Origin of the sequence: Limnohabitans sp. Rim8 (assembly GCF_945901735.1) — a bacterium.
Lineage (GTDB): Bacteria > Pseudomonadota > Gammaproteobacteria > Burkholderiales > Burkholderiaceae_C > Limnohabitans_A.
In genome coordinates, this window is sequence record NZ_CAMDLM010000009.1 from 57,403 (window position 1) to 112,894 (window position 55,492).

The following is a 55,492-nucleotide window of genomic DNA, read 5'->3' on the forward strand; positions in this document are numbered from 1 at the left end:
CTTCACCCCAATCTTCCAGTACACCTTTCAAACGTAGAACGCATAACGGAAAAATCATGGCAATCGTAGAAGTCAAAGTCCCCCAACTGTCCGAGTCCGTGGCCGAGGCCACCATGCTGCAGTGGAAAAAGAAAGTCGGCGACACCGTGGCCGCCGACGAGATCCTGATCGAGATCGAAACCGACAAGGTCGTGCTCGAAGTGCCCGCACCTTCAGCAGGTGTTTTGTCGGAAATCCTTCAGGCCGACGGTGCCACGGTGACCGCAGAGCAGCTGATCGCCCGCATCGACACCGATGGCAAAGTGGCCGCCGCCGCGCCTGCAGCCGCAGCGCCTGCCGCTGCATCGGCCCCGACTGTCGCCGCTGCCCCCGCAGCGGCCAGCACCAGCATGGCCGGTGTGGCCATGCCCGCTGCCGCGAAGCTGATGGCCGACAATAGCCTGGCCGCTGGATCGGTGCCTGGCACCGGTAAAGACGGCCGAGTGACCAAGGGCGATGTGCTGGCCGCTGTGGCCGGAGGCGTCAAAACGACTGCTGCCGTGATCCCCACGGGTGTGCCCACCCAGGCTTTGCCTCAGGTGTCTGGACCAGCCGTGGATTTGGGTGAGCGCCCAGCGCAGCGCGTGCCGATGACGCGTCTGCGTGCCCGTGTGGCCGAGCGTTTGCTGCAATCGCAATCGACCAACGCTATCCTGACGACGTTCAACGAAATCAACATGGCCCCGGTCATGGACATGCGCAAGCGCATGCAAGAGCGTTTTGAGAAGGAACACGGCTGCAAGTTGGGCTTCATGAGCTTTTTCGTCAAGGCCGCTGTGCACGCCCTCAAAAAGTTCCCCGTGCTCAACGCTTCGGTGGACGGCAACGACATCGTCTACCACGGCTACTTCGACATCGGCATCGCGGTGGGCTCGCCGCGTGGTTTGGTGGTGCCCATCTTGCGCAACGCCGACCAGATGAGCTTTGCTGAGATCGAAAAGAAGATCGCTGAGTTTGGACAAAAAGCCAAAGACGGCAAGCTGGGCATGGAAGAGATGACCGGTGGCACTTTCTCGATCTCGAACGGCGGCACCTTCGGCTCGATGATGTCAACACCCATCATCAACCCACCCCAGTCGGCCATTTTGGGTGTGCATGCGACCAAAGACCGCGCCATGGTGGAAAACGGCCAAGTTGTGGTTCGCCCGATGAACTACTTCGCCATGTCTTACGACCACCGCATCATCGACGGCCGCGAAGCTGTCTTGGGTTTGGTTGCCATGAAAGAAGCGCTGGAAGACCCCGCGCGTTTGTTGTTCGACATCTAAATATTGACGACGTATCCAAAGGAAAAAACATGAAAATTTTGGCAACACTTACTCTTGCTGCTTTACTTTCTGGTTGCTCAACTTATATGCCTCAGCGGTACAGTGCCTCGGCTGATAATGTTGTTGTAATTAAGGCATTGAATGTGAATGGCGTTAATGTTGGAACTTTCACTACAACGGTGAAAGTTGATAGTGCATGTCGAGGTGCTGGGCCTATTGCTCCACCCGACAGTATGAGCTTTGAAGCCTATATACAAAAAGCGTTTGCAGACGAATTGAAGTTGGCAGGCGTTTTTGATGCTGTAGCACCTAAGGTAACTTTAGCTGGCGTCCTAACCAAAATAGACTTTTCATCTTCAAAAGGGCTGACAGGCGGGGAGTGGAATTTGGCGCTTGACCTGAAATCTTCCAATGGGAAGTCTATTTCTGCCACAGAAACATATAACTTTAATAGTGGCTTTGGTGCAGATACTGCATGTAAACAGACTGCGGAGGCTTTTCTGCCAGCCACACAAAATTTGTTGGCTAAATTAATCAAAAATCCCAATTTCAAAGCAATGTTGCAATAAAGATTTAAATCATGAGCAAACAATTCGACGTTGTCGTCATCGGCGGTGGCCCCGGTGGCTACATTGCGGCCATCCGAGCGGCACAACTCGGTTTCCAGGTCGCTTGTATTGACGAGTGGAAAAACGCAGCCGGTGGCCCAGCGCCCGGCGGCACCTGCACCAACGTGGGCTGCATCCCGTCCAAGGCTTTGCTGCAGTCCAGCGAGCACTTTGACCATGCCAACCACCACTTTGCAGACCACGGCATCACGACCAAGGACGTGAAGATGGACGTGGCCAAGATGCTGGCGCGCAAAGATAACGTGGTCAAGCAAAACAACGACGGTATTCTTTACCTGCTCAAGAAAAACAAGGTCACCTTCTTCCACGGACGCGGCAGCTTTGCTGGCCAAGCCGAAGGCGGCTACGCCATCAACGTGGCGGGCAAGACCGAAGAGTCGATCACCGGCAAAAACATCATCATCGCCACCGGCTCCAACGCCCGTGCCTTGTCCGGCACGCCGTTTGACGAAGTCAATGTGCTGTCCAACGACGGCGCCTTGCGCTTGAGCCATGTGCCCAAAAAGCTGGCCCTGATCGGTTCCGGCGTGATTGGTCTGGAAATGGGCTCGGTCTGGCGCCGTCTGGGTGCAGAAGTCACCATCCTCGAAGGTCTGCCGACCTTCCTGGGGGCCGTGGACGAGCAGATCGCCAAGGAAGCCAAGAAGGTATTTGACAAACAAGGCCTGAAGATCGAGCTGGGCGTGAAAGTCGGCGAGATCGTCAACGGCAAAAAAAGCGTGACCGTCAACTACACCAACGCCAAAGGCGAAGCTGTGGTGCTGGACGCCGACAAGCTGATCATCTCGATCGGCCGCGTGCCCAACACCATCGGTTTGAACCCAGAGGCCGTGGGCTTGCAACTCGACGAGCGCGGTGCGATTGTGGTGGACGCGGATTGCAAAACCAACCTGCCCGGTGTCTGGGCGGTGGGTGACGTGGTGCGTGGCCCCATGTTGGCGCACAAAGCCGAAGAGGAAGGCGTGGCGGTGGCCGAGCGCATCGCGGGCCAACACGGTCATGTCAACTTCAACACCATCCCTTGGGTCATCTACACCAGCCCCGAGATCGCTTGGGTGGGCCGCACCGAGCAGCAGCTCAAAGCCGATGGCGTGGCCTACAAGGCGGGCTCGTTCCCGTTCTTGGCCAATGGCCGTGCCCGTGCTTTGGGCGACACGACCGGCATGGTGAAAATGCTGGCCGATGCGACCACCGACGAAATCTTGGGCGTGCACATCGTGGGTCCGCAAGCCAGCGAGTTGATCGCCGAGGCCGTGGTGGCCATGGAATTCCGTGCCAGCGCCGAAGACATCGCCCGCATTTGCCACGCGCACCCGTCCTTGAGCGAGTCCACCAAAGAGGCTGCTTTGGCCGTGGACAAACGCACGCTGAACTTCTGAGTCTTTGACGGCCGCCGGAACTGCGGTTCTGGGTGAGTTGGGTTAAAGTTCTGCATCCCTGAAAACCCGGGCTTGGTCCCGGGTTTTGTTTTTGAATTGAACAACAAGCCCCCCATGTCCGTTCGTGAAGTCTACGAAGAAGAGCTCCAAAAAAGGGGCTACCAAAGCGATCCGGCCCAACTGCGGGCCATCGAAGCGCTGGAGCGGTGCGCCAGCGAGTGGGCCGCTTACCAATCCAAGCGAACAGGTCTGCTGGGCAAGTTCTTCAGCCGCCCTGAGATCCCCAAGGGGGTGTACATGTTTGGGGGCGTGGGGCGCGGTAAAAGCTTTTTGATGGACTGCTTTTTTGCGGCACTGCCCATCCAGCGCAAGACCCGGCTGCATTTTCACGAGTTCATGCGCGAAGTGCACCGCGAGCTGACCGCCATTCAGGGCACCGTGAACCCGCTGGACGAGCTGGGCAAGCGCATGGCCAAGCGTTACCAGCTGATTTGCTTTGACGAATTTCATGTGGCCGACATCACCGATGCGATGATCTTGCATCGGCTGCTGGTGGCCTTGTTTGACAATGGCGTGGGCTTTGTCACCACCTCCAATTTTGAACCCGACGGCTTGTACCCCGGGGGCCTGCACCGTGATCGGATTTTGCCCGCCATCGCTTTGTTGAACCAGCGCATGCAGGTGCTCAGTGTGGACAACGGCACCGATTACCGCCGCCGCACCTTGGAGCGGGTCAAGCTGTACCACTCGCCACTGGGTGAGCAGGCCGATGCCGAGATGAACGATGCCTTCAACCGTCTGGCCACGGGTCCCGACGAAGACCCGGTGCTGCACATCGAAGCCCGCGACATCTCCGCCAGACGCCGCGCTGGGGATGTGGTCTGGTTCGACTTTCGCGCCATTTGCGGCGGTCCGCGTTCGCAAAATGACTACCTGGAAATCGCCACGCAGTACCACACAGTCTTGCTCAGCAATGTGCCGCACATGCCGGTGAGCATGGCGTCTGAAGCGCGGCGCTTCACCTGGTTGATTGATGTGTTGTACGACCGCCGGGTCAAGCTGATCCTGTCGGCCGCCGTGCCGCCCGAGGGCCTGTACACCTCGGGTCCGATGTCGCACGAGTTTCCTCGCACCGTCTCGCGCTTGCATGAGATGCAGTCCAGCGAGTTTCTGGCCTTGGCACACCGCACGGTGGACACGCAGCTCACATGAAACGCGCATTTTTGAGCGGATGTTGCGTTTTGGCGCTGAGCCTGTTGACGGGCTGGGGCGTTCAGGCGCAAACAGACCAGACAGCCCCCTTGACGGCCCAAATGGCGGATCCGGTCAGAACCATGCTGAACGCCCAGGAACCCTTGGCTTGGGAGCCCAACCTGGACGAGGTGCCCGAGGTCATCGCACGCCAACGACAGGCACTGGAGGCACAACGCAGCGCCATCGTGCAAGCCGAGCAGATGCAGCAAGCAGCGTGTTGGCAAAAATTTGCCGTCAATGTCTGCTTGAGCGAAGCGCGGCTCGTCCGAAGACAAGCCTTGGCGCCCTTGCGCCAGCAGGAGTTGGCCTTGAACGCGCAAGAGCGCGCGTGGCGCAACGCGCAACGCGAACGGCGTTTGCAAGGCAAGCCATCTGTGACTCTGGGGGCGCCATGAGCGAAGACAGCCACATCGATGTCACCAAGATACCGCCAGTTGATTTGCGTTCGCCCCAACGCCAGCTGATTGAATGGCAAATCGAGCATGCCGACCTGGATGCGCTGATTGACCAAGCCGTGCCTGTGGCCGTTCAACTCGACGAACTGCGCTTGCGCCGCATGAAAAAACGCCGCTTGGCCCTGCGTGACCAGATCGTTCAGCTGCAATCGCAGTTGTCCCCCAAGGAACCCGCTTGAGTTTGCTCGATCAGCGGGTCGCCGAAACCCTGTCCTGCCACGGGGTGTTGGCGCAAACCGTGCCGGGTTTTCAGCCTCGGCAGGGCCAGACCGACATGGCCATGGCGGTCAGCCGCACGGTGCAAGACGGTGGCCAGCTGGTGGTGGAGGCGGGCACGGGCACGGGCAAGACCTATGCCTATCTGGTGCCGGTCTTGTTGAGTGGCCAGCGGGCACTGGTGTCCACGGCCACCAAGGCGCTGCAAGACCAATTGTTTTCTCGCGACATCCCGCGTTTGGTGGAGGTGCTGGGTTTGCCCATTCGGGTGGCTTTGCTCAAAGGGCGTGGCAATTACCTGTGCCTGCACCGCATGGAACAAGCCCGGCACAGCCCCGAATCGGCGCAAGCCGGGGCGCAAAAGGCCTTGGCCAAGATCGAGACCTGGGCGCAATCCACCCGCAGCGGCGACATGGCCGAGCTGACGGGTTTGGACGAGCGCTCCTCGTTGTGGCCGCTGGTCACCTCCACACGCGACAACTGCCTAGGCTCCACATGCCCACGCTTTCGCGCTTGTCACGTCAACCTGGCGCGCAAAGAGGCCATGGCCGCGGACGTGGTGGTCATCAACCACCATCTTTTCTTTGCGGACATGGCGGTGCGCGAGTCGGGGGTGGCCGAGCTGTTGCCCACCGTGCGCGTGACCGTGTTTGACGAGGCCCACCAGCTCAACGAGATCGGGGTGAATTTTCTGGGCCAACAACTGTCCACGGTGCAGTTGCACGAGCTGGTGGGCGACGTGCTGGCCACCGGTTTGCAGTTGGCGCGTGGCCTGGTCGATTGGCAAGCCCTGAGCGCAGGCCTGGAAAAAGCCGCCCGCGATTGGCGTCTGGCCGCTGGCCAGCACCGCGGATCGGTGCGTTTGCGTTGGACGGGTCAGCACCCCGAGGGGGTGGCCCCAGACGAGTGGTCGGGTGCACTGCAAGCCGTGTCGAGCGCCTTGGTGGATTTGCAAAACGGCTTGGACTTGGTGAGCGAGCTGGCCCCCGATTTTCAGCGACTGAGCGAGCGCACCCGTGAGCTGATGCAGCGCGCCGCCTTGTTCACCGAAACACCCAATCCCGATGGCGTGCGCTGGGCCGAGGTGAGTGCGCAACTGCGCCTGATCGAGTCGCCCTTGGATATCGCGCAGGCCTTTTCTGCCCTGACCCGTTCTGCGTCAGTGACACCGCAACCCGAGGCTGAGGCCGAATCGCCAGCGGACGCCGACTCTCTGGCGGCCTTGATGGCGGGGGATCCGCGACACGCTGCAAGCCACCCTGCTTCGGCAGTGCCTGCGCCGGCAGGACCTGGGCCGGGTGTGGGTCAGCGGGCCTGGATTTTCACCTCAGCCACTTTGGGTGACGAGCCGAGTTTGCGCTGGTTCACCGAGCCTTGCGGGCTGAGCTCGGCCGAAGTCATGCAGGTCAACAGCCCTTTTGACTATGCACAGCAGGCGGCCCTGTACGTTCCGCCGCACCTGCCTCGCCCGGGTGACCCGGGCCACGCCCACCAAGTGGCCGCTTTGGTGCTGGAGGCGCTGGCGATTTTGGGCGGTAGAACCCTGGTGTTGACCACCACCTTGAACGCGATGCGCAGCATTGGCGAGCAATTGCAAGCGCAGTGCGAAGGCGGCTTGGAGGTGCTGGTGCAGGGCCAAAGCCCCAAACGACGCTTGATGGAGCGTTTTCGTGAAGGAGGAGGGCGCGGTGATGCGCAGGGCCGCAGGGGTTGCGTGCTGGTGGCCTCGGCCTCTTTTTGGGAGGGCTTCGACGTGCCCGGTGATGCGCTGCAACTGGTGGTCATCGACAAGCTTCCTTTTCCGCCCCCAGGTGACCCGCTGTTTGAGGCGCGAAGCCAGCGCATCACGCAGCAGGGCAAGAGCGCTTTTGCCGACCACGCTTTGCCCGAAGCGGCGGTGTCACTCAAACAAGGGGCAGGGCGCTTGATTCGCAGCGAAACCGATCGCGGCATTTTGGTGGTGTGCGACAACCGCCTGAGCACCATGTCCTATGGCCGCCGCCTGGTGCGGGGTTTGCCCGCGATGCGCCGCCTGGAAGACCACGCGGGTTTTTTGGATACGCTGCGTCAGCTCACCACAGACGCCAGCCACCCGAGCGTTTGACCTCTGCGCCATCGGTGGGCAAAAAGGCCGACTTTGGGAAGTTGGTTTGCAACACACGCTTGGCATCGTTGCTCAGTGCCGACATGCCCATGGCCTTGTAGGAACTGATCAAAATGGCCAGGGCTTCCTCCAAGGCAGGCACACCCTGGTAGTCGGCAATGGCCTGCTGCGCCCGGTTGATGGCCGCCACATGCGCCCCCCGGCTGGCATAGAAACGGGCCACATGCACCTCGTAAGCGGCCAGTGAGTTGATGATGTAGGTCATGCGCTGGCGTGCATCAGCGCTGTATTTGGAGTCCGGAAAGCGTGTGCTCAAATCGCGAAAGGCCTCGAAGGAATCTTTCGCAGCCTTTTGGTCGCGCTCGGAGAGGTCTTGACGCGTGATGAAAGAGAACAAACCCAGGTTGTCGTTGAAATTGACCAAACCTTTGAGGTAGATGGCGTAGTCAATTGCCGGGCTGGTGGGGTGCAGGCGAATGAAGCGGTCCAGCGTGGCAATCGCCTGGATCTTGTCGCCGGTTTTGTACTGGGCGAAAGCCTTGTCGATCTGGGCTTGTTGGGCCAGGGCCGTGCCCGCGGCGCGGCCTTCGAGTTTTTCGTAGTAGCCAATGGCCTTGTCCCACGCACCGGCATTCGCCTCGTCGCGGGCTTCGCTGTAGATTTTCTCAGGGGTCCAGCCTGCCGTCAGGTCCTTGGGGGTGTTGGCGCAGCCACTCAGAAGGAGTCCCATGGCCAAAACCAGGCCAGCTGGAACCATCGATAATCTGAAGCTTTGCATCTGTGACACCTTGATTGTTGAACCCTTTGATTATATCGACCGACCCCGAAATGCATGACCCCGGCGAGCTCGCCGAAGATGCCGAGCCCGCCCTGGAAGCGTCGCAAGAAGATGCACAAGAAGAGGTGCGCACGGCAGCCGTCCCTGTGACCCTGCATGGCCAGCGGCTGGACCGGGTGTTGGCACAGTTGGTGCCCGAATTCTCGCGCAGTTATTTGCAACAACTGATCGAGCAAGGCGAGGCGCTGATCGATGGCCGCGTGACCACCAAGGTCTCGGCCAAGGTGCGGCTGGGCCACCAGCTGCAAATCACCTTGCGGGCCACGCCGCAGTCACAAGCCTTTGTGCCTGAGGCCATGCCCATCGACGTGGTGTACGAAGACGCGCATCTGCGCGTGGTCCACAAACCGGCGGGTTTGGTGGTGCACCCGGCTCCGGGTAACTGGCGCGGCACGCTGCTCAATGGCTTGCTGGCCTTGGACCCGCAAGCCAGCGAAGTGCCCCGCGCAGGCATCGTGCACAGGCTGGACAAGGACACCAGCGGACTGATGGTGGTGGCCCGCACGCGCCAAGCCATGGACGCGTTGGTGGCCCAGATTGCTGCGCGGCAAGTGCACCGCCAATACCTGGCCTTGGGCCACAAGAACTGGACTGGCCCCTCACCGCGCACCCTAGAAGCCGCCATCGGCCGAGACCCAGCCAACCGTTTGCGCATGGCCGTGGTGGACCTGGCCCACCAATCGGGCAAAACAGCGGCCACGACCTTCGATCTGCTGGCCCAAGGCGAGCGCTGCTGCTTGGTGCGATGCACCTTGCACACGGGGCGCACGCATCAGATCCGGGTGCACATGGCGCACCTCGGGCACCCCTTGTTGGGCGATGCGGTGTACGGCGGCGCCCCCCTGGGGGGCATCACGCGCCAGGCCTTGCATGCCTGGCGACTGGCCTTTCAGCACCCGATCACCGGCCAGAGCATTGACCTGACATCGGCTTTGCCCGAGGACATGGTGCAGGCCATGCAAAATTCAGGCCTCAGTTACAATCAGTCCCCTTGACGCGCCGCTGAGGCCGTCGGGCCTGATCCTTTTGGAGGGTCTTTGGCAGTGCTGCACTGCCCTTTCCACACGCCGTGAGGCGTTTTGCCACTTCGCCGTGAGGCGTTTTTTTCCGAAAGACCGACACCATGAATACGGCGCAAGCCAAGCGTGTCCTGGAAACGGCCCTGCTCACAGCGGGCCAGCCTTTGTCGCTGCGCGACTTGCGTGTGCTGTTTGACGATGCGCTCGGGGCCGACACCCTGAGGCTGATGCTGCAAGACCTCGAACTTGAATGGGCTGGCAAAGGCCTGGAGCTGGCCTGCGTGGCCAGTGGCTGGCGTTTTCAAAGCCGCCCGGAGCTGCGCGTTTATCTGGACCGCCTGCACCCCGAAAAGCCCCCCAAATACACCCGTGCTGTGCTGGAAACCCTGGCCATCATCGCCTACCGCCAACCGGTCACACGGGGTGACATGGAAGACATTCGGGGCGTGACCATCGGCTCGCAAATCATCAAGCAGCTGGAGGACCGTGGCTGGGTCGAGGTCATTGGCCACCGCGAAACCGTGGGCCGTCCCAGCTTGTTTGCCACCACCCGCCAGTTTCTGGACGATCTGGGTCTGGCCGCCTTGGACCAATTGCCCTTGCTCTCCCAGGGTGACTCGCCCATGTCGGCCTTGGCCGGCATGCTGGAAGAGTCCCCTGCACAAGCCAGCCTTTCGCTCGAAGAGGCCCTGGCCGAGTCAGCCGAATCGACGCTGGCGGGTCAACCCCGCTCTGCCGCGCTTTCTGTCGAAGCCTCCAACGCCCCACAAACCCAACTTTCCAGCGATCCTTCCAGCCCTGCATTGAGCGACCCGCTCGGCGATCACCACCCGGACGCCCATCTGCCCGACGTGGACCCCGCCAACCCCGGCCAAGGCCAAGAAAACACCCCCACATGAACGATTCTTCCTCCAAAGCGCAGGGCCAGCGCTCTGGCGTTTACGCCGCCCGCAAAACGGCTGCAGCCACAACGGCCCCCACCCCTTACAAGGCGATTGATCTGGCCGATGTGGTGTCTGGCCAGTTCGATGACGAGGACGCCGCCGAAGCGGTGGCGCAAGACCTGGGCAAGCGCGTGCTCGCGCCCCAAACCGACTCGCCCAAACTTCACAAGGTGCTGGCCCAAGCTGGCATGGGGTCGCGCCTGGAGATGGAAAAACTCATCACCGAAGGCCGCATCGCCGTGAACAGCGAACTTGCCCATGTGGGCCAGCGCGTGCAATACGGCGACCAGATCAAGGTCGACGGCAAGCCGATCCGCATCCGCATTGACCCGCCGCCCGCCCGCGTGATCGCTTACCACAAGCCCGCTGGTGAGATCGTCAGCCACGACGACCCCCAAAACCGCCCCTCGGTGTTTCGCAAACTGCCGCGCCTGCAAAACGGCAAATGGCAGTCGGTGGGCCGCTTGGATCTGAACACAGAAGGCTTGCTGCTGTTCACCAGTTCGGGTGAGCTGGCCAACCAGCTGATGCACCCGCGTTTTGGTCTGGAGCGCGAATACGCCGTGCGTGTTCTGGGCGCCCTGAGTAAGGACGAAAAGCAAAAGCTGTTGGACGGCGTGATGCTCGACGACGGTCCGGCTCAGTTCGGCTCGATCGAAGACGGTGGTGGCGAGGGCTCCAATTGCTGGTACCGCGTGACCATCTCTGAAGGTCGCAACCGCGAAGTGCGCCGCATGATGGAATCCGTCGGTCATGCGGTCAGTCGCCTGATCCGCATCCGTTATGGCGCGATGGTGCTGCCGCACGGTTTGCGCCGTGGCGCTTGGCTTGAGCTGGACGAGGCTGATATTCGCGCCTTGATGCGGGCGGCGGGCACGAGCGAACGTACCCGCCCCGTCACCGAACAACCGACACGCACCAACCGCAATGACCGCCGCCCCCGCACCGGTGGACAAGGCCGCGCGGGCACGGCCGTGCCCCGCGCCAAACCGACCGCCAAGCCGAACCAGGCCCCCGGAGGGTCTGGCTTACATGCCCAGCCGGATGCCCCCAAAAGCGAGGCCAAGTACATTGGCGCCGAAAGCTTCAACCGCCTGAAAAAAGCGCCGACCACCCCGGGCCGAGGTGGCCGGGGCGGTGCAGGGCGCAGTCGTTGAACACAGGCTTTGGCCGTCTTGCCAGCCCACGGTGGCCCAATCCCGCTTTCCCTATCGGTCCATCGGTAAGCAGGGTCACTTTGTCACCCCACTCAGGTTAGAATGGCAGGCTTTGTCGCATGACAAAAACAGTTAAAAATCACCTCTTTACAGGAAAAAACCATGGCCATCGAACGCACACTCTCCATCATCAAGCCCGACGCTGTTGCCAAGAACGTCATCGGCCAAATCTATGCCCGTTTTGAAGCCGCTGGCCTCAAAGTGGTCGCTGCCAGAATGGCCCACCTTTCGCGCGGCGAAGCCGAGCAGTTCTACGGCGTGCACAAAGAGCGTCCTTTCTTCAAGGACCTGGTGGATTTCATGATCTCCGGCCCCGTGATGATCCAGGCCCTGGAAGGCGAGAACGCCATTGCCAAAAACCGTGACCTGATGGGCGCGACCGATCCGAAAAAAGCCGCCGCCGGCACCATTCGTGCTGACTTCGCCGACAGCATCGATGCCAACGCCGTGCATGGCTCCGATGCGCCAGATACGGCAGCCGCTGAAGTTGCCTTCTTCTTTTCCGGCATGACCGTGTACGCACGCTGATCGCGTCGCGGACCGCACGCGCCCCCCTTGCGCCCTGACCCCATGACGACCAACCTTCTCGAATTCGACCTGGAGGGTTTGGCCGTTTTTTGCGAGGGTCTGGGCGAAAAGCGCTTTCGGGCCACCCAATTGTTCCGCTGGATCCACCAGCGCGGCGCCGCAGATTTTGAGCACATGAGTGATTTGGCCAAGTCCTTGCGCCAAAAACTCCTGTCTCACGCACACGTTGCGCCGCTGCCGCTCATCAGTCAACACATGTCAGCCGACGGCACCATCAAATGGTTGTTTGATGTCGGCGACGGCAACGCCATCGAATCGGTGTTCATCCCCGAAGACGATCGGGGCACCTTGTGCATCTCCTCACAGGCCGGTTGCGCCGTGGGCTGCCGATTTTGTTCCACTGGCCACCAAGGTTTCAGCCGCAACCTCACCACCGGCGAGATCCTCGCCCAGCTGTGGTTTGCCGAGCATTTTTTGCGCCAACACCTCAAAACCGACGAGCGCGTCATCTCCAACGTGGTGATGATGGGCATGGGCGAGCCGCTGCAAAACTATTCGGCCTTGGTTCCAGCCTTGCGCGCCATGCTCGATGACCATGGTTATGGCCTTTCGCGCCGACGCGTCACCGTGTCCACATCGGGCGTGGTGCCCATGATCGAGCGCTTGTCGGGCGATTGCCCCGTCGCGCTGGCCGTGTCGCTGCACGCACCTTTTGATGCGCTGCGCGACAACCTGGTGCCGCTCAACCGCAAATACCCCCTCGATGAGCTCATGCAGGCGTGCATCGCTTATCTGGCCCATGCGCCGCGCGACTTCATCACCTTTGAATACTGCATGCTCGATGGTGTCAACGACCAGCCCGAGCACGCCAGCGCCTTGATCGACCTGGTTCAAAAGCACGCCCGCCAGGGCCTGCGCTGCAAGTTCAACCTGATTCCTTTCAACCCCTTTCCAGCCTCCGGCTTGCTGCGCTCACCTCAGGCCCGCGTCCAGGCCTTTGCCAAGCAGTTGCAAGACGCCGGTTTGGTCACCACGGTGCGCAAAACCCGTGGCGATGACATCGATGCGGCCTGCGGCCAGTTGGCCGGTGATGTGAAAGACCGCACCCAAGTGCAATCGCGCATGGCCGAGCAACGCACCATCACCAGGGTGCCCCTGTCCGCTGTGACTTTTTCGGAGCCCCGACATGACACCAAGCCTAAACACTGAGTCCGACCCCGAGTCCGGCAGTTCTGAGCTCCCTGTGTTGGCCGTAACGGCCGGGCAGTTGCTGCGAAAAGCGCGTTTGGAGGCAGGCATCCACTTGGCCGTTTTGTCGGTCACCTTGAAAGTCCCGGTGCGCCAACTTGAGGCTTTGGAGGCGGATCAGCTTGACCCTGGCAAAGGCCCCGTCTTCTACCGGGGCCTGGCTTCCAGCGTTTGCCGTCACCTGCAAACCGATCCTGCACCGATTTTGGCCTTGTTGCCGCAAATGTCCACTCACCTGGCGCCCCTTCGAAGCGCCATCCAGCCTTTTTCACATGAGGTTTCTGGGCCTACCTCTGGTCTCGCCTGGGGCCGCTTGGCTTCCGCAAAAGTGGTCTGGAGTGCTGCTTTCATGCTGTTTTTGACAGGCGCTTTGCTCTGGCTTCCCGGACCGTCCCAATGGGCTTGGTTAGATGACGTCAAATCCTTGATGGCCGACGAGGTGGTTTCGCAAGACTCAGGCGAGCCGGTCTCGCTGCCTGTGTTGGGCGCGACATCGCCCACTTTTCAAGCTGCTGATGCAAAAACCACACCGTCGCCAGCGTCTGCGGTCTCGACTGTTTCAACTGCGGCAACCACCGCTGTGGTGACACAGCCCATGGCATCCAAGAGTGCGCAAATGATCCCTGCCAATCCATCGACGGCCATGGCATCATCTTCCGCAGGCCGTTCTGATGCATCCCCCGAATGGGTGTTTTCCGCTTCGGGCGACAGTTGGCTGGAAGTGCGCAACGCGCAAAAAGCGGTGGTCTGGAGTGGCGTGGTCAAAGCCGGCGAAAGCACCCGCATTCAGAGCCCTCTGCCTGTGAGTGTGGTGGTTGGCCGTGCCCAGGTGGTCACCGCAACGCTGCGCGGCAAAGCTTTTGACCTCAAGCCCCACACCCAGGTGACGGTGGCTCGTTTTGAAGTGAAGGAGTGAACATGTCATCTGCCAACTTGCCACTGAGCCCTGAGCCGATCGCCATTGCGCGCCCTGCAATGCGGCGCAGCCGCCAGTCCCAAGTGGTCTGGGGTTCACGCATCGTGACCGTGGGCGGCGGCGCCCCGGTGCGCGTGCAGTCCATGACCAACACCGACACAGTGGACGTCATTGGCACCGCCATTCAGGTCAAGGAACTGGCGATTGCCGGCTCCGAAATGGTGCGCATCACCGTCAACACCGTCGAAGCCGCTGAGGCGGTGCCGCACATCCGCGACCAGCTCGACAAAATGGGCATCGACGTGCCCTTGATCGGTGATTTCCATTACAACGGCCATCGGTTGTTGACCGATTACCCGGCGTGCGCCGAGGCCCTGTCGAAATACCGCATCAACCCCGGCAACGTGGGCAAGGGCGACAAACGCGATGTGCAGTTCGGCCAGATGATCGAAGCGGCCATGCGCTGGAACAAAGCCATCCGCATTGGCGTGAACTGGGGGAGCCTCGACCAGGAGTTGCTGGCCGATCTGATGGACATCAACAGCCAGCGCGCCCAGCCCTGGGAAGCGCGCCAAGTCATGTACGAAGCGCTGATTTCTTCGGCCATTTCGTCTGCCGAGCGCGCTGAAGCCATGGGCTTGAATGGTGCTCAAATCGCTTTGTCCTGCAAGGTCTCAGGGGTGCAAGATTTGATCGCTGTGTACCGCGAATTGGGCCGCCGCACCGATTACGCCTTGCACTTGGGCCTGACCGAAGCGGGCATGGGCACCAAGGGCACGGTGGCTTCGGCGACGGCTTTGTCGGTGTTGCTGCAAGAAGGCATCGGCGACACCATCCGCGTCTCGCTCACGCCCCAGCCTGGGGAAGCCCGTACGCAAGAGGTGGTGATCGCGTCTGAAATTTTGCAGTCCTTGGGCTTGCGCATTTTTGTGCCCAGTGTCACGGCTTGCCCGGGTTGTGGCCGCACCACCAGCAGCACCTTCCAGGAACTGGCGAAACAGATTGATGACTTTTTGCGTGCCCAAATGCCCGTCTGGCGCGTGCGCTACCCCGGCGTGGAAAACCTCAAGGTCGCCGTGATGGGCTGCATCGTGAACGGCCCCGGCGAGAGCAAGCATGCCGACATTGGCATCAGCCTGCCCGGCACGGGCGAAGCGCCTGCGGCCCCGGTCTTCATCGACGGCGAAAAGCGCCTGACTTTGCGTGGCGAAGGCATTGCGCAGGAGTTTCAGGTGCTGGTCGAAAACTACATTGAGAACCGCTTTGGTTCCGAATCTGCAGAAGCAAAATGAGCGAACCGCTAAAAGAACACACGCCTCAAGTTACAAAGGTGGCCAAAGCCCAAAAACTGGTCGGCGTCAAGGGCATGAACGACATCCTGCCAACCGAGTCGGCGCGTTGGGAGTGGCTGGAGCAACAGGTGCGCGCTTTGATGGCGCGTTACGCCTACCGCAACGTGCGCTTGCCCATCGTTGAGCCGACGGCCTTGTTTGTGCGCGGCCTGGGTGAGGTGACCGACATTGTTGAAAAGGAGATGTACTCCTTTGAAGACCGACTGAACGGCGAGCAACTCACGCTGCGCCCCGAAGGCACGGCGGGCTTGGTGCGCGCCGTGGTCGAGCACAACCTGCTGTACGAAGGTGGCAAACGCCTGTATTACATGGGCCCGATGTTCCGCCACGAGCGCCCACAGCGCGGCCGCTATCGTCAGTTTCACCAAGTCGGTGCCGAAGTCTTGGGTTTTGGCGGACCAGAGGTGGATGCCGAACTCATCTTGCTGGCCAACGACCTCTGGTCGGTGTTGGGCCTGAAAGACGTTCGCCTGGAACTCAACAGCCTGGGCCAGCCCGCCGAGCGACAGGCCCACCGCACAGCCCTGATTGCGCATCTGGAGCAGCACAGCGATGTGCTCGACGAAGAAGCCAAACGACGCCTGCACAGCAACCCGTTGCGCATTCTGGACACCAAAAACCCGGCCATGCAAAGCGTGGTCGAAGCCGCACCGCGCTTGCTCGACTTTTTGAGCGAAGCTTCCTTGGCCCACTTCAACGCGGTCAAAGCCATTTTGGATGCCAACGGCGTGGCCTACAGCATCAACCCGCGCCTGGTGCGCGGCATGGACTACTACAACCTCACGGTCTTCGAGTTCATCACCACCCGCCTGGGCTCGCAAGGCACGATCTGCGGCGGCGGCCGTTACGACTACCTGATCGAGCAAGTCGGCGGCAAGCCGTCGCCTGCCGTGGGGTGGGCATTGGGTGTCGAACGCGTGCTCGAGCTCATCAAGGAGCAGGGCGGAGCTTTGCCCGATTGGGCCCCCGATGTGTACGCCATCATTCCTGAAAATGCCGCCTTGCCGGTCGCCATGCAGGTGCTGCAGCGCTTGCGCGCTTGTGGCGTCTCGGCCCAAATGCATGCAGGCTCGGGTGACGGCATGGGCAGCATGAAGACCCAGTTCAAAAAAGCCGATGCCTCGGGTGCGCGCTTCGCCCTGGTCTTCGGTGCCGAAGAGTTGGCGCAAGGCCTGGTCGCGGTCAAATCCCTGCGTGACGGCGCAGGGGCCCAGCGCACCCAGCCGCTGAACACCGTGACCGCATGGGCCCACAGCCTACAATCCGCGCTTTGAAGCGCTCAACTCATCACTCACACCATGGCCAAAGCCCTCGACCTTGAAGAACAAGAACAACTCGACCAGATCAAACACTTCTGGAAGAAATACGGCAACCTGATTTCCTGGGTACTGATCGTCGTTTTGGGCAGCTATGCTTCCTGGAATGGTTACAAATACTGGCAACGCGACCAGGCGGCCAAGGCGGCCGTGCTGTTTGACGAGGTCGAGCGCGCGGTCACTGCCGGGGATGTGGTCCGTGTGGAGCGCAGTTTTGCCGACATGAAAGACAAGTTTGGTGGTACGCAATACGCCCACCAAGCGGCCTTGCTGGCAGCCAAGGCTTTGCAGGCCAAAGACAAGGCCGAAGCCGCCCGCGCTGCTCTGAAGTGGGTTGCTGAGGTGGCGCCCGATCCTGCGTACCGCGACATTGCACGTTTGCGACTGTCTGCCCTGTTGCTCGATGCCGGCTCCAACGACGAGGCTCTGGCCCAGTTGAGCGCGCCTTTTACCCCGGCCATGGCGGGTTTGGCCGCCGATTTGCGCGGCGATGTCATGCAGGTCAAAGGCCAAAAAGGCGAAGCGGTCAGTGCTTATCAAAGCGCTTGGCAACTGTTGAGTGACAGTCCCGATTACAAGCGCTTGGTGCAAGCCAAGCTCAATGCGTTGGGTGTGGATCCCGAAACGGCCAATCCGGCCACTGCGACAGGAAGCGCCAAGTGACACGTTTGTTCAACTCTCTGTTCGGACGCTGGTTGGCTGTGGCCTGCTTGTGCGTGTTGTCGGCTTGTTCCAGTGCCCCCAACAAGCCACAGCCCTCACCTTTGCCCAGCGTCAGTGGCTCTTGGAATGTGAAAAAGGCCTGGACCAACCAAATTGGCGAGGTCAGCACCCCTGTCTTGGCCTCTGTCCATGGTCAGCAAGTGGCTGTGGCTTCTACGGCTGGCCAGTTGGCACTGATCGATGCGGTCAGTGGCAGGGATGTGTGGCGGTTGAATCTGGGTGCACCGATTCAAGCAGGTGTTGGCGGTGATGGCCAGCGCTTTGCAGTGGTCACGCGCAACAACGAACTGGTCACGGTCGAAGCCGGCCGGGTCCTCTGGCGTCAAAGCCTATCGGCTTTGTCCTACACACCGCCCTTGGTGGCCGGTGAGCGTGTGTTTGTTTTGACGGGCGATCGGTCCGTGAGCGCTTTTGATGGGGCCACGGGCCAGAAACTTTGGACGCAACAGCGACCGGGTGACCCGCTGGTGTTGCGCCAAGCCGGTTTGTTGATGCCCGTGGGGGACCAGTTGCTGGTTGGCTGGGGTGGGCGTCTGGTCTCCTTGAACCCCTTGTCGGGCGCTGTGCGCTGGGAAACGCTGGTCGGTAGCACCCGCGGCACCAACGAAGTCGAGCGCCTGGTCGATCTGGTCGCTGGGGCCAGCCGTGTGGGCAGCTCGGTCTGCGTGCGAGCCTTCCAAGCCACCGTGGCCTGTGTGGACGGCACCAATGGCCGCATGGCCTGGAGCCGCGCCGCACAAGGCCACCAAGGCCTGGACGGTGACGCCCAAACCCTGTGGGGCGTCGAGTCCGATGGCAAGCTGCAGGCCTGGCAACGCACTTCGGGCGCGCCTTTATGGACACAAGAGGCTTTGCGTTTTCGGGGTGTGAGCATGCCTTTGGCTTGGGGCCAAGCACTGGTTGTGGGAGATCAGGACGGCTGGGTGCATGCACTCTCGCCTCAAGACGGGAAGCCCTTGCAGCGCATCGGCACCGATGGCAGCGCCATCACCGGCCGCCCGGTGGCCGTGGGTCAGACTTTGGTGGTGGTGACACGCACCGGGGGCGTCTTCGGATTTCGCCCCGAATGATGGATCGGAAAATTTTTAAGTGAAACCTGTACTGGCCCTTGTTGGCCGCCCGAATGTGGGCAAATCGACGCTGTTCAACCGCCTGACCAAAAGCCGAGACGCCATCGTCGCCGATTTTGCCGGCTTGACCCGTGACCGCCATTACGGCAATGGCAAACAAGGTCGACAAGAGTTCATTGTGATCGACACGGGCGGTTTTGAGCCCGATGCCAGCAGCGGCATCTACAAAGAGATGGCCAAGCAAACGCAACAAGCGGTGGCTGAGGCCGATGTGGTGATATTCGTGGTGGACGCCCGCGGCGGGTTGTCGGCACAGGACCACGACATCGCCAAGTATTTGCGCAAGATCGGCAAACCCTGTTTGCTGGTGGCCAACAAGGCCGAAGGCATGCTTGAAGGCATCCAGCTGACCGAGTTTTATGAGTTGGGTCTGGGCGAGGTGATCGCCATCTCGGCCGCCCATGGCCAAGGCACTCGCGGTTTGGTGGAGTTGGCCTTTGACCTGTTGAACCTGCCCGACGAGCCGGAAGAGACAGAGGAAGATCTCTCGGTCATCAAACTGGCGGTTGCCGGTCGGCCCAACGTGGGTAAATCCACCCTGATCAACACCTGGCTGGGTGAAGAGCGTTTGGTGGCTTTTGACATGCCGGGCACCACCCGGGATGCGATCTCGGTGCCGTTTGAGCGTCAGGGCCAGAAATTTGAATTGATCGACACGGCCGGTTTGCGCCGCAAAGGCAAGGTGTTCGAGGCCATTGAAAAGTTCTCGGTGGTCAAAACCTTGCAGGCCATTGAATCGGCCAATGTGGTCCTGCTCTTGCTCGACGCCGAGCAGGGCGTGACCGAGCAGGACGCGCACATTGCTGGTTATGCACTGGAAAGCGGCCGCGCCATGGTGCTGGCCATCAACAAGTGGGATGCCGTCGACGAATACCAACGCCAGTTGGTGCAGCGCTCGATTGAAAACCGCTTGCCGTTTTTGAGCTTTGCCAACATGCACTTCATCTCGGCCAAAAAACGTCAAGGTCTGGGGCCTGTCTGGGCCTCCATTGTGCAGGCGCACAAGTCGGCCATGTGCAAAATGAGCACGCCGACTCTGACGCGTTTGCTGCTGGAGGCCGTGCAGTTCCAGAGCCCTCAACGTGGCGGCATGTTCCGCCCCAAACTGCGTTATGCCCACCAAGGTGGCATGAACCCGCCCGTGATCGTGATCCACGGCAATTCGCTGGAGCACGTCACCGACACCTACAAGCGCTTTTTGGAAGGACGCTTTCGCAAAGCCTTCAGCCTGGCCGGCACGCCCATGCGAATTGAAATGAAAACATCGACAAATCCTTTTGCGGACAAAGAATCCAGCTGAGATTTGAGGAATTCATATTTTTCCAAAATCACCTCCCTTTCCCTGTGGTAAGGTCATGTTTTTAAAACTTCTGAACACGGAGAATATCGTGAGCAACAAAGGTCAACTTTTGCAAGACCCCTTTCTGAACGCACTGCGCAAAGAGCATGTGCCCGTGTCCATTTACCTCGTCAACGGTATCAAACTTCAAGGCCAGATTGAATCGTTCGACCAATACGTTGTGCTTTTGCGCAACACAGTGACCCAGATGGTCTACAAACACGCCATCTCCACCATCGTCCCCGGTCGTTCCGTCACCTTCAGCACCCCTGAAACGGGTGAAATCACTGCTTGATGCGGTTTTCGCTCAACTGGCGGTGTGATATCGCCACTGCAGGTTGCTGACATTGTCTGAAACATCCTCCCAACAAGCCGCGCCGACCTTATTGGTCGGCGTTGACTTTGGGCTGCCGCATTTTGACGGCGCGCTGCAAGAACTCGGCCTTTTGGCGGAGTCTGGCGGCTTAAAGCCGGTGGCGCGCCTGACCTGCAAACGCAAGGCCCCTGATCCAGCGCTCTTTGTCGGTAGCGGCAAGGCCGACGAAATCAAAGCGCTGGCCCTGATGCACGGAGCGGTCGAGGTCTTGTTCGACCAGTCTCTGAGTCCGGCACAACAGCGCAATTTGGAGCGCCACATCGGGCTGCCAGTGAATGACCGAACCTTGCTGATCCTGGGAATTTTTGGCCAACGTGCCCGCAGCCACGAGGGCAAACTGCAAGTGGAACTGGCACGCCAGCAGTACCTGAGCACCCGTCTGGTGCGCCGCTGGTCGCATTTGGAACGGCAAAGTGGCGGTATTGGCATGCGAGGTGGTCCGGGTGAGACCCAGATCGAACTGGACCGCCGCATGATCAACGACTCGATCAAGCGCATCAAAGAGCGTTTGCTCAAGGTCAAGAAGCAGCGCAACACCCAGCGGCGACAGCGCGAACGCCGCGACACTTTCAACATTTCGCTTGTGGGCTACACCAACGCGGGCAAGTCCACCTTGTTCAATGCCCTGGTCAAAGCCCGCGCCTTCGCCGCCGACCAGTTGTTTGCCACCTTGGACACCACCACGCGTCAGTTGTATCTGGGCGAAGCAGGGCGCTCGGTCTCCTTGTCCGATACCGTGGGTTTTATCCGTGATTTGCCGCACGGTCTGGTCGAAGCCTTTCAGGCCACACTGCAAGAAGCCACCGAAGCCGATTTGCTGCTGCATGTGGTGGACGCGGCCAACCCGGATTTTCCGGAGCAAATGGCCGAGGTGCAAAAAGTGCTGGCCGAAATCGGTGCCCATCAGGTGCCGCAATTGCTCGTTTTCAATAAACTCGATGCGCTGGCCGCTGAGCGTTACCCCTTGCAGATGCAAGACCAGTACGAACTCGATGGTGAGCCCGTGCCGCGTGTGTTTCTGAGCGCGCGAAGCGGCGAGGGTCTGCCCCTTTTGCGCTCGGCGCTGTCCGACATCGTCAAGGTGGCGCTGCCTGCAGCCCAATCATCAGAGCCTGATCCCCGTGACTTGACCCGGGAATATCCCGGTGACGCGCCTTGAGTGGTCCTTAAATTCGGCACAATGCTGTTTCGTTCTCCAGACAAAGACAAAGAACCATGAATTTTCAACTGCCAGCCCTGCGATGGTCCTTGCTGCCCGCCACGATACGAGGCATTTTCAATTTGAACGACCCACGCTGGGGTCGTGACGATGACAAATCTTCCGGCGACTCGGGCAACAAGCCATCGGGCGACACGCCGCCACCTGGCCCCAAACCGGAAGCCTGGCAGCCACCGCCCGGACGCGGCCCGCAGCAACAGCAAAGTGGCCCGCCCGATTTGGACGAGTTGTGGCGTGACTTCAACCGCAAGCTCGGTCAGATTTTTGGCGGCAAAGGCGGCCCTCAACGTCCCCAAGGCCCTGGCGGTTCTGGAGGTGGATCGGGCGGGCCGGAAATTCCAGCCTTCATCAAGAACCTGGGCATTGGTGTCATTTTGGGTGGTGCCTTGCTGGTCTGGTTGGCCACCGGATTTTTCATCGTGCAAGAAGGTCAGCAGGCCGTCATCACCCAGTTTGGCAAGTACAACTCCACAGTGGGGGCGGGTTTCAATTGGCGCTTGCCTTACCCAGTGCAGCGCCACGAACTGGTGTTCGTGACGCAAATCCGTTCGGTGGACATTGGCCGCGACAACATCGTCAAAGCCACAGGTCTGCGTGAGTCGGCGATGTTGACCGAGGATGAAAACATCGTTGAAATCAAATTCGCCGTGCAATACCGCCTGAACGACGCTCGGGCCTATTTGTTCGAAAGCCGCAACCCGACCGAAGCCGTGGTGCAGACCGCTGAAACCGCTGTGCGCGAGGTGGTGGGCAAAATGAAAATGGATTCGGCGCTGGCCGAAGAGCGTGACCAGATTGCGCCTCGCGTGCGTGAAAAAATGCAAACCATCTTGGACCGTTACAAAGTGGGTATTGAGGTCGTGGGCATCAACTTGCAGCAAGGGGGCGTGCGCCCACCTGAGCAGGTGCAGGCTGCTTTCGACGACGTGCTCAAAGCCGGTCAGGAACGCGAACGCGCCAAGAACGAAGCGCAAGCCTATGCCAACGATGTGGTCCCGCGTGCCGTGGGTGCCGCCTCGCGTCTGAAGGAAGAGGCCGATGCTTACCGCGAACGCATCGTGGCGCAAGCCGAAGGTGATGCCCAGCGCTTCAAGACCATCTTGCCCGAGTACCAAAAATCGCCTCAGGTCATGCGTGACCGCATGTACACCGACACCATGCAACAGATCTACAGCAACGTGACCAAGGTGCTGGTCGACAGCAAATCAGGCTCCAACCTTCTGTATTTGCCGCTCGACAAAATCATGTAACAGGTCACGCAAGTGGCCCCGCCCACCATGGATGTGCCCGCAGCCCCTGCCAATACCGGCAGCAACGGCGCTGCGGACACCCGCTCCCGAGACCTCGAGCGTTCGCGTAGCCGCGATCCACGATAAGGAATAAGACAATGAATCGCATCGGATTGTGGATTTCGAGTTTGCTGGTGGTGTTCGCACTGCTCAGCTCTACCTTGTTCGTGGTGGACCAGCGCCAGTTTGGCGTGGTCTACGCTTTGGGTCAGATCAAGGAAGTGATCACCGAGCCAGGCCTGCACTTCAAGTTGCCGCCTCCACTGCAAAACGTCAACTACATTGACAAGCGTTTGTTGACGCTGGACAGTCCCGACAACGAGCCCATGCTCACGGCCGAAAAGCAGCGCGTGGTGATTGACTGGTATGTGCGCTGGCGCATCACCGATCCGCAGGCCTACATCCGCAACGTGGGTCTGGATGAAAAGGCAGGTACCAACCAGCTCAACCGCGTGGTACGCAACGCTTTCCAGGAGGAGATCAACAAACGCACCGTCAACGAGCTGCTGTCTCTCAAAAGGGAAGCGCTGATGGACGACGTCAAAGCCGCCGTGCTGGTCGTGGTCAAAGGCGCCAAGCCTTGGGGCGTGGACGTGGTGGATGTGCGCATCACCCGTGCCGATTACGTGGACACCATCACCGAATCGGTGTATCGCCGTATGGAAGCTGAACGCAAACGCGTGGCCAACGAGTTGCGCTCGACCGGTGGTGCAGAAGGTGAAAAAATTCGTGCCGACGCCGATCGCCAGCGCGAGGTGACGATCGCCAATGCTTACCGCGATGCCCAAAAAATCAAGGGCGAGGGCGATGCCCAAGCGGCCCGCTTGTATGCCGAGTCCTTTGGCCGCGACCCGCAGTTTGCCCAGTTCTATCGCAGCCTAGAAGCTTACAAGTCCAGCTTCAACAGCAAGGGCGACGTGATGGTGCTCGACCCTGGCAGCTCCGAGTTTTTCAAGGGCATGCGCGGCACACCGGGCGGTGCACCGGCCCGGAAGTAAATTTTGCTCGACACCCTCCTGCTGGCTTTTGGCCTGATGCTCATCCTGGAGGGTTTGCTGCCCATGCTTTCCCCGCGGCGATGGCGCAGCCTGTTTGAGCAAATGCTCCAGCTTCAGGAGGGGCAGATCCGGTTTTTCGGCATGCTCATGGTGGTGTTCGGCTTGTTGGTGATTTGGCTGCTGGCCTGACACCCTTCTGGTTGCGTGGTTGTTCAGATCGGTCCCATTCTTTGCACAGAGACTGGATTTGGACAAATTGCCCCTCTGTTTGCCGGAAATGAGCTTGTCAACCCGGTAAAATCTTGCTTTTAACCGTCTCCCCCCCATCCCCTCATGTCTGCTTGGGTCCTCCCGGATCACGTTGCCGATGTCTTGCCTTCCGAGGCTCGCCACATCGAAGAACTCCGCCGCGAACTGCTCGACACCGCCCGTGGCTATGGCTACGAGCTGGTGATGCCGCCGCTGCTGGAGCATTTGGAATCCCTGCTGACCGGCACGGGTGAAGCTTTGGATTTGCAGACCTTCAAACTGGTCGACCAACTCTCGGGCCGCACCCTGGGCTTGCGTGCCGACACGACGCCCCAGGTGGCGCGCATCGACGCTCACTTGCTCGGCCGCACGGCACTGACCCGTCTGTGTTACTGCGGACCTGTGCTGCACACCCGCCCGGCACGCCCACACGCCACGCGTGAGCCGCTGCAACTGGGCGCCGAAATCTACGGCCATGCCGGCCCGGAAGCCGATTTGGAAATTCTGCAGTTGGCCCTGGACTGCCTGACCGCTGGCCGTGCCACAGGGCTGCAGGTGGACCTGGCCGATGCGCGCATCGTGAACTGCTTGTTGAACGCCCAACCTTTAAGCCAAGCGCAGCGCCACGCCATCCATGCCGCTTTGGCGAGCAAGGACGCCTCGACCTTGTGCCGTTTGAGTGCCGGTTGGTCACCCAGCTTGCGCGAGGGGTTGCTGGCCTTGGTTGATTTGTACGGCGACATCAGTGTGCTGGACCGGGCGGCATCGCGCTGGCCCGAGCACCCTGAAATCACCCAGGCCTTGGCTCAGCTGCGTTGGTTGGCCGAGCAGATCCCAGGCGTGGCTGTCAGTTTTGATCTGGGAGACTCCCGTGGTTACGCTTATTACAGCGGCACGCGCTTTGCCATCTATGCCAAAGGGGCCTCCGATGCCCTGGCCCGCGGCGGACGCTACGACGGCGTGGGTGCGGTTTTTGGGCACCGCATCGACCGCGACCGTCCGGCGGTGGGTTTTAGCCTGGATTTGAAAGAATTGGTGGCCGCCGTTCAGCCGTTGGCTTTGCGTGCAGCCATTCGCGCACCATGGGGCCAATCGGATGCCTTGCGTTCGGCCATTGCAGCGCTGCGCAGCCGGGGCGATACCGTGGTGTGCGTTTTGCCAGGCCATGAAAGCGAAGTTGACGAATTCCATTGCGACCGCGAGCTGGTTGAAGTTGCAGGGCAGTGGTTGGTCAAGGCTCTTTGAGAAAGAACATTTCAAGCATGAACAAGTTGCAAGGCCGTAACGTGGTCGTTGTCGGCACCCAGTGGGGCGACGAGGGCAAAGGCAAACTGGTCGATTGGTTGACCGAAAGCGCTCAAGGCGTGGTGCGCTTTCAGGGCGGTCACAACGCGGGGCACACCTTGGTGATCAACGGCGTCAAAACCGCTTTGCACCTGATCCCCAGCGGCATCATGCGCGCCGGCGTGAAGTGCTACATCGGCAACGGTGTGGTGTTGTCGGTGCCCAAGCTGCTCGAAGAAATCGCTGGCCTTGAAAAAGCTGGTGTCGAGGTGCGTTCACGTTTGCGCGTGAGCGAAGCTTGCCCGCTGATCTTGCCTTACCACGTCGCGCTGGATGTAGGTCGCGAAGCCGCCAAGGAAAAAGCCGGTACCGCCAAAATCGGCACCACGGGACGTGGCATTGGCCCCGCTTACGAAGACAAAGTGGCACGCCGGGCATTGCGTGTGCAAGACCTCAAATACCCCGAGCGTTTTGCCACCAAGTTGCGCGAAAACCTGGCGCTGCACAACGAAATTCTGGTCAACATCCTGGGGGTTGCACCCGTGGACTTTGACGCGACTTACAACGAAGCCATGGCTTACGCCAAAGCGCTGTTGCCCATGGTGGCCGATGTGTCGCGCGAGTTGAACGAAGCCCACAAGGCCGGTGCCAATTTGCTGTTCGAAGGTGCGCAAGGCACTTTGCTCGACGTGGACCATGGCACCTACCCCTTTGTGACCTCGAGCAACTGTGTGGCGGGCAATGCCGCTGCAGGCTCCGGAGTTGGCCCGGGCATGCTGCACTACATCTTGGGCATCACCAAAGCTTATTGCACCCGTGTGGGCGGTGGCCCGTTCCCGACCGAACTCGACTGGGAAACCCCGGGCACACCCGGTTACCACATGTCGACGGTCGGCGCTGAAAAAGGCGTGACCACCGGCCGTTCGCGCCGTTGTGGTTGGTTTGACGCGGCCTTGCTCAAGCGCAGCGCGCAGGTCAACGGCCTGAGCGGTCTGTGCATCACCAAACTCGATGTGCTCGACGGCCTGAAAGAGTTGCTCCTGTGCACCGGTTATGAGTTGGATGGCGAGACCATCGACATCCTGCCCATGGGCGCGGACGAGATCGCCCGCTGCAAACCCATTTATGAAGTGATTCCAGGTTGGACAGAAACCACCGTGGGCGTGACCGAGATGGACAAGCTACCGGCCACGGCGCGTTATTACTTGGACCGCATTGCTGAAGTGACTGGCGTGCCTGTGCATGTGGTCTCCACCAGCCCTGACCGTGACCACACGATCTTGCTGCACAACCCCTTTGCCGCCTGATTTTTCCAGTCCGCGAAACCCATCGATCTCAACCCCTGAATTTTTGGAGTGACCCCATGTTGACCGAAGACGGCAAGCACCTGTACGTGAGCTACGACGAATACCACAACCTGATCGAAAAACTCGCGATCAAAATTCACCAGTCCGGCTGGCAGTTCGACACCATCCTGTGCCTGGCCCGCGGTGGCATGCGCCCCGGCGACATTCTCTCGCGCGTGTTCGACAAGCCGCTGGCCATCATGTCCACCAGTTCCTACCGCGCCGATTCGGGCACGGTGCAGGGCCACTTGGACATCGCCCGCTTCATCACCACACCCAAAGGCGAGATCGCAGGCAAAGTGCTGTTGGTCGACGACTTGGCCGACACCGGCCACACCCTGCGTGCGGTGGTGGACCAGCTGAAAAACAACTACCAGCCGATCACCGAGCTGCGCACAGCCGTGATCTGGACCAAGGGCGTGTCCAGCTTCAAGCCCGATTACTCTATCGAGGACCTGCCCACCAACCCCTGGATTCACCAGCCTTTTGAGCCGTACGACAACATGCGCCCCGAAAAGTTGATGGCAAAGTGGCGCGTCTGAGCCGGCTCGTACTTTCCCTGAGTTGACCTGCAACAGCCTCCTTCGGGAGGCTGTTTGCATTAGGATGTCTGGATGCAAAAAGACCATCCAATTATTCCCGTCGTGCCCAGCGTCACCGGCCTGATTCACCACCCCTACACACCGCCTGGCGGGTTCGAAGCGCCCCAGCCCGGCGTGTTCAAGGCCTCGACGGTGTACTTTCCCACGGTGGCCGATATGCGCCAGCGTGAGTGGAAAGACAAATCGGCCTACACCTACGGCCTGCACGGCACGCCCACCACGTATTTGCTTGAGGAACGTTTGTGCGCGCTGGAGGGGGGATTGCAATGCATGCTGGTGCCCAGTGGGCTGGCTGCTTTGGCCTTGGTGGCTTTGGCCGTCCTGAAAACCGGCGATGAAGTCCTGATTCCGGACAACGCCTACGGCCCCAACAAAGCATTGGCCGCTGGCGAGTTGCGCCACTTTGGCATCACGCACCGTTTTTACGACCCGATGGACCCGCAAGATCTGTCCCGCCAGATCACGCCCAGCACCCGCCTGGTCTGGCTTGAAGCGCCGGGCTCCGTGAGCATGGAGTTTCCCGATTTGCCCGAGATGGTGCGCCGCTGCCGCGAGCGCGGTGTCTTGTGCGCCCTGGACAACACCTGGGGTGCTGGCCTGGCGTTCCAGCCTTTTGATTTGTTGGCCGATGGTGCTGCAGGGGAGGGCAGTCTGGCCGTGGACATCAGCGCCCACGCGCTCACCAAATACCCCAGCGGCGGCGGCGACGTGCTGATGGGCAGTGTCATCACCCGCGACGCGGCTTTGCACCTCCAAATCAAACTTTGCCACATGCGCCTGGGCCTGGGCGTGGCGGCCAACGACGCCGAAACCGTGCTGCGCTCTTTGCCCAGCATCGCGCTGCGTTATGCGGCGCATGACCAAACCGCTCGCGTTTTGGCCGCCTGGTGGCAAAACCAGCCGCAATGCGCGCAACTGATGCACCCAGCCTTTGAAGGCGCACCCGGCCATGCCCATTGGAAGGCCTTGTGTGATCGCGCGCCCGGTACAGGCCTGGCCGCAGGCTTGTTCAGCGTCATGATCGACGCGCGTTACAGCCAAGCCCAGGTGGATGCGTTTTGCGACGGGCTGAAACTCTTCAAGATCGGCTACAGCTGGGGCGGCCCTGTGAGCTTGGTGGTGCCCTACGACATCGCTGCGATGCGCCAAGCTTGGCCCGGCCATTTGAAGCCGGGCACGCTGGTGCGTTTTTCGACGGGCCTGGAGTCGGCGCAGGACTTGATTCTTGACTTGCATCAAGCCGCAGGGGCGCATTTGCCCATGGCCTGATCACTTCAGTCAATCGAAGGACACTTTTTGGGCCAGAGAAAACAGCTTGAGTGGTTGACTGGCTGTTCAAAGCGGGCCGTTAGGGGTAATCTGAAAACCTTTGTATTTTCAGAGGGACTTTTCACATGAACGCCGACGCCAAGTCCCTTGAAGCGGCCCGAGAGCCAGACCTGCCCACCATGGACACGCCCTATGTGCCCCCGCCGCCTGTGGGGCCGCGCTCGCGCATGCGCCCCTTGGGTGCCTCAGATCCTTTTCGATGGCTGCTGAGTGGCTGGAAGGACTTGCGCCAGCACCCAGGCATTGCCCTGTTTTACGGCCTGTGTTTCTGGGGCATGGCGCAGCTGCTGGCCCAAGTGTTCAAGCACAAGCCCGAGTACACCTTGTCCCTGGTCTCGGGTTGTTTGCTATTAGGGCCATTTTTGGCCATGGGTTTGTACGAGGTCAGTCGGCAACGCGAGCGCGGCGAGCGCCCCGAGATGGCCTCATCGCTCATGTGCTGGGACCAACACATCCGCAGCATGGCCATGTTGGTGCTGGTGCTGATGGTGTTGGAGTTGCTGTGGGGCAGGGCGTCGCTGGTGGTGTTTGCGGTGTTCTTCAACACCGGCATGCCCTCGACCACGGGGGTGATCGAGGCGGTATTCAACCCACAAAACATCGAATTTTTGATGGTGTATCTGGCTGTAGGCGGGGTGTTTGCGGCCCTGGTTTATGGTCTGTCGGTGGTCTCGATTCCCATGATCCTGGACCGCGACACCGATGCGATTTCGGCGGTGATCACCAGCATGCGGGTGGTTTTTTTGCACCCGGGTGTGATGCTGCTGTGGGGCTTGCTGCTGAGCGTGCTGGTGCTGGCGGCCCTGTGGCCTTGGGCGCTGGGCATCATCGTGGTGGGGCCGTGGCTGGGACACGCCAGCTGGCACGCGTACCGGGGCAGTGTCGAGTGGGAAGAAAACCCTGAAGAAGCTGTTACATTGGGCAGCTCAAATTAAAGGAGCCATCTTGGCCACACCCAACTACGGATTCGAAAAACGCCAGAAAGAACTGGCCAAGAAACGCAAAAAAGAAGACAAGCTCAAAGCCAAGTCCGACCGCAAATCGGGCCTGTTGGCGGAAGACGGCTCCGAAATCGAGGGCGAAGAGGGCGAAGCCAACACTGCAGCGCCCGGTCCGGCCGAGTCATCCACCCCTGCTGCCTGACCTGTTCGCTGCAGCCTCTTGCCTTGTAGAAGCAACGTCCTCGCTTGGATAACCCATCGCAGCCAACTTGCGCGTCCATCGCACCGAGGGCGAGGCTCCTACATAAAGACCTTTCGCTTAGGCAGTTTGCACAAGCGTTCGCGCCAAAACCAGCATGTCGGCCATGCTGTGGCTCGTTGGGGTGATCAAGGGCGCTTTGGCGTAATGCACAAAGTTGTTGCCGGTGGAGGCCTCGTAACCCGGGTCGTAGTGGCCTGAGAGCAATTCGGTCACCACCTCGCGCATTTCCCCCCTCTCAATTCTTTCTTGCCAGCCTTGCACCACGGCCTTGCCGCGCAGGGCCGTCAGCCGCTCCAACCGGTCGGCAAACAGGGCGCGATCTTGCGTGAAAAACGCATAATCCTCCAGCAGCAAATTCACCCGATTCTCCAGCGACAGGTCCAGCCGCAAGCAGGGGCTGGCCCGCATGGCCACCATCAGCGCATCGGGCACCGCGAGGTTGCCCACCTTTTTGCTCTCGGCTTCGACAAACACTGGCCGGTCTGCACTGAAACCTCGCAAAGCATCCCAGACCTGCGTGTCAAAGGCCTTTTGCGTGGGTTGCGGCGTACCCGGAATCAAGCCCAACACAGAGCTGCGGTGGCAGGCGATGGCCTCCAGATCGAGCACCTGCGCGCCTTCTTGCGCCAAAGCCTGTAGCAAGCGTGTTTTGCCCGAGCCGGTGGGCCCGCACAACACCTTGAACTGCAGTCGCTGGGCCTGGCGGGGCGTGTCTTCCATGACCTCTTTGCGAAAGGCCTTGTAGCCGCCTTCGATCAGGTGCACCTTGAAGCCAATTTGCCCCAGGATCAGTGCCAGCGAATTGCTGCGCTTGCCCCCGCGCCAACAATACACCAGCGGTTGCCAGTTGCGCGGCTTGTCCATCACTTGGGTTTCGATGTGGCGGGCGATGTTTTTGGCCACCAAGGCCGCGCCCACTTTTTGTGCCTCAAAGGGGTTGACCTGTTTGTACAGCGTGCCCACTTGGATGCGCTCTTCGTTGTTCAGCGATGGCCAGCTCAGGGCCCCGGGCAGGTGGTCTTCGGCGTGTTCGCCTTCGGAGCGCGCATCCAAAATGGCGTCAAACTGGCTCAGTTGGGCCATGGCATCGGCTGCCGAGATCAGGTGAAGACTCATTTCAGTTGTTTCTTCAAGGTGGGCCAAACATTGGCCAGCATGCGCGGCTGCGCGGCTTCATTGGGGTGGATGCGGTCGGGTTGAAACCATTTGAGCGGCTCAGGGTCGTCGCCCACGCCTTTTAAAAAGAAGGGCACCAGCGCCGCCTTTTGGCTTTGCGCCACTTGGGCGTAGGCGGCTTCAAACTGGCGCGCCATCTCGGGCCCATAGTTGGGCGGCATTTGCATGCCGAGCAGCAGCACTTGCGCCCCGGCCGCTTGGGCTTGCTTCGTCATGGCCAGCAAGTTGTCTTGCGTCATGTTCATCGGCAGGCCGCGCAGCGCGTCGTTGCCGCCCAATTCGATGACCACATGGCTGGGCTGGTGTCGTTTGAGCAAGGCGGGCAGGCGAGAACGCCCGCCCGAGGTGGTGTCGCCGCTGATGCTGGCGTTGATCACTTCCACGCCAGACTTTTCTTGGGCCAATTGTTTTTGCAACAAAGCCACCCAGCCGGTGCCGCGGGCCAGGCCGTATTCGGCGCTGAGTGAGTCGCCCACCACCAAAATGCGCTGCCCGGAGGCTGCCATGGCTGGCGCGGCAAGGCCCCAGCTGGCCAGGGCCAGCAAGGTCCAGTTAAAGTGGCGTCGTCTCAACAAAGGTTTGTGCATGCCTGAATCCATCCTTGCCGTGCGTGGTGTCTCCAAAACGGTGCAAGACGCCAGCGGCGAACTGCGCATTTTGCGCGATATCGATTTTTCATTGAACGCGGGGGAAACAGCGGCCATTGTCGGCGCATCCGGCTCGGGCAAAAGCACGCTGCTGGCCATCTTGGCCGGATTGGACACACCCAGCGCCGGGCAGGTGGTGTTGGCAGGGCAATCGCTGTTCGATTTGTCCGAAGACGAGCGCGCGGCCGTGCGCGCCCAGCATGTGGGTTTTGTGTTCCAGAGCTTTCAGCTGATGCCCAATCTGACAGCGCTTGAAAACGTGATGTTGCCCCTGGAGTTGGCCGATCGGACCGATGCCCGCAGCATCGCCACGGCCATGCTGCAGCGCGTGGGCCTGGGCGAGCGTTTGAAACACCTGCCCAAAGTGCTCAGCGGTGGCGAGCAACAGCGCGTGGCGCTGGCTCGCGCCTTTGTGGTGCAGCCCGATGTGCTGCTGGCCGACGAGCCCACCGGCAGCCTGGACCACGCGACCGGCGAGGCCATCATGGATTTGATGTTCGCGCTCAACCGCGAGCAGGGCACGACTTTGGTTCTCGTCACTCACGACCGCCTGCTGGCCGCCAAATGCGAGCGCAGCTTGGTGATTCAGGCAGGGCGTTTGTCGGAGTCTGCAGCGCCACAGGCCTGAAACTCCCGTTCGTGCGGGCAAGCGGTCAAATCGGCAGGCTGTGACCAACGATAATCCGGGCATGTCATCCCACAAAGTGCTGTTCGGCTTCCATGCCGTTGGCGTTCGCCTCAAGATCGCCCCCCAATCCGTTGTTGAAATCCATTACGAGGTCACGCGCCGCGATGCGCGCATGCGCCTGTTCATCGACAAGGCCCGCGATTCGGGCATGCGCATGATCGAATCGGACGGTGAGCGCTTGGCCAAGCTGGCCGGGGGCCACGGCCACCAGGGCGTGGTGGCCATGGTCGCGCCCATGCCTCAAAACCATTCGCTGGACGACCTGCTCGACACCGTGGAAGGCCCGCCCTTGCTCTTGGTGCTGGACGGCGTGACCGACCCGCACAACCTGGGCGCGTGCCTGCGCGTGGCCGATGGCGCGGGTGCACACGCGGTCATCGCCCCCAAAGACCACGCGGCTGGCATCAGCGCCACCGTGGCCAAAGTGGCCAGTGGCGCGGCCGAAACCATGCCGTATTTCATGGTCACCAACTTGGCGCGCACCTTGGGCGAGCTCAAGGAGCGCAGCATCTGGATCGTGGGCACCAGCGACGACGCGCCGCGCAACATTTACCAAGCCGACCTGAAAGTGCCCACTGCCTTGGTGCTGGGCGCCGAAGGCGCGGGCATGCGCCAGTTGACGCGCAAGAACTGCGACGAGCTGGTCAGCATCCCCATGCGCGGCGCGGTCGAGAGTCTGAACGTGTCGGTGGCCAGCGGCGTGTGTCTTTACGAAGCCTTGCGCCAGCGTAGCTGAGCCATTTGGGCTGCATCCAACGATTCAAATAAGGGAGTCAATCATGTCAAAAATCACCACCCACATGGCCTTGATCCTTGCCCTAGGCGCAGCCAGCCTGCTGGCCGCCTGCACGCAAGAGCAACAAAACAAAATCAGCCGCAGCATCCAGAACTGGACTGGCACCAATGGCGTGATGGAGGTTTATGCAGGCGAGAAGCTGGTGCGCCGCTTCATCAAGGTGGACAAAGTCAGCACCGCTTTGGGTACAGACGATGGCAAAGCCCGTGCCTACCGCTACGGCTATGGCGTGCTCGATGAAAACTTCAACTTGGAAGTCGATCCGGGCGAGAAAAAAGTCTATTTCGAGGTCAGCGATTATTCGAACACGGTGTTCTTCGAGAGCCCGCGCTGAGGGGCCGTACAGCCCTGACGCCTCAGATCCAGCCCAACGCGCCGATCACAGCGCCTGCGCCAATTAACCACAGCAAATGGATGCGGGTGCGCCAGACCAGCAGCATGGCCACGGCCGTGAGCAGCCACAGCGGCCAGTCTTTCGTGGGCTGGTTGTGGACCGCAGTGAGCAACCAGCCGGTGGACACCAGCAGCGCAATGACCACAGGTGCCATGCCCAGCTTGAAGGCCCGCACGCCCAACTTGTCCCGGTGGCGCTGGGCCCAGCGCGTGGTGTTGTAAGTCAGTATGGACGAGGGCAGCATGATGCCCAGCAAACTCATGACAACGCCCAGGGCCGACAAGCCCACGCTGAACCAACCCCCTCCCAAGCCCATGCCTGCGTTCAGTCCCACGTTCCAGCCGATCAAGGCCACAAACAACACATTGGGTCCGGGCGCAGACTGCGCCAGCGCGATGGAGGAGCTGAATTGTTGTTCGCTCAGCCACTGGTGCTCGTCCACCAAAAAACGGTGCATGTCGGGCGCGGTGATGATCGCACCGCCCACCGCCAACAGGGACAGGGACAAAAAGTGGTTGAAAAACGCCAGCCAATCGCTGACGCTCAGTTGTACCGCCAGGCTCATGCGGCGTCCCCTTTGTTCAGCATTTGGCGCGTCAGCTGAAAATAAGCCCAGCCACAAGCGGCACTGCCCACCCCCAACAGCACCCAGATCAGCGGCCAGCGGAGGACGCTCACACAGACGAAGGTGGACAGCATCACGGCCGCGCACACTGGCAGACCCATGGGGTTGCGTTTCAAGGCGCTCATCAGTTTGATCCCGGTGGCGGCAATCAAACCGGCCGCCACAGCGCCCATGCCGCGCAAGGCGCCTTGCGCCCAAGGGGCATCCGATACGCCTCCGAATGCCATGGCCAGTAGCAAAACCACCGCCAAGGGGGCCATCAGCAAACCCGCCAAAGAGGCCATAGCACCTGCCAAACCAAAATACCGACCGCCAATCATCAGGCAAAAATTCACCACATTTGGCCCCGGCAAAATTTGCGCCACCGCCCAGTCTTCAACAAATTGCTCGCGTGTCATCCAGCGTTTTTTCTCGACCAACTCGCGCTGCACCACAGCCAGCACGCCACCAAAGCCTTGCAAGGCCAGCCAGTTGAAGGACAGAAACAAATCGGTTTTGGAGCGCGGTTGCTGCAGGGGTTGGTATTCGGGCATGTTTCAGATTATCCCTGTACGGGCTCACTCAAAGGTGTCACAGTCCAGCCACACCAGTTGGCCCCGACCGCTCTCGCTCAGCCGAGCCATCAAGGCTGCCGCCTGGGTGGCGGGCAAGGCAAAGCGCAAAGTGACCACGCTGCCATGGGCCACTCCCAGCAGCTGCGCCTGGGCCAGTTCAATTTCGCGCCGCACCAGCCCTTCCAGCGCATAAGACACGTTGCAAGCCAGCGGCGTTTGCACGATGAGCAGGACTTTTTCGGCGCTAAGCAAGGCTTGCGCCACCGCATCGGTGTAGGCCCGCACCAGACCACCCGCGCCCAGCTTGATGCCGCCAAAGTAACGCACCACCGAGGCCATCACGCCTTGCAGGTCCTGGTGGCGCAGCACCTCCAGCATGGGTCGTCCGGCCGTGCCGCCGGGCTCGCCATCGTCGTTGGCCGCCGACTGGCCGCCGGCCAGCAACGCCCAACACACATGGGCGGCATCGGGGTGCTCGGCCTTGAGTTGCGCCACCCGGGCCTGCGCCTCGTCGCGTCCCGCGACCGATTCGACGCAGGCGATGAAGCGACTTTTTTTGATGACCAGTTCGTGGTGGGCAGGGCAGGCAAGAGAAAAAGACATCGGGCAAGAATACCCCAAGGGCTGTGGCACCACACCGCACCGAAGGCCGTCAAAGTGACGTTTCGATATGATCCCACGCTAAACCTGATCAGACAGCGCTCTTTTTCACTCGCCAGCGTGCCAATCGGTGCGTCTGGCCCATCATTTTTCTGTCGCTTCCACCTCTTGAAAGCACCATGCACCAACCGGCCAGCGCGCCCCGCCGCTCGATTTATTACGACTACACCGTGCACCCGCCTTGGCTGCCCTCGCAACACCCGGCGCAGCCGCTGCACCCCGTGGTGATTGCAGGTGGCGGGCCGGTGGGCCTGACGGCCGCTTTGGAGTTGGCCCGCTTTGGGGTGCCCTGTGTGCTGCTGGAGTCGGAGCAGCAGGTCAGCGAGGGCAGCCGCGCCATCGTGTTCACCCGCCGGTCCATGGAAATCCTGCAACAAGTGGGTGTGGCCGAGCGCGTCACGCAAAACGGCTTACCCTGGCGCTTTGGCAACTCGTTTTACCGGGGTCAGCGCGTGTTCCGCATGGAAGCCCCGCACGACGAGAACGACCGTTTTGGCCCCATGATCAACCTGCAGCAGCAGTTTTTGGAGCAGTACCTGGTCGAAGCCTGCCAAGCGAACCCTCTGATCGATCTGCGCTGGGGCAACCGCGTCACGGCCGTGACGCAACACGCCGACCACGCCCAGCTGCAAGTCGACACCCCCGAAGGCCCCTACACCCTGCAGGCCGAATGGCTGATGGCCTCAGACGGGGCCCGTTCGGCCATTCGCAGCCTGCTGGACCTCAAGCTCGAAGGCGCATCTTACGAAGGCCGTTTTGTCATTGCCGACATCCGCATCGACCTGCCTTTGCCCACCGAACGCCTGGCCTTTTTTGACCCCGATTGGAACCCTGGCAATACGGTGTTGCTGCACCGCGAGCCCCTGGGCATCTGGCGCATTGACTACCAACTGCCCGAGGGCGAAACGCCAGAGCAGGCCTTGTCTTCAGAGTCGCTCAAAACCCGCATCAACGCCCAACTGGCCATGATCGGTCATGCCGACAAGCCTTGGGAGATGGACTGGAGCTCGGTGTATTCGGCCCGCACACTCACCTTGCCCGACTACTGGGTGGGACGCACCTTGTTCATGGGGGACGCCGCCCATCTGCTGCCGATTTTTGGCGTCCGGGGGGCCAACACCGGTTTTCAGGACGCGCAGGCCCTGGCCTGGCGGCTGGCGCTGGTGTGCCGGGGACAAGGCGCTGCGGCCTTGCTGGCCAACTACAGCACCGAGCGCGTGGGAGCGGCTTGGGAAATCATCGAAGAAGCGGGCAAAAGCACCCGCTTCATGACCCCGCCCACACGCGGCTTTCGGCTGTTGCGCGACGCCGTCTTGTCGCTCTCGCTCACCGAAGCCTTTGTGCGACCGCTCTACCACTGGCGCACCTCGCGCCCACACGAGTACAGCCACTCCAGCCTCAACTGCCGCGTGGACGACAACGCGCAGTTCTTGGCCGGTCCCGCGCACGGTGCGCCGCCGCTCAATGTGCGCTTGACGAACACGCAGTTTTTGCTGGACCACCTGGGCGGTGGTTTTGACCTGCTGTGGTTTGGAGAGGCAGAGCATTTGCCCACCGAGCTGCACGACGGCGTTGCCCAATGGCAGGCACAGGGTTTCCCATTGAGGCTCACGTGCATCACGCCGTCTGGCCCGTCAGTGGCGGGCCTGGTGCAAAGCCCGACCGATGTGCCCTGGCTGCAGGTGCTGTCAGACCCGCAAGGCCGGGTGCACAGCCGCTACGGCGTGACCACGCCCGGCGCAGCCTACCTGTTGCGTCCCGACCAGCACATATGCGCCCGCTGGTTGCGCCTGGATGCGCAGCGTCTGAACGCTGCGCTGAAGCAAGCCACCACCGGAGAAGCCTCATGAACAACCCGACTGGTTTGGACATTGCCGGACTGGAAACCGCCTACGACCAACTGGCCACGGCCATTGACGCCGCTGGCCCCGAAAAATCCGAACTCTTTCTGGTCAAGCTGGCCTTGCTGGCCGCTCAAGCGCTGGGCGACGCGCCGAGTTTTGTTGACTTGATCGAGCGGGCCCAAAAAGACCTTTCACGCGGAGACTCGGCTGAAGGCTTTGACGCTCCCGGGTGAGTACCAGGTCGAATACCCGCGCCGGCTTCAGGCCCACCGCTGAGCCCCTACACTAGAGGGTTGCCCCAAATGCCCGCCCATGAACGCCTTTGTCGACGTTTCCTTTTTCCCGCGTGACGCCAAACCCCTGACCAGTTACCGCAAGTACTGGGCGCAGCGCTTTGGCACGGCCCCGTTTTTGCCGATGAACCGTGCCGAAATGACCCAACTGGGCTGGGACAGCTGCGACATTGTGTTGGTCACGGGCGACGCCTATGTGGACCACCCGAGTTTTGGCATGGCGGTGATCGGCCGCATGCTGGAAAACCAGGGTTTTCGGGTTGGCATCATCGCCCAGCCCGACTGGACGAGCGCAGACGCCTTCAAAGAACTGGGCCAACCCAACCTGTTTTGGGGCGTGACCAGCGGCAACATGGACTCCATGATCAACCGCTACACGGCGGACCGCAAAATCCGCAGCGACGACGCCTACACCGCGGGTGATGTGGGCGGTAAGCGGCCAGACCGCGCCGCGATTGTTTACAGCCAGCGCTGCCGTGAAGCCTTTCCCGAAGTGCCCATTGTGCTGGGCGGCATCGAAGGCAGCCTGCGCCGCATCGCGCATTATGACTACTGGTCTGACAAAGTGCGCCGCTCTGTGGTGGTGGACAGCAAGTGCGACTTGCTGTTGTATGGCAACGCCGAGCGGGCCATTGTCGAGATCGCCCACCGCTTGGCCGCCCGCGAGCCCGTGCAGCAGATCACCGACGTGCGCGGCACCGCCTTTGTCCGGCGTGAAACGCCTGTAGGCTGGTTCGAGATCGACTCCACCAGCGTGGACACGCCGGGCCATGTGGAAGCGCACATCAACCCGTATCTGATGATTTCGGACCAGGCGCGGGAGCAGGGCGCCACGTGCGCCCGCGAAGAAGAAGCCAAGGAAGTGGCCGAGGGCCACAACGCACACAACGCCCGAAGCGTTGAAGCCGATTTGTCGGCCGCCGTGGCCCAAGCCCGCACCGTGCAAGCCGCTATTCAGCCCATCACTCAGCCGCTGACCTTTGTACCCAACCCGGCCCTGCGAGGCAAAGGCACCCATAAAGTGCCGCCGCGTGACAAAAGCGTGATCCGCCTGCCCAGCTACGAGCAGGTCAAGCAAGATGTCGTGCTCTATGCCCACGCCAACCGCGTGCTGCACCTGGAAACCAACCCCGGCAACGCCCGCTGCCTGGTGCAAGCCCACGGCGAAGGCACCACCGCCCGCGACGTGTGGATCACGCCGCCGCCCATCCCGCTCACCACCGCCGAGATGGACCATGTGTTCGACCTGCCATACGCCCGCAGCCCGCACCCGCGCTATGCCGACGAGAACGGCAGCCACGACCACGCGACCAAAATCCCCGCTTGGGAAATGATCCGTTTTAGCGTGAACATCATGCGCGGCTGCTTTGGTGGCTGCACCTTTTGCTCCATCACCGAGCACGAAGGCCGCATCATCCAAAGCCGCTCTGAAGAATCCATCATCCGCGAGGTGGAAGACATCCGCGACAAAGTCAAAGGCTTCACCGGCGTCATCTCTGACCTGGGCGGCCCCACGGCCAACATGTACCGCTTGGGCTGCAAGAGCCCCGAAATCGAATCGGCCTGCCGCAAACCGAGCTGCGTGTTCCCCGGCATCTGTCAGAACCTGACCACCGACCACGGTCCGCTGATCAACATGTACCGCCGGGCGCGCAACTTGAAGGGCATCAAGAAGATTTTGATCGGCTCCGGTCTGCGCTATGACTTGGCCGTGCAGTCGCCCGAATACGTGAAAGAGCTGGTGCAGCACCATGTGGGCGGCTATTTGAAGATTGCGCCCGAGCACACCGAGGGCGGCCCGCTGTCCAAGATGATGAAGCCGGGGATCGGCACCTATGACCGCTTCAAGTCGATGTTCGACAAGTACAGCGAAGAGGTGGGCAAAAAGCAGTTCCTCATCCCGTACTTCATCGCCGCGCACCCGGGCACCAGCGACGAAGACATGATGAACCTGGCCGTCTGGCTCAAAAAGAACGGTTTCAGGGCCGACCAGGTGCAAACTTTCTACCCCAGCCCCATGGCCACCGCCACGGCCATGTACCACTCCACCCGCAACCCGCTGCGCAAAATCACCCGCGACAGCGAAAAGGTGGACGTGGTCAAAGGCGACAAGCGCCGCCGCCTGCACAAAGCGTTTTTGCGCTACCACGACGCCAACAACTGGCCGCTGCTGCGCGAAGCCCTCAAGGCCATGGGCCGGTCGGATTTGATTGGCAACGGCAAACACCATTTGATTCCGAACTGGCAACCGCTGGCCGAAGACGGCTACCAAAGTGCTCGGCGCAAAAACAGCACTGGGGCGGGGGCCAAGTCTTCGGTGTCTCTGTCCACCAGCCCCAAGGCGATGGGGCAGCCTAAAAAAGGCCAATTGTTGACGCAGCACACCGGCTTGCCGCCACGGGCAAAGAGGTAACTTGCGGTTGGCTTTTGAGAGAGGCGCCAGGGCTGTGGGCTGCTGGCATTGCCTGTTTATTAAGCGTACCTCGCCAGCCCAACAAGTACGCGCCTTGGCACACTTGTCCCGGGTCTTATCCACAGCCTGGGCACGGTGGGTGTGGATGGCTGTAGAAGTTTTCCCTGCGTCGATAGAGATTTATTCAAGCCAGATGGCCAGATGGGTCCGTTTTGGCGCTAAACGCGCCACAAAGGAGCGTCTCATGTCTGCATCACCTTCTTCGTTTGCATCCGTCAAAGTGCAGCAGCCCAGGCAGATCAGCTGGACAACATCGAGGCCGAGTTTGTGAAGGCGCAAGCCACTGGTTGCCTTGCACAGGCAGTGCGTCAGGCGGTGCAGACCAATCGCCGTCAGGCGGTCAACGGCGACTAAGTCATACAAAGGCTGTTGGTCGCGACCACACATCGCACCCCCAACTCTTCCATCAACCGCTGCTGCGAAGGCGCAGGTGCCATGTCGGTGAACAGGGTGTGCACCACTTTCAGCGGAGCCATTTCGATCATGGCGGAGCGCTCGAATTTGCTGTGGTCGGCCACCAGCCAGACCTGGCGCGATTGCGCCACGATGGCGCGGGCCACCATGACTTCGCGCATGTCGTAGTCACGCAACGTGCCGTCGGCGTCGATACCGCCGATGCCGATCAGGCCAATGTCCACCTTGAATTGGCGGATGAAGTTCAAGGCGGCTTCACCCACAATGCCCAAATCTTCGTGGCGCAGGGTGCCGCCTGCCACCACCACGTCGCACTGCGGGTTGGCCGCCAAAATGCGGGCCACGTGCAGGTTATTGGTCACCACCCGCAAGTCGCGGTGCTGCAGAAGTTCGCTGGCCACGGCCTCCACGGTGGTGCCGAGGTTCATGAACAGGCTGGCCCCGTGGGGAATGGCGGCGGCCACTTGGCGCGCAATGTCTTGCTTGGCGCTGGCTTGGGTGCGTTGGCGTTCGGTGTAGGTGGTGTTTCGGGTAGAAGAGTCCACCGCACGCACACCGCCATGAAAGCGCTCCAGCTCTGCCGCTTCGGTCAGGCGTTGGATATCGCGCCGGGCAGTTTGCAGGGTGATGCCGAACTCTTCAGCAAGCTCTTCGGTTTTGACGCTGCCTTGTTCGCGCACGGATTGCAGAATGGCGAGTTGTCTGGGGTTGAGGGCCATGGTCGATTGCTTTTTTAATGTGGATTCGGATTCTTCACTAAGAGCGACATGCCAAAAAACAGGGTCTTTATTTCAATAAAATCAAAAAAGAATCATTATAATCATCAATTTATGATCATTTAAAAGACTATTTTGAATGAATTGAAAATGGAAGAAGCTCCAGAGTCGTATGATCTGCTGGTGGTGGGCGGTGGGGCCACCGGGTTGGGGGTGGCTTTGCAAGCCGCGCTGGAGGGGCGCAGCGTCCTGCTGGTCGAGGCCCGCGATTTTGCCAGCGGCACCTCTTCGCGCTCAACCAAGCTGCTGCACGGCGGTGTGCGTTATCTGGCGCAAGGGCGGCTGCGCCTAGTGCGCGAAGCTTTGCGCGAGCGCGCCACCGTGCTGGCTTTGGCGCCGCATTTGGCGCAACCCTTGTCCTTTGTGGTGCCTGCAGCCGATTGGCTGAGCTGGGCCTTCACGGGCGTGGGCCTGAAGCTGTACCAAGGGTTGTCTGGGCGTTTGAGTTTGGGCAATACCGTGGCCGTCTCGCGCCAGGCGTTGGCCCAAGGTTTGCCGGACCTGGCGGGCCTGGTCGGGCGCGCAGTGGCAGGCATGCGTTATTGGGATGGCCAGTTTGAAGACGCCCGATTGGCGCTGGCCTTGGCCCAAACTGCGCAGCGCGCAGGTGCCCGCGTGCACAACCACACCCGTGTGAGCGCGCTGAGTCCCGTACAGAACGGCTGGCAAGTGCGCTTGCTCGATGCGCGGCGGGGCACATCGCGCACGGTGCAGGCGCGCTGCGTGGTCAACGCGGCGGGGGTGTGGGTGGATGAACTTCGCCGGTTGGCCTTGCCGCCCGAGGCCGGGGGGGCGCCCATCAAGGCCTTGGTTACAGCCAGCCAAGGCGTGCACCTGGTGGTCACGCGGGCGTGTTTGCCGCTGCGCGAGGCCGTGCTGATTCCGCGTACCGCCGATGGGCGGGTGCTGTTTGCCGTACCTTGGTTGGGGTCCACTTTGATTGGCACCACCGACACCCCGCGCAGCGACGCACCTCGCGAGCCGCAGCCCATGGCCGAGGAGCTGGACTTTTTGTTCCGCGAAACACGCAACGCATTTGGCCTGGCGCTGCAGCCCGGTGATGTGCGCAGCGTTTGGGTGGGCCTGCGCCCTTTGGTGGGGAGCGCAGGGCCGGGCGACAAAGCGCAGTCGACCAGCCAGATGTCGCGCGAACACCTGATCCGACGCGAAGCCCCGGGGCTGGTCACGGTGACCGGTGGCAAATGGACCACTTACCGCAGCATGGCCGAGGAGGTCATGCACACCCTGCAAGCCCACGGCGATGTGCCGCCTGCACCGAATGGGCCAGTAGACACCCGGCAGCACCGCCTGGTGGGTGCGCCTGCACAAAGTGGCGCGCAGACGCCGCACCCCTTGAGCGAAGCCCCCGGCGTGCACCTGTGGGGCAGTCAAGCCGACCAGGTGCTGGCCTTGCCCGGTGCGAAGCGCGATTTGGGCTTGGGCTTGACCGAGGCGATGGTGCGTTTTGCCGCACGCCATGAGTGGGCTTTCACGGTAGAAGACATGCTCGCCAGGCGCTGGCGGGCTTTGTTTCTGGATGCACGCCAGGCTGCGACCATGGCACCGGCCGTGGCCGCTTTGCTGCAAGAAGAGACTGGACTCGAGCCCCGTTTGAATGATTTTTTGGAACTCTGTCAGCGTTACACGCTGAGCGATTGACGCAGCACCGAATCGGCCAAATCAGCCAAATCAGCGATGGGCGGCCGACACAGCAGCCCGCAGGCCCAGCAGGTAACTGTCCGCGCCAAAACCGGCGATCTGGCCTTTGGCGATGTCGGCGATCACCGAATGGTGGCGAAAGGCTTCCCGGGCGTGGATGTTGGACATGTGCACCTCGATGATGGGGCACTTGAGAATGGCCAGCGCATCCCGGATGCCGTAGCTGTAATGCGTCCAGGCCCCAGCATTGATGACCACGGCCTGCACGCCATCGCCGTGGGCGCGGTGGATGCGCTCGGCCATTTCGCCCTCGAAGTTGGTTTGGTAGCACTCGACCTGCGCGCCCAGTTCTTGGCCGAGGGCGGTCAGTTGGGTGTTGATTTCGTCCAGCGTGGTCGTGCCGTATTGGGCCGGGTCGCGTTTGCCAAACATGTTCAGGTTGATGCCGTGAAGGACAAGGATGTTCATGGTGGGGCCTTGGGCTAAAAGAATCAGGGAGATGGGTGCCTACCACTGCGATTGTCGGTGATTTGCGGCAAGATACGCGGCTTGGTTTGCCATGAAAGCTGCTGATGATCGCCATGAAAATTGATTTTGTTTCTGACATTGCTTGCCCTTGGTGCGCCGTGGGTTTGGGCGCTCTCGAAAAAGCCCTGGTTCGCCTGGACAGTGAAGTGCAGGCCGATCTGCACTTCCAGCCTTTTGAGCTCAACCCCCACATGCCCCCAGGCGGGCAGGATTTAGGCGAGCACTTGACTGAAAAGTACGGCTCCACGCCCGAGCAACAAGCCCAAATGCGCCAGACCATTGCCGCACGCGGGGCTGAGGTGGGGTTTACCTTCCACCCCGGCGGTCGCGGCCGGGTTTACAACACCTTCAACGCGCACCGCTTGCTGCATTGGGCCGAGAGTCAAGGCGCTGGGGCGCAGCACCAACTCAAAAAAGCCTTTTTGCAGGCCTATCAGGGCCGCGCCGAGTGCGTGGAAGACACCGAGATCTTGCTCGCGGGCGTGGCCGCAGCAGGGCTGGATGTGGCATCTGCCCGAGCGGTGCTGCAAAGCGATGCCTACACCCTAGAGGTGCGCGAACGCCAGCAGTTCTACACCCAGGCGGGCATTCGCTCGGTGCCCGCGGTGATCATCAACGACAAGCATTTGATCTCGGGTGGTCAGCCGGTCGAGGTGTTTGAGCAGGCGCTGCGGCGCATCGCCTCAGGCGAAGTGGCTTGAGTTGGGCCTTGCAGATGAACCCACCGTTCCAGCAGGTGACTGCAAATCACGAGACGCCGAGGGTCTGTATTTTACGGCGCAAACTTTTGGGCCCATGGCCTGCGGCGGCTGCCTTGGCCCTGCTCGGCTTTTCGCGTGTCGTGCAGGCGCAGCCTGAACGCAAGGCTGCCGCGGTCGAACTGCTTCGCCTTTGGCGGCAAAGCGGCGGTGCGCTGCTGATACGCCATGCCGCGACCGAATCGGGCCTGGGCGACCCGGCGGGATTCACTTTGGGGCAGTGCCGCACCCAACGCAATTTGAGCGATGCGGGCAAACAAGCCTCTCAGGCATTTGGGGCCTGGTTGCAAACGCAAAATTTCAAGCCCGATGCGGTGCTGAGCAGCCAGTGGTGCCGCTGCCAAGACACGGCGCGACTGGCTTTTGGGCAGTTCGAAGACTGGCCCGCATTGAACAGCACCTTTGCCGGGCAAGGCGATCCGGCAGCCCAGAAAAAGGCCTTGTTGGCCCGTTTGCGTGGATGGCCTCAAGGCCGAACCGAGGTGTGGGTCACGCACCAAGTGAACATGACTGGCCTGACAGGCGCCTACCCCAGCATGGGCGAGGGGTTTTTGGTGGACCGAGAAGGCCGTTTGCTGGCCCGAGCGGAGCTAGCCCCATGAGCGGCCTGCACAGTTTGACCGTTTACTTTGATGGCTCGTGCCCCATGTGCCGGCGCGAGATCGCGATTTACCGGCGTTTGCCCCAGGCGGCCGCCATCGATTGGGTGGATGTGACTGCGGGGGCCGAATTGGGCGCCTCGCTCAGCTGCGCGCAGGCGATGGCCCGTTTCCATGTGCGTGACCGCCAAGGGCGCTTGTTCAGTGGCGCGGCAGCGTTCTCGCAAATGTGGCGGCTATTTCCGGGTTGGCGTTGGTTGGGTTGGCTGTCGGCCTGGCCTCCGCTGTCTTGGTTGTTCGAGGCCGCGTACCGTTTGTTTTTGCCGTTGCGACCCACTTTGCAACAGTGGGTCAGGCGCGGCTTAGGTGAGGAGAAATCGAGATGACCAGAGGATTGTCGGGCGCTTTGCCCAAAGTGGTTGGCTTGGGTCTGTTTGGCGCTTTGGCTGTGTTGGATCTGCCCCTGGCTTTGGCTCAAGCATCCAGCCCTGTTGGCGAGAAGGTGACTTTGGGCCCTTGGGCCATCGACCGCACCGAAGTGACCATCGGCCAGTTTGAGCGCTATGCGCGAGCCACTGGCACCGTGACCCGGGCCGAAAAAGAGGGTGGTGGTTTTGAGTATGTGGGCGGATGGGTACGCCGTCCCGGCTGGTCTTGGCGCCAACCGGATGGCGTTCCTGCTAATTCTGAGTTGCCTGCTGTGCACCTGGACTTTGCCGAGGCGCAGGCTTACTGCCGCTGGGCAGGGGGCCGTTTGCCCACAGGCGCGGAATGGCAAAAGGCGGGGTTCACCGAGTTGCGTGACAACCCCCCAGCGCCTTGGGTGAAAGGCAAAACTTATGCCTGGAGCACGGGTGACAGCCCGCAAGGCGCGAACACCAGCGACCCAGACCCCTGGCCCCGCGCCGCACCCGCCGGGGCCACGCGCCAAGGCGTGAACGGCTTGTACGACATGGGGGCCAACGTGTGGGAGTGGACCACCGATGAGCAGGGCGGCCAGCGGCGCACCGTGGGTGGCTCGTGGTGGTACGGCGCGTTCAACATGAAGGCCGATGTGCAGGCCTTCAAAGCCGCTGACGTTTACGTGGTCTACCTCGGCTTTCGCTGTGCTTATGACCTCACGCCAAAAGGCGCTAATCCGAGCAAGACACCCTCATGATGCATTCTTTGCCCGAGGACTACCGGGCTTTGGTGTTTGGCGCCAGTGGCGCGATGGGCCAAGCCTTCGTGCAAGCCTTGAACAGTGACCCGCGCTGTGCCAAGGTGTGCGGCGTTTCGCGCCAGAGCTTGCCAGGCTTTGACTTGCTGGACGAGTCCAGCATCGCCACTTGTGCGCAGGCTTTGGCCGCACAGGGGCCCTTTCATTTGGTGCTGGACGCCACGGGGGCCTTGACGCTGAATGGGCGTGGCCCAGAAAAACGACTGGACGAGTTGGATGCCCCCCACTTGCTGAACGCGTTTCACCTGAACGCCGTGGGCCCTTCTTTGCTGCTCAAGCACTTCGCGCCTTTGCTGGCATCTGGTCAGCGGGTGATTTGGGGCAAATTGTCGGCGCGCGTGGGCAGCATCGAAGACAACCGCAAAGGCGGTTGGTACGGCTACCGGTCGGCCAAGGCGGCGCTCAACATGTTGCTACAAACAGCGTCCATCGAAATCGCGCGGCGCAGGCCATTGGTGGTGGTGGCCGCCTTGCAGCCGGGCACGGTGCAATCGGCCTTGAGCCAGCCGTTTGTCGGCCAAGATGCCCTGCACCCTGATGAGTCAGCCCAGCGCTTGCTGGCCACGCTCGATGGCTTGCAGCCCACCGGGCGTGCACAGTTTGTGGACCATCAGGGGCAAAGCATTCCCTGGTGACGAGCCCAAGCGCTGAGGTGGGCCTGCGCAGGGGTGGACAATTCATGTTCCCCGCAAAAAACAGGGGCGGGGGAATGGGCTTGCAGGATTGGTGGATGTTTGTCGTGATGGCCTTTGTGGTGTCGGCCACCTCGGTGCCCAACATGCTGCTGGGGATTAGCCACGGCGCATGCCACACGCTCTTGCGCCTTTGACAGCAAGCCCATGTGCTGAAAAATTTAACCGTGTCACGGGCGGTGCTTTTGTGGGTTTTGCCGCCTTGATGGTTGCCAGCCGCTTAGAAGGGCCGTGCGTTAGCCGGGTTGCCCCCCGCTAATAGTGCGCCAAGTTGTGGATAAGTGCATGAACAAGCCCTGCGACCCGCATGCCTGTTGGCCTGATAGCTTCTGCTCGTTATTTGAGCAATTCCTTCAACACGGTGCCTTGACGATCTTGTGACGCGTGGTGGGTGGTTTGGGGCGCATTGATCCTAGGGAAGATCAAACACTGGCTTGTTTGCGCTGATCCCTAGCCCGACTGCCGGGTCCGGGCCGCGTGCATTTTCGACGGCGGCTTGACGTTCGGTCACGTCACATAAAACAAGACCCGCTTGATCAAAAGGCTGCGATTGAAGGGTTTCACCACGCATTCGTTCATGCCGGCAGCAAGGCAAAGGGCGAGCGCGTCTTTGTCCGCGTTGGCCGTCAAGGCGATGATGGGAGTTAAGCACTGAGGCGCAGGCAACTCGCTGCGGATTTTGCGGGTGGCGGCTTGGCCATCCATCTCGGGCATCAGAAGGTCCATCAAGACCACATCAAAGCCAGGGCCGTCCCGCACCGCTTCAAAGGCCTGCAGACCGTTGTCTACTTCAGTGATTTGGGCTTGCGTGAAGTGGTGGTGCAATTGCAATGCGGCGATTTGGCGGTTCAGCGGGTTGTCGTCTGCAATCAAGATGCGCACCATTTGGTCGCAGTTTCCGGCTTCGTCTTGAGGCAAACTCCGGGCCGGGGCGCAGCTCAAAGCGCAGGGCAGGGTAACAGTGAAGGTGGTGCCGACATCCACCTGGCTTTCAAAGTCAATGCTGCCGCCCATGGCCTCGACCAGCCCCCGGGTGATGGACAGGCCCAGGCCGTTGCCGCCAAAGCGCCGAGCGATTGAACTGTCGGCTTGTGAAAAGCTCCCAAAAACCCGGGAATGTAATTCGGGGGCGATACCGATGCCAGTGTCACGCACCGAGATTTTCAGAACGCAGCGGTGTTGCGGGTCTTCGGGTGCCGGTTCTGCGGCGCAATGCATGTTGATCTCGCCTTTGGCGGTGAATTTGATGGCATTGCCCAGCAAGTTGACCAAAATTTGAGTTAAGCGATGGCTGTCGCCAACGACCCAATGGGGCAAGTTGGGCTCGGTGTGCAGTGTGTAGCGCAAGGGTTTGCTTTGTGCCCGCCGCCTGAGCAGTTGAAAGCTCATCTCCAGGGTGTCGTGCAGGTTGAAGGGCTCTTGCACCACCTGCAAGCGACCGGCTTGCATTTGCGCATGGTCCAACAAGTCGTTGATGACGGTCAGCAGATGCTCGCCAGATTTTTGAATGTCCCCGGCCTTCGAGTGTATGTCGTCATCGAGCCGCTTGTCTTGCTGGATCAAATCGGCCAAGCCTAAAATGGCATTCATGGGGGTGCGCAGCTCGTGGCTGACTGAGGCCACAAACTGGTCTTTTTGATTCTGGCTATTTTGCAGGTTTTTGGTCAATTGCCTCAGTTTTCGCCGTTGTTGTTGTGCGTACTGGAGTCGCTCGTTGCGCACTTTGCCCAAGAGCAGCAACAAGACCAATTGCATGCCAAAAATCACGATGGCCATCATGAAATGCCAATGGATCAGGTTGTTTGGCTTGATGGGCCAAGACATGTCTCCTCCCATCAATGCATAGCCATACAGGCCCACTATCAATAACCAGCCCACACCCAAACCGATCAAGCGCGCGCGTTGGGTGTAGGCCAGTATGGCCGGCAGTGTGGCCAATGCCAACCAACTGGTCGTGGCCGAATAAATGCCCCCTGTGATCCAAGTGATGTAAAACGCCTGAGCCAAGGTCAAGGCCTGCAAGGCCGTGATCAGCGGGCTGAGTCGCACGCCGGCCAGTCGCAAGCCTCCGAGCACAAGCATGGCCAAGATACCGAGCAGATTGGTCAGCAACCCTTTAGTCAGATCCAATTGCCAGGACACCACCGCAAACGCTGCGAAGCCCAGGAGCAGGATGAGCAAGAAGGAGAAAAAAAGCCACTCTCGCTCATGGTGCTGCGAGGAGCGGGGGCCGTGACGACCACGCAGGCGCTCTTTTAGTATTTTTAGATTTGAGTTAATGGTTGAGAATGAATATTTCATTTTTATTTATAACAAAGTATTACTTGTAAGACAATTTTTTTACAGGAAATTACCGCTGACGGCGATGGCTGGGGTTTCGCTTGGTTATTGACGCCTTGCCAAGGGAGCCTATTTTTTGCAATGGTTCAGCTCAGAGCCTTGGCGATCGTGTGGCGCAGCACGGTGGTCTTGGGGCACAGCCCCTTGGGCAGCTCAAACCACTGGCGCACATCGTTTTCCACCCCCACACCGTGCATGAAGTTGTAGATGGCTTTTTTCAGGCCCTGGCCCAGCAGGTCGTGGTCCACGCCCGCAGGCATGGGGGTCGGGTCGACAAAGCCCACATCGTTTTTGGCAAAGGTGCCTTCCGGCAGGGGCAATAACGTGACGCCGTAGGCCTCGGGGTTTTGGCCTACGGGTGAGTGCACGGTGCACACAAATCGGTGGAAGAAACCGCTGTGGATGCAGCCGTTTTCAAACAGCTGGCGCACGTACTCAAGGGCATCCACCGTGTCTTGCACGGTCTGCGTCGGAAAGCCGTACATCAGGTAGGCATGCACCATCACGCCCGCGTCGGCAAAGCCTTTGGTGACCTGCGCCACCTGTTCCACCGAAACGCCTTTTTTCATGAGCTGAAGCAAGCGGTCAGAGGCGACTTCGAGCCCGCCCGACATGGCAATACACCCGCTTTGGGCCAGCAAGTCGCACAACTCGGGTGTGAAGGTTTTCTCAAATCGGATGTTGCCCCACCACGAGATTTGCACGCCTCGGCGCAGCAGTTCTTCGGCCAGGGCCTTGAGCGCTTTGGGGGGCGCGGCTTCGTCCACAAAATGAAAACCGGTTTGGCCCGTTTCGGCCACGATCTGTTCGATGCGGTCCACCAGTGTGCTGGCCTGCGCGGTTTCGTAGCGGCTGATGTAGTCCAGGCTCACGTCGCAAAAGCTGCACTTCTTCCAGTAGCAACCGTGCGCCACGGTGAGTTTGTTCCAGCGCCCGTCGCTCCACAGCCGGTTCATGGGGTTGAGCATGTCCAGCAATGACAGGTATTGGTGCAGCGGCAAGCCATCCCAAGTGGCCGTGCCCACCTCTTCAAACGGGATATCGGGCTCTTGCAGGTTGATGTACTGCACCAGGCCAGCGTCGTTGCGGATGAATGTGCGCTGCAGGCGCTGCACGCTGCGCTGGCCTTGCAGGTGTTCGATCAGGCTGAGCAGCGGGCGTTCGCCGCCGTCGAGCGTGACGAAATCCACATGATCGAACACGCGAGCGTCTTTCAGCTCGCGCAACTCGGTGTTCACAAAGCCGCCGCCCAGGCCAATGCGGATGGCCGGGTGCGCCTGCTTGATGCACTGGGCGATGCGAAAGGCCGCATACACCGAGCCGGGGAAGGGCACCGAGAGCAAAACCAAGGTGGGCTGGTGCCGCTCAATGGCTTGCAGGGCCAGGCGCTCCAGCGTGGCATCGATCAAATTGGGCGGCTGGGCCAAAGCGTCGGCCAACGCGTTAAAGCTGGGCTGGCTGGCGGCCAAGCGCTCGGCGTAGCGCACAAATTCAAAGCCTTCGTCCACCGCATCGCGCAGCACATCGGCCAGGTCGTTCAAGCACAGCGTGGCCAGGTGCCGGGCGCGGTCGGTTTGCCCCAGGGCGCCAAAAGCCCAGCCAATCGGGTCGCCGGTGCCGTCGTCGTCATAGGCATCGAGCGCGGCAAAGCGCGGCCCTTCGGGCAAAAAGCCGCGGCCTGCGATGCGGTGGCTCAGGGTGCTGTCGCGGCCTTGCAAGAAGGCAATCACCGGGTCGATGCTGATGGCGTAATCGTGGAAGTGGTCGAGGAAAAAATTCACCGGGCCCGAGCGATCTTCAACCGGCAAGGCCAGGGCGGCGTCGCGCAGGTCGGTCAGCCCTTTTTTGTTCAGCAAAGCCAGCACTGTGGCCAGCGCCAGGTCTTCTTGCACCGCATCGAAACCCCGCGAACGCAAAAAACCCGTCAGGTAGGCTGTGGACGGGTAGGGCGTGTTGAGCTGCGTCATCGGCGGGATGAGGCTCAGGACTTTGAACGGGGCGGGGCTGGGCATGCTGGGGTGTTTTCGAATCGGTGCGTGATTATCAACGGGCAGAGCCACCCCGGCATTCGGCCCTGGGGACGGCCCACATGGCCGCGTTAACATCCAACAGGCCTTCCATCAGGCCCATACGCAACCGCCCGATTGATTTCTTTCAGAGAACGCCCTTGTCCGAAATGCCCCTTCATGCTGCACCATCCTTGTCGACCTTGATGGTGCAAGCCTCGGCGCAAGAAAAACTGAGCCCCGCACAACAGCGCTTCAACGACTTGCTGGGCCAGATCGAGCGGCTTTCGGGGCAGATCCAGCGACTGCAGGCATGGTCTGACAAGCACCGTTATGCGCACATTCAGGCCCTGCGCGCGTCGGTGCAGCTGTCGCAGGCGCAACGCAAAAGTTTGTTGCTCTTTGTGCATGAACGCCTGCAAAGCTCAGACTTCACCGATCGGCAGCAGCGCATGGCCCGGGGACTGGTGCGGGGTTTGATGGCGCATTTGGCCGCCACCCACGACCCAGAGGTTCAGGCCCTGGTTGAGATTTATGTGAGCGAAGAAGACGAGCAAGAAGCCGCAGATGATCAGGCCGAGGCCGCGCAGCGTTTGCGTGAGCGGATCGAAGAAGCCTTGGGTCAACCCCTGGAAAAACCCAGCCAGTACCAGACACCCGAAGAGATGATGGCTGCGGGCATGCGCCAGTGGCAACGCCAGCAGCAAGCCGACGAAGAACGAAAGAACACCAAGCGCGCAGCCCGCAAAGCCCAAAAACAAGCGCAAAAGAAAAGCGCTGCGGCCGAAAAAGGCGAAGTGCCCGCGGCGCTGATGCGCGAGTTGGACGCCAAAAGCGCCATCCGCACCATCTTTCGGCAACTGGCCAGTGCCTTGCACCCCGACCGTGAACCGGATGAACTAGAACGCCTGCGCAAAACCGCGCTGATGAGCGAGGTCAACGCCGCTTATGAAAAAAACGACCTGACCACTTTGTTGCGCCTGCAAATGCAGGTGACGCAGATCAACCCCAAAAACAAGGCAGGCACGGCACGCATGGCCGACGACAAACTGATCGCCATGTCCTTGCTGCTCAAGGAGCAAGTGGCTGCGCTCGAAGACGATCTGGAGCAGCTGGAAAGCCGCTTGAGCCGCGAGCTGTGCGTGCCGGTGCGCGCCAGTGTCGACGAGGCCGCGCTGAGCCAGTCACTGCAGCGCATCCAGGCCGACCAGCGGCACAGTGCCGACAGCCTGGCCGCCGATTTACGCCGCATTCAGAACGAGGCTGAACTCAAGCGTTGGCTCAAAGAGCAGTGGCAGCTGGCTAAAGCCACTTCTGCATGAAGCTGGCTTGGCCTGCTGCGGGGTCGAGCGCGTAGGGCTCAAAGCCAAATCCCAAATAACTTTTTAAGGCCCGCGAGTTGCCCGTCAGCACTTCCAAGGTCAGCTTGCAGCAACCGCGGTCCTTGGCGTGCTGCTCGGCAGCTGCCAACAAAGCCTGACCGACACCCCCACCCCGGTGACACGGCAGCACGGCGATGTCGTGGATATTCATCAAAGGCCGTGCCTTGAAGGTGGAATAGCCCTCGATGCAGTTGACCAAGCCCACCGGCGCATCGCCCAACCAGGCGATGAAGCTGGCCGCATCGCTGCGCGCGGCCAGGTCATCGCACAAGCGCGCTTTCACATCCTGCGCCAGCGCCTCGCCCCCGCCCATCGGGTCTTGGGCATAGGCGTCCAGCAGCACCACCAAGGCTTGGCGGTGCGCGGGGTTTTGGTAGTCAACGGGCAGGATGTGAAGTGTCATGGTCAAGCGGTGGCGGGGGTCATCAAGGAGCGCACATTGTCCTGCATAGCGGCCATCACATGGCCAGCCAGTTGGTGTGCCGTGATGGCGCTCAGCGTCCAACCCAGGTGCCCGTGGCCGGTGTTGTAAAAAACGTTGGCTTTTTTGCCCGCACCCACGCGCGGCAGCATGTTGGGCATCATGGGGCGCAGGCCCGCCCAAGGCTCCACCCGACGGGTGTCAACGCCCGGGAAGCATTGGTTGACCCAGTTGACCAGCGGCTGGATGCGGTCGGCTCGGATGTCGAGGTCGATGCCGTTGAACTCGGCGGTGCCCGCGACGCGGAAACGGTCATCGCCCAAGCGGCTGGTGACCAGCTTGGTCTCGTCGTCCAACAGGCTGACCTCTGGTGCGGCGGCCTGGCTGGCGGCATCGTGAAGGCCCACAGTGATCGAGTAGCCTTTGACGGGGTAAATGTTCAAGCGGTCGCCCAGTTGCGCGGCCAAGCCCCGGCCGTGCACGCCGGCACAGATCACGATGCCGTCAAAACTCAGGGTGTCGGTCTGGCCTTGGTGTTGCACCTGCACCGTGGCGGTCTGGCCGTTAGAAGCCACATTCAGCACCTGGTGCTCGGTCAGGATCTTCACGCCCAGACGCTCGCAAGCCTTGGCCAAGCCAAAGATGTATTTGTGGATGTCGCCGGTGGAATCGCTTTCGGTGAAATAGCCGCCGTAGTAATGGCCTTGCAGGGTGGGCTCGATGGCTTTCATTTCTTGGGGCGTCACGGCGCGGCGTGGCAGGCCGCCTTGGGCCAGCAGCTGGGAGACTTCGCCCGCGTGGTCAAAGCCCTTTTTGTCCCTGTAGATGTGCAATATGCCTTTGGGTTTGTGGTCAAAGTCAATACCTTCAGCCTTGGCCCATGCAAAGTGGTGCTCGCGCGATGCAATGGCCAAACGGGCCGTGGCGATGGTGTTGTCTTTGTACCGGGGCATGGCAGTCACGAACTCGGCCATCCAGCTGAGCTTGTGCCAGGTGGGGGCGGGGTTCATCAGCAGGGGCGCGTCGCTTTGGAGCATCCACTTGATGCCTTTGATGATGGTGGACGGGTGGGTCCAGACTTCGGCGTTGGAGGCCGACAGCTGACCGCCGTTGGCATAAGACGTTTCCATGCCGGGGTAGCGGTTTTTCTCGATCAGGGTGACCTGGATGCCTTTTTGGGCCAGGGCGTAGGCGGAGGTGACGCCGGTGATGCCGCCGCCAATGATGACCATGTGCTTTTTCATGGGGAGTTTTCTCTTCAAAACGTCTCAAACGTGAGGGCATGCTGCGCACCGGATGTGAGCGGCATGACCCCCTCTGTTTGAAACCTGAGAGATTCACCTCGGATGAGGCTTGCTCCTGCGGTGGGCCCCGGTGACGAACCGGGGGCGCTCTTCAGAGTTTTTGACACGGAGGTGTCGACCAGCATCGGTCCTTTGGCCTGAGAGTTTCCGGGGTGGTTGCTCCTTCGGCGCTGCCTGCATTTGCAAACAGTCTCTCCCGATGCGGGAATTCGATTTTGAAGTGTGGGTCTTCCTTTGCCCGTGTATCAGGCGTAGTCGCTCAGCGGAATGCAGCTGCAAAACAGGTTGCGGTCGCCATACACGTTGTCCACCCGGCCCACTTGGGGCCAGTATTTCACGCTGCCGGGCAGGCGCTGAGCTTGGGACGCGCCGACTTCTCGGCTGTAAGGTCGACCCCATTCGCTGCCCAGCAGGCTGTCTGCGGTGTGCGGTGCATGTTTCAGTGGGTTGTTGTCTTGCGGCCAAGTGCCGTTTTCCACCAAGCGAATTTCTTCGCGGATGGCGATCATCGCGTCAATGAAGCGGTCCAGCTCTTGCAGGGTTTCGCTCTCGGTGGGCTCGACCATCAAGGTGTTGACCACCGGGAAGCTCAGGGTGGGGGCGTGAAAGCCGTAGTCCATCAGGCGTTTGGCCACGTCTTCGGCCATCACGCCGCTGGTTTCCTTGAGGCCTCGTAAATCCAGAATGCATTCGTGCGCCACATGGCCGTTGTCACTGGCGTACAGCGTGGGGTAGTGGGGTGCCAATCGCTTGCTGATGTAGTTGGCCGCCAAAATCGCCGCTTCGGTGGCGTGCTTGAGGCCCTCGGCACCCATCATGCGGCAGTACATCCAGCTGATGGGCAGCACAGCGGCGTTGCCCAAGGGCGCGGCACTGACAGCGCCCACACCGTTTACCGGCACGCCGCCTGTGGCGTGGCCCGGCAAATAGGGCACCAGGTCTTCTACCACGCACACCGGGCCGACGCCGGGGCCGCCACCGCCGTGCGGGATGCAAAAGGTTTTGTGCAGGTTCAGGTGGCTTACGTCGCCGCCAAACTCGCCCGGCGCGGCCACGCCCACCAGGGCGTTCATGTTGGCGCCGTCCACATACACACGACCGCCGTGCTGGTGTACCAGCTCGCACAGGGCTTTGACTTGGGTCTCGAACACGCCGTGTGTGCTGGGGTAGGTGATCATCACGGCGGCCAGGTTGGCGCTGTGCTGCTCGCACTTGGCCTGCAGGTCGGTCATGTCCACGTTGCCGTTGGCGTCGCACTGGGTCACCACCACCTGCATGCCCACCATCTGGGCGCTGGCCGGGTTGGTGCCGTGGGCGCTGGACGGGATCAGGCAGATGTTGCGGTGGCCTTGGCCCTGGGCGCGGTGGTAGGCCTGAATCACCAAAAGGCCTGCGTATTCGCCCTGGCTGCCCGCATTGGGCTGCAGGCTGATGC

The 55,492-nt window shown here is 60.9% G+C and carries 55 protein-coding genes, 1 pseudogene and 2 riboswitches (1 of these 58 cut by a window edge); of the genes and pseudogenes, 43 read left to right on the plus strand and 13 right to left on the minus strand.

Annotated features, from left to right (window positions below; genetic code table 11):
- Positions 1–56: 56 nt before the first annotated feature.
- The 7 genes from odhB to Q0O99_RS06390 all read left to right on the plus strand — a co-directional run bounded on the left by odhB (position 57) and on the right by Q0O99_RS06390 (position 7,344).
- Positions 57–1,307 carry a 2-oxoglutarate dehydrogenase complex dihydrolipoyllysine-residue succinyltransferase gene (gene odhB, locus Q0O99_RS06360; RefSeq protein ID WP_293749660.1) on the plus strand — a complete coding sequence of 417 codons (1,251 nt, stop codon included), beginning with the start codon at positions 57–59 and terminating at the stop codon, positions 1,305–1,307.
- Between the two features lie 29 nt (positions 1,308–1,336).
- Complete coding sequence (locus Q0O99_RS06365) at positions 1,337–1,876, plus strand: hypothetical protein (protein ID WP_293749662.1); 540 nt, start codon at positions 1,337–1,339, stop codon at positions 1,874–1,876.
- A gap of 11 nt (positions 1,877–1,887) precedes the next feature.
- Entirely contained in the window at positions 1,888–3,315 is a 1,428-nt protein-coding gene (lpdA, locus tag Q0O99_RS06370; protein ID WP_293749664.1) for a dihydrolipoyl dehydrogenase, read from the plus strand.
- A 114-nt stretch (positions 3,316–3,429) separates the two neighbouring features.
- Positions 3,430–4,527 (plus strand): cell division protein ZapE, encoded by a 1,098-nt coding sequence (zapE, locus tag Q0O99_RS06375; protein WP_293749666.1) that lies wholly within the window; start codon positions 3,430–3,432, stop codon positions 4,525–4,527.
- Positions 4,524–4,964, plus strand: a complete 441-nt coding sequence (locus Q0O99_RS06380) for a hypothetical protein (RefSeq protein ID WP_293749668.1) — start codon at positions 4,524–4,526, stop codon at positions 4,962–4,964. The genes zapE and Q0O99_RS06380 overlap by 4 nt, the downstream gene beginning before the upstream one ends.
- On the plus strand, positions 4,961–5,203 hold the full coding sequence (locus tag Q0O99_RS06385) for a DUF465 domain-containing protein (protein WP_293749670.1): 243 nt from the start codon (positions 4,961–4,963) through the stop codon (positions 5,201–5,203). Before Q0O99_RS06380 ends, Q0O99_RS06385 begins: the two co-directional genes overlap by 4 nt.
- A gap of 95 nt (positions 5,204–5,298) precedes the next feature.
- A complete protein-coding gene (locus tag Q0O99_RS06390; RefSeq protein ID WP_293749750.1) occupies positions 5,299–7,344 on the plus strand; it encodes an ATP-dependent DNA helicase in 2,046 nt (681 codons plus the stop codon).
- Here the strand turns inward: Q0O99_RS06390 and Q0O99_RS06395 are convergent.
- On the minus strand, positions 7,313–8,122 hold the full coding sequence (locus Q0O99_RS06395; RefSeq protein WP_293749672.1) for an outer membrane protein assembly factor BamD: 810 nt from the start codon (positions 8,120–8,122) through the stop codon (positions 7,313–7,315). The two genes, Q0O99_RS06390 and Q0O99_RS06395, sit on opposite strands and share 32 nt — an antisense overlap.
- A 50-nt stretch (positions 8,123–8,172) precedes the next feature.
- Here Q0O99_RS06395 and Q0O99_RS06400 point away from each other — a divergent pair, with 50 nt between their 5' ends.
- From Q0O99_RS06400 to Q0O99_RS06505, 22 genes and pseudogenes are all read left to right on the plus strand, one after another.
- A complete protein-coding gene (locus tag Q0O99_RS06400; protein WP_293749752.1) occupies positions 8,173–9,177 on the plus strand; it encodes an RluA family pseudouridine synthase in 1,005 nt (334 codons plus the stop codon).
- 128 nt (positions 9,178–9,305) lie between these two features.
- Positions 9,306–10,100, plus strand: coding sequence for an SMC-Scp complex subunit ScpB (gene scpB / locus Q0O99_RS06405; protein WP_293749673.1), 795 nt, complete (start codon positions 9,306–9,308; stop codon positions 10,098–10,100).
- Entirely contained in the window at positions 10,097–11,302 is a 1,206-nt protein-coding gene (locus tag Q0O99_RS06410; protein WP_293749675.1) for a pseudouridine synthase, read from the plus strand. Before scpB ends, Q0O99_RS06410 begins: the two co-directional genes overlap by 4 nt.
- A gap of 162 nt (positions 11,303–11,464) precedes the next feature.
- Positions 11,465–11,890 (plus strand): nucleoside-diphosphate kinase, encoded by a 426-nt coding sequence (ndk, locus tag Q0O99_RS06415; RefSeq protein ID WP_293749676.1) that lies wholly within the window; start codon positions 11,465–11,467, stop codon positions 11,888–11,890.
- Positions 11,891–11,932: 42 nt separating this feature from the next.
- On the plus strand, positions 11,933–13,099 hold the full coding sequence (gene rlmN / locus Q0O99_RS06420) for a 23S rRNA (adenine(2503)-C(2))-methyltransferase RlmN (RefSeq protein ID WP_293749677.1): 1,167 nt from the start codon (positions 11,933–11,935) through the stop codon (positions 13,097–13,099).
- On the plus strand, positions 13,077–14,054 hold the full coding sequence (locus tag Q0O99_RS06425; RefSeq protein ID WP_293749678.1) for a helix-turn-helix domain-containing protein: 978 nt from the start codon (positions 13,077–13,079) through the stop codon (positions 14,052–14,054). Before rlmN ends, Q0O99_RS06425 begins: the two co-directional genes overlap by 23 nt.
- A gap of 2 nt (positions 14,055–14,056) precedes the next feature.
- Entirely contained in the window at positions 14,057–15,346 is a 1,290-nt protein-coding gene (ispG, locus tag Q0O99_RS06430; protein ID WP_293749680.1) for a flavodoxin-dependent (E)-4-hydroxy-3-methylbut-2-enyl-diphosphate synthase, read from the plus strand.
- Positions 15,343–16,680 (plus strand): histidine--tRNA ligase, encoded by a 1,338-nt coding sequence (gene hisS / locus Q0O99_RS06435; protein ID WP_293749682.1) that lies wholly within the window; start codon positions 15,343–15,345, stop codon positions 16,678–16,680. Before ispG ends, hisS begins: the two co-directional genes overlap by 4 nt.
- 24 nt (positions 16,681–16,704) lie before the next feature.
- Positions 16,705–17,385 carry a tetratricopeptide repeat protein gene (locus tag Q0O99_RS06440; RefSeq protein ID WP_293749684.1) on the plus strand — a complete coding sequence of 227 codons (681 nt, stop codon included), beginning with the start codon at positions 16,705–16,707 and terminating at the stop codon, positions 17,383–17,385.
- On the plus strand, positions 17,382–18,515 hold the full coding sequence (gene bamB / locus Q0O99_RS06445; RefSeq protein WP_293749685.1) for an outer membrane protein assembly factor BamB: 1,134 nt from the start codon (positions 17,382–17,384) through the stop codon (positions 18,513–18,515). The genes Q0O99_RS06440 and bamB overlap by 4 nt, the downstream gene beginning before the upstream one ends.
- Positions 18,516–18,534: 19 nt before the next feature.
- A complete protein-coding gene (gene der / locus Q0O99_RS06450) occupies positions 18,535–19,875 on the plus strand; it encodes a ribosome biogenesis GTPase Der (protein ID WP_293749687.1) in 1,341 nt (446 codons plus the stop codon).
- A gap of 70 nt (positions 19,876–19,945) precedes the next feature.
- The gene (hfq, locus tag Q0O99_RS06455) at positions 19,946–20,209 is read left to right on the plus strand and encodes an RNA chaperone Hfq (RefSeq protein WP_040506060.1); all 264 of its coding nucleotides are present in this window, start codon (positions 19,946–19,948) and stop codon (positions 20,207–20,209) included.
- A 52-nt stretch (positions 20,210–20,261) separates the two neighbouring features.
- On the plus strand, positions 20,262–21,449 hold the full coding sequence (gene hflX, locus Q0O99_RS06460) for a GTPase HflX (RefSeq protein ID WP_293749689.1): 1,188 nt from the start codon (positions 20,262–20,264) through the stop codon (positions 21,447–21,449).
- A gap of 56 nt (positions 21,450–21,505) precedes the next feature.
- Positions 21,506–22,885, plus strand: a pseudogene (gene hflK / locus Q0O99_RS06465) (FtsH protease activity modulator HflK).
- An 11-nt stretch (positions 22,886–22,896) separates the two neighbouring features.
- Positions 22,897–23,796 (plus strand): protease modulator HflC, encoded by a 900-nt coding sequence (gene hflC / locus Q0O99_RS06470; RefSeq protein WP_293749691.1) that lies wholly within the window; start codon positions 22,897–22,899, stop codon positions 23,794–23,796.
- A gap of 3 nt (positions 23,797–23,799) precedes the next feature.
- The gene (locus tag Q0O99_RS06475; protein ID WP_293749692.1) at positions 23,800–23,985 is read left to right on the plus strand and encodes a DUF2065 family protein; all 186 of its coding nucleotides are present in this window, start codon (positions 23,800–23,802) and stop codon (positions 23,983–23,985) included.
- Between the two features lie 144 nt (positions 23,986–24,129).
- Positions 24,130–25,290, plus strand: a complete 1,161-nt coding sequence (locus Q0O99_RS06480; protein ID WP_293749694.1) for an ATP phosphoribosyltransferase regulatory subunit — start codon at positions 24,130–24,132, stop codon at positions 25,288–25,290.
- 17 nt (positions 25,291–25,307) lie between these two features.
- Complete coding sequence (locus tag Q0O99_RS06485; RefSeq protein WP_293749696.1) at positions 25,308–26,636, plus strand: adenylosuccinate synthase; 1,329 nt, start codon at positions 25,308–25,310, stop codon at positions 26,634–26,636.
- Between the two features lie 56 nt (positions 26,637–26,692).
- Positions 26,693–27,217, plus strand: coding sequence for a phosphoribosyltransferase (locus tag Q0O99_RS06490; protein WP_293749698.1), 525 nt, complete (start codon positions 26,693–26,695; stop codon positions 27,215–27,217).
- A gap of 72 nt (positions 27,218–27,289) precedes the next feature.
- A complete protein-coding gene (locus Q0O99_RS06495; RefSeq protein WP_293749700.1) occupies positions 27,290–28,546 on the plus strand; it encodes a PLP-dependent transferase in 1,257 nt (418 codons plus the stop codon).
- 125 nt (positions 28,547–28,671) lie between these two features.
- Positions 28,672–29,541 carry a DUF2189 domain-containing protein gene (locus tag Q0O99_RS06500; protein WP_293749702.1) on the plus strand — a complete coding sequence of 290 codons (870 nt, stop codon included), beginning with the start codon at positions 28,672–28,674 and terminating at the stop codon, positions 29,539–29,541.
- A 10-nt stretch (positions 29,542–29,551) separates the two neighbouring features.
- Positions 29,552–29,749, plus strand: a complete 198-nt coding sequence (locus tag Q0O99_RS06505; RefSeq protein ID WP_293749704.1) for a hypothetical protein — start codon at positions 29,552–29,554, stop codon at positions 29,747–29,749.
- 117 nt (positions 29,750–29,866) lie between these two features.
- Here Q0O99_RS06505 and mnmH read toward each other — a convergent pair whose 3' ends face one another.
- Entirely contained in the window at positions 29,867–30,925 is a 1,059-nt protein-coding gene (gene mnmH, locus Q0O99_RS06510) for a tRNA 2-selenouridine(34) synthase MnmH (protein ID WP_293749706.1), read from the minus strand.
- Positions 30,922–31,572 carry an arylesterase gene (locus Q0O99_RS06515; RefSeq protein ID WP_293749708.1) on the minus strand — a complete coding sequence of 217 codons (651 nt, stop codon included), beginning with the start codon at positions 31,570–31,572 and terminating at the stop codon, positions 30,922–30,924. The genes mnmH and Q0O99_RS06515 overlap by 4 nt, the downstream gene beginning before the upstream one ends.
- On the opposite strand from Q0O99_RS06515, the gene Q0O99_RS06520 reads away from it, so the two are divergent.
- The 3 genes from Q0O99_RS06520 (at position 31,571) to Q0O99_RS06530 (ending at position 33,450) form a co-directional block, all read left to right on the plus strand.
- Positions 31,571–32,260 (plus strand): ABC transporter ATP-binding protein, encoded by a 690-nt coding sequence (locus Q0O99_RS06520; protein WP_293749710.1) that lies wholly within the window; start codon positions 31,571–31,573, stop codon positions 32,258–32,260. The genes Q0O99_RS06515 and Q0O99_RS06520 overlap by 2 nt on opposite strands.
- A 61-nt stretch (positions 32,261–32,321) precedes the next feature.
- Positions 32,322–33,056: a 23S rRNA (guanosine(2251)-2'-O)-methyltransferase RlmB gene (gene rlmB, locus Q0O99_RS06525; protein ID WP_293749711.1), complete on the plus strand. Its 735-nt coding sequence runs from the start codon at positions 32,322–32,324 to the stop codon at positions 33,054–33,056.
- Between the two features lie 43 nt (positions 33,057–33,099).
- Complete coding sequence (locus tag Q0O99_RS06530; protein WP_293749712.1) at positions 33,100–33,450, plus strand: hypothetical protein; 351 nt, start codon at positions 33,100–33,102, stop codon at positions 33,448–33,450.
- 22 nt (positions 33,451–33,472) lie between these two features.
- Here the strand turns inward: Q0O99_RS06530 and Q0O99_RS06535 are convergent, their stop codons facing one another.
- Genes Q0O99_RS06535 through Q0O99_RS06545 form a run of 3 tightly spaced genes read right to left on the minus strand, consistent with a single transcriptional unit; the run spans position 33,473 to position 35,292 of the window.
- The gene (locus tag Q0O99_RS06535) at positions 33,473–34,075 is read right to left on the minus strand and encodes a chromate transporter (protein WP_293749713.1); all 603 of its coding nucleotides are present in this window, start codon (positions 34,073–34,075) and stop codon (positions 33,473–33,475) included.
- On the minus strand, positions 34,072–34,668 hold the full coding sequence (locus Q0O99_RS06540; protein WP_293749714.1) for a chromate transporter: 597 nt from the start codon (positions 34,666–34,668) through the stop codon (positions 34,072–34,074). Before Q0O99_RS06540 ends, Q0O99_RS06535 begins: the two co-directional genes overlap by 4 nt.
- A gap of 24 nt (positions 34,669–34,692) precedes the next feature.
- Positions 34,693–35,292, minus strand: a complete 600-nt coding sequence (locus tag Q0O99_RS06545; RefSeq protein ID WP_293749715.1) for a YigZ family protein — start codon at positions 35,290–35,292, stop codon at positions 34,693–34,695.
- A 176-nt stretch (positions 35,293–35,468) separates the two neighbouring features.
- Here Q0O99_RS06545 and Q0O99_RS06550 point away from each other — a divergent pair, with 176 nt between their 5' ends.
- The 3 genes from Q0O99_RS06550 to Q0O99_RS06560 all read left to right on the plus strand — a co-directional run bounded on the left by Q0O99_RS06550 (position 35,469) and on the right by Q0O99_RS06560 (position 39,899).
- A complete protein-coding gene (locus Q0O99_RS06550) occupies positions 35,469–37,199 on the plus strand; it encodes an FAD-dependent monooxygenase (RefSeq protein ID WP_293749716.1) in 1,731 nt (576 codons plus the stop codon).
- A complete protein-coding gene (locus Q0O99_RS06555; protein WP_293749717.1) occupies positions 37,196–37,426 on the plus strand; it encodes a DUF2783 domain-containing protein in 231 nt (76 codons plus the stop codon). The genes Q0O99_RS06550 and Q0O99_RS06555 overlap by 4 nt, the downstream gene beginning before the upstream one ends.
- A 79-nt stretch (positions 37,427–37,505) precedes the next feature.
- Positions 37,506–39,899 (plus strand): YgiQ family radical SAM protein, encoded by a 2,394-nt coding sequence (locus Q0O99_RS06560; RefSeq protein WP_293749719.1) that lies wholly within the window; start codon positions 37,506–37,508, stop codon positions 39,897–39,899.
- A gap of 410 nt (positions 39,900–40,309) precedes the next feature.
- Here Q0O99_RS06560 and Q0O99_RS06565 read toward each other — a convergent pair whose 3' ends face one another.
- The gene (locus tag Q0O99_RS06565) at positions 40,310–41,092 is read right to left on the minus strand and encodes a DeoR/GlpR family DNA-binding transcription regulator (RefSeq protein WP_293749721.1); all 783 of its coding nucleotides are present in this window, start codon (positions 41,090–41,092) and stop codon (positions 40,310–40,312) included.
- A 147-nt stretch (positions 41,093–41,239) separates the two neighbouring features.
- On the opposite strand from Q0O99_RS06565, the gene Q0O99_RS06570 reads away from it, so the two are divergent.
- A complete protein-coding gene (locus Q0O99_RS06570; protein ID WP_293749723.1) occupies positions 41,240–42,808 on the plus strand; it encodes a glycerol-3-phosphate dehydrogenase/oxidase in 1,569 nt (522 codons plus the stop codon).
- 30 nt (positions 42,809–42,838) lie between these two features.
- Here the strand turns inward: Q0O99_RS06570 and aroQ are convergent, their stop codons facing one another.
- A complete protein-coding gene (aroQ, locus tag Q0O99_RS06575; RefSeq protein WP_293749725.1) occupies positions 42,839–43,276 on the minus strand; it encodes a type II 3-dehydroquinate dehydratase in 438 nt (145 codons plus the stop codon).
- A 104-nt stretch (positions 43,277–43,380) separates the two neighbouring features.
- Here aroQ and Q0O99_RS06580 point away from each other — a divergent pair, with 104 nt between their 5' ends.
- From Q0O99_RS06580 to Q0O99_RS06605, 6 genes are all read left to right on the plus strand, one after another.
- Positions 43,381–44,037 carry a DsbA family oxidoreductase gene (locus Q0O99_RS06580; RefSeq protein WP_293749726.1) on the plus strand — a complete coding sequence of 219 codons (657 nt, stop codon included), beginning with the start codon at positions 43,381–43,383 and terminating at the stop codon, positions 44,035–44,037.
- 86 nt (positions 44,038–44,123) lie between these two features.
- Positions 44,124–44,696, plus strand: a complete 573-nt coding sequence (locus tag Q0O99_RS06585) for a histidine phosphatase family protein (protein ID WP_293749727.1) — start codon at positions 44,124–44,126, stop codon at positions 44,694–44,696.
- Positions 44,693–45,079: a thiol-disulfide oxidoreductase DCC family protein gene (locus Q0O99_RS06590; protein WP_293749728.1), complete on the plus strand. Its 387-nt coding sequence runs from the start codon at positions 44,693–44,695 to the stop codon at positions 45,077–45,079. Before Q0O99_RS06585 ends, Q0O99_RS06590 begins: the two co-directional genes overlap by 4 nt.
- Positions 45,076–45,852, plus strand: coding sequence for a formylglycine-generating enzyme family protein (locus Q0O99_RS06595; RefSeq protein WP_293749729.1), 777 nt, complete (start codon positions 45,076–45,078; stop codon positions 45,850–45,852). Before Q0O99_RS06590 ends, Q0O99_RS06595 begins: the two co-directional genes overlap by 4 nt.
- Entirely contained in the window at positions 45,849–46,547 is a 699-nt protein-coding gene (locus Q0O99_RS06600; protein ID WP_367185213.1) for an SDR family NAD(P)-dependent oxidoreductase, read from the plus strand. The genes Q0O99_RS06595 and Q0O99_RS06600 overlap by 4 nt, the downstream gene beginning before the upstream one ends.
- 44 nt (positions 46,548–46,591) lie before the next feature.
- Positions 46,592–46,741, plus strand: a complete 150-nt coding sequence (locus tag Q0O99_RS06605) for a hypothetical protein (RefSeq protein WP_293749730.1) — start codon at positions 46,592–46,594, stop codon at positions 46,739–46,741.
- 370 nt (positions 46,742–47,111) lie between these two features.
- Here Q0O99_RS06605 and Q0O99_RS06610 read toward each other — a convergent pair whose 3' ends face one another.
- On the minus strand, positions 47,112–48,686 hold the full coding sequence (locus tag Q0O99_RS06610) for an ATP-binding protein (protein WP_293749732.1): 1,575 nt from the start codon (positions 48,684–48,686) through the stop codon (positions 47,112–47,114).
- 344 nt (positions 48,687–49,030) lie between these two features.
- Positions 49,031–50,956, minus strand: a complete 1,926-nt coding sequence (locus tag Q0O99_RS06615) for a radical SAM protein (RefSeq protein WP_293749734.1) — start codon at positions 50,954–50,956, stop codon at positions 49,031–49,033.
- 164 nt (positions 50,957–51,120) lie between these two features.
- On the opposite strand from Q0O99_RS06615, the gene Q0O99_RS06620 reads away from it, so the two are divergent.
- Complete coding sequence (locus Q0O99_RS06620; protein WP_293749759.1) at positions 51,121–52,272, plus strand: hypothetical protein; 1,152 nt, start codon at positions 51,121–51,123, stop codon at positions 52,270–52,272.
- Here Q0O99_RS06620 and Q0O99_RS06625 read toward each other — a convergent pair.
- The 3 genes from Q0O99_RS06625 to gcvP form a co-directional block, all read right to left on the minus strand.
- Positions 52,253–52,735: a GNAT family N-acetyltransferase gene (locus Q0O99_RS06625; RefSeq protein ID WP_293749736.1), complete on the minus strand. Its 483-nt coding sequence runs from the start codon at positions 52,733–52,735 to the stop codon at positions 52,253–52,255. The genes Q0O99_RS06620 and Q0O99_RS06625 overlap by 20 nt on opposite strands.
- Before the next feature lie 2 nt (positions 52,736–52,737).
- Positions 52,738–53,997, minus strand: a complete 1,260-nt coding sequence (locus Q0O99_RS06630; RefSeq protein WP_293749738.1) for a D-amino acid dehydrogenase — start codon at positions 53,995–53,997, stop codon at positions 52,738–52,740.
- A 63-nt stretch (positions 53,998–54,060) separates the two neighbouring features.
- Positions 54,061–54,162: riboswitch (glycine riboswitch) on the minus strand.
- Between the two features lie 10 nt (positions 54,163–54,172).
- Positions 54,173–54,266, minus strand: a riboswitch (glycine riboswitch).
- A 36-nt stretch (positions 54,267–54,302) separates the two neighbouring features.
- Positions 54,303–55,492 carry the end of an aminomethyl-transferring glycine dehydrogenase gene (gene gcvP, locus Q0O99_RS06635; protein WP_293749740.1) on the minus strand. Its footprint extends 1,717 nt past the window's final position, so 1,190 of the gene's 2,907 nt are visible here — the last part of the coding sequence; the start codon falls outside the window, past its right edge; the stop codon is at positions 54,303–54,305.

What these genes read in the sequence shown, in the direction of transcription:
- odhB (WP_293749660.1), top strand. Translation starts at nt 57, where the DNA reads ATGGCAATCGTAGAAGTCAAAGTCCCCCAACTGTCCGAGTCCGTGGCC.
- Q0O99_RS06365 (WP_293749662.1), top strand. Translation starts at nt 1,337, where the DNA reads ATGAAAATTTTGGCAACACTTACTCTTGCTGCTTTACTTTCTGGTTGC.
- lpdA (WP_293749664.1), top strand. Translation starts at nt 1,888, where the DNA reads ATGAGCAAACAATTCGACGTTGTCGTCATCGGCGGTGGCCCCGGTGGC.
- zapE (WP_293749666.1), top strand. Translation starts at nt 3,430, where the DNA reads ATGTCCGTTCGTGAAGTCTACGAAGAAGAGCTCCAAAAAAGGGGCTAC.
- Q0O99_RS06380 (WP_293749668.1), top strand. Translation starts at nt 4,524, where the DNA reads ATGAAACGCGCATTTTTGAGCGGATGTTGCGTTTTGGCGCTGAGCCTG.
- Q0O99_RS06385 (WP_293749670.1), top strand. Translation starts at nt 4,961, where the DNA reads ATGAGCGAAGACAGCCACATCGATGTCACCAAGATACCGCCAGTTGAT.
- Q0O99_RS06390 (WP_293749750.1), top strand. Translation starts at nt 5,299, where the DNA reads ATGGCCATGGCGGTCAGCCGCACGGTGCAAGACGGTGGCCAGCTGGTG.
- Q0O99_RS06395 (WP_293749672.1), bottom strand. Translation starts at nt 8,122, where the DNA reads ATGCAAAGCTTCAGATTATCGATGGTTCCAGCTGGCCTGGTTTTGGCC.
- Q0O99_RS06400 (WP_293749752.1), top strand. Translation starts at nt 8,173, where the DNA reads ATGCATGACCCCGGCGAGCTCGCCGAAGATGCCGAGCCCGCCCTGGAA.
- scpB (WP_293749673.1), top strand. Translation starts at nt 9,306, where the DNA reads ATGAATACGGCGCAAGCCAAGCGTGTCCTGGAAACGGCCCTGCTCACA.
- Q0O99_RS06410 (WP_293749675.1), top strand. Translation starts at nt 10,097, where the DNA reads ATGAACGATTCTTCCTCCAAAGCGCAGGGCCAGCGCTCTGGCGTTTAC.
- ndk (WP_293749676.1), top strand. Translation starts at nt 11,465, where the DNA reads ATGGCCATCGAACGCACACTCTCCATCATCAAGCCCGACGCTGTTGCC.
- rlmN (WP_293749677.1), top strand. Translation starts at nt 11,933, where the DNA reads ATGACGACCAACCTTCTCGAATTCGACCTGGAGGGTTTGGCCGTTTTT.
- Q0O99_RS06425 (WP_293749678.1), top strand. Translation starts at nt 13,077, where the DNA reads ATGACACCAAGCCTAAACACTGAGTCCGACCCCGAGTCCGGCAGTTCT.
- ispG (WP_293749680.1), top strand. Translation starts at nt 14,057, where the DNA reads ATGTCATCTGCCAACTTGCCACTGAGCCCTGAGCCGATCGCCATTGCG.
- hisS (WP_293749682.1), top strand. Translation starts at nt 15,343, where the DNA reads ATGAGCGAACCGCTAAAAGAACACACGCCTCAAGTTACAAAGGTGGCC.
- Q0O99_RS06440 (WP_293749684.1), top strand. Translation starts at nt 16,705, where the DNA reads ATGGCCAAAGCCCTCGACCTTGAAGAACAAGAACAACTCGACCAGATC.
- hflC (WP_293749691.1), top strand. Translation starts at nt 22,897, where the DNA reads ATGAATCGCATCGGATTGTGGATTTCGAGTTTGCTGGTGGTGTTCGCA.
- Q0O99_RS06480 (WP_293749694.1), top strand. Translation starts at nt 24,130, where the DNA reads ATGTCTGCTTGGGTCCTCCCGGATCACGTTGCCGATGTCTTGCCTTCC.
- Q0O99_RS06485 (WP_293749696.1), top strand. Translation starts at nt 25,308, where the DNA reads ATGAACAAGTTGCAAGGCCGTAACGTGGTCGTTGTCGGCACCCAGTGG.
- Q0O99_RS06490 (WP_293749698.1), top strand. Translation starts at nt 26,693, where the DNA reads ATGTTGACCGAAGACGGCAAGCACCTGTACGTGAGCTACGACGAATAC.
- Q0O99_RS06495 (WP_293749700.1), top strand. Translation starts at nt 27,290, where the DNA reads ATGCAAAAAGACCATCCAATTATTCCCGTCGTGCCCAGCGTCACCGGC.
- Q0O99_RS06500 (WP_293749702.1), top strand. Translation starts at nt 28,672, where the DNA reads ATGAACGCCGACGCCAAGTCCCTTGAAGCGGCCCGAGAGCCAGACCTG.
- mnmH (WP_293749706.1), bottom strand. Translation starts at nt 30,925, where the DNA reads ATGAGTCTTCACCTGATCTCGGCAGCCGATGCCATGGCCCAACTGAGC.
- Q0O99_RS06520 (WP_293749710.1), top strand. Translation starts at nt 31,571, where the DNA reads ATGCCTGAATCCATCCTTGCCGTGCGTGGTGTCTCCAAAACGGTGCAA.
- Q0O99_RS06515 (WP_293749708.1), bottom strand. Translation starts at nt 31,572, where the DNA reads ATGCACAAACCTTTGTTGAGACGACGCCACTTTAACTGGACCTTGCTG.
- rlmB (WP_293749711.1), top strand. Translation starts at nt 32,322, where the DNA reads ATGTCATCCCACAAAGTGCTGTTCGGCTTCCATGCCGTTGGCGTTCGC.
- Q0O99_RS06530 (WP_293749712.1), top strand. Translation starts at nt 33,100, where the DNA reads ATGTCAAAAATCACCACCCACATGGCCTTGATCCTTGCCCTAGGCGCA.
- Q0O99_RS06535 (WP_293749713.1), bottom strand. Translation starts at nt 34,075, where the DNA reads ATGAGCCTGGCGGTACAACTGAGCGTCAGCGATTGGCTGGCGTTTTTC.
- Q0O99_RS06540 (WP_293749714.1), bottom strand. Translation starts at nt 34,668, where the DNA reads ATGCCCGAATACCAACCCCTGCAGCAACCGCGCTCCAAAACCGATTTG.
- Q0O99_RS06545 (WP_293749715.1), bottom strand. Translation starts at nt 35,292, where the DNA reads ATGTCTTTTTCTCTTGCCTGCCCTGCCCACCACGAACTGGTCATCAAA.
- Q0O99_RS06550 (WP_293749716.1), top strand. Translation starts at nt 35,469, where the DNA reads ATGCACCAACCGGCCAGCGCGCCCCGCCGCTCGATTTATTACGACTAC.
- Q0O99_RS06555 (WP_293749717.1), top strand. Translation starts at nt 37,196, where the DNA reads ATGAACAACCCGACTGGTTTGGACATTGCCGGACTGGAAACCGCCTAC.
- Q0O99_RS06560 (WP_293749719.1), top strand. Translation starts at nt 37,506, where the DNA reads ATGAACGCCTTTGTCGACGTTTCCTTTTTCCCGCGTGACGCCAAACCC.
- Q0O99_RS06565 (WP_293749721.1), bottom strand. Translation starts at nt 41,092, where the DNA reads ATGGCCCTCAACCCCAGACAACTCGCCATTCTGCAATCCGTGCGCGAA.
- Q0O99_RS06570 (WP_293749723.1), top strand. Translation starts at nt 41,240, where the DNA reads ATGGAAGAAGCTCCAGAGTCGTATGATCTGCTGGTGGTGGGCGGTGGG.
- aroQ (WP_293749725.1), bottom strand. Translation starts at nt 43,276, where the DNA reads ATGAACATCCTTGTCCTTCACGGCATCAACCTGAACATGTTTGGCAAA.
- Q0O99_RS06580 (WP_293749726.1), top strand. Translation starts at nt 43,381, where the DNA reads ATGATCGCCATGAAAATTGATTTTGTTTCTGACATTGCTTGCCCTTGG.
- Q0O99_RS06590 (WP_293749728.1), top strand. Translation starts at nt 44,693, where the DNA reads ATGAGCGGCCTGCACAGTTTGACCGTTTACTTTGATGGCTCGTGCCCC.
- Q0O99_RS06595 (WP_293749729.1), top strand. Translation starts at nt 45,076, where the DNA reads ATGACCAGAGGATTGTCGGGCGCTTTGCCCAAAGTGGTTGGCTTGGGT.
- Q0O99_RS06600 (WP_367185213.1), top strand. Translation starts at nt 45,849, where the DNA reads ATGATGCATTCTTTGCCCGAGGACTACCGGGCTTTGGTGTTTGGCGCC.
- Q0O99_RS06605 (WP_293749730.1), top strand. Translation starts at nt 46,592, where the DNA reads ATGTTCCCCGCAAAAAACAGGGGCGGGGGAATGGGCTTGCAGGATTGG.
- Q0O99_RS06610 (WP_293749732.1), bottom strand. Translation starts at nt 48,686, where the DNA reads ATGCTTGTGCTCGGAGGCTTGCGACTGGCCGGCGTGCGACTCAGCCCG.
- Q0O99_RS06615 (WP_293749734.1), bottom strand. Translation starts at nt 50,956, where the DNA reads ATGCCCAGCCCCGCCCCGTTCAAAGTCCTGAGCCTCATCCCGCCGATG.
- Q0O99_RS06620 (WP_293749759.1), top strand. Translation starts at nt 51,121, where the DNA reads ATGCCCCTTCATGCTGCACCATCCTTGTCGACCTTGATGGTGCAAGCC.
- Q0O99_RS06625 (WP_293749736.1), bottom strand. Translation starts at nt 52,735, where the DNA reads ATGACACTTCACATCCTGCCCGTTGACTACCAAAACCCCGCGCACCGC.
- Q0O99_RS06630 (WP_293749738.1), bottom strand. Translation starts at nt 53,997, where the DNA reads ATGAAAAAGCACATGGTCATCATTGGCGGCGGCATCACCGGCGTCACC.